Origin of the sequence: Levilactobacillus sp. FUA 3915, assembly GCF_044053135.1 — a bacterium.
Classification (GTDB): domain Bacteria; phylum Bacillota; class Bacilli; order Lactobacillales; family Lactobacillaceae; genus Levilactobacillus; species Levilactobacillus lanxiensis.
In genome coordinates, this window is the sequence record NZ_CP168704.1 from 2652887 (window position 1) to 2710557 (window position 57671).

The 57671-nt window shown below is 52.1% G+C and carries 51 protein-coding genes and 1 riboswitch (1 of these 52 cut by a window edge); of the genes, 46 read left to right on the forward strand and 5 right to left on the reverse strand.

Annotation, left to right across the window (positions count from 1 at the left end; genetic code table 11):
- The 3 genes in view from ACEPST_RS12270 to ACEPST_RS12280 are tightly spaced (at most 20 nt apart) and all read left to right on the forward strand, a layout consistent with a single transcriptional unit that may run on beyond the window.
- Positions 1-806: the 3' portion of an ABC transporter permease gene (locus ACEPST_RS12270; RefSeq protein WP_125762786.1), read on the forward strand. The gene continues 4 nt to the left of window position 1, outside the view; 806 of the gene's 810 nt are visible here — the last part of the coding sequence; its start codon lies off the left edge, out of view; the stop codon is at positions 804-806.
- Between the two features lie 20 nt (positions 807-826).
- Positions 827-2047, forward strand: coding sequence for a CDP-glycerol glycerophosphotransferase family protein (locus ACEPST_RS12275; RefSeq protein WP_204121604.1), 1221 nt, complete (start codon positions 827-829; stop codon positions 2045-2047).
- Positions 2047-2976 (forward strand): deoxyribonuclease IV, encoded by a 930-nt coding sequence (locus ACEPST_RS12280; RefSeq protein WP_204121605.1) that lies wholly within the window; start codon positions 2047-2049, stop codon positions 2974-2976. Before ACEPST_RS12275 ends, ACEPST_RS12280 begins: the two co-directional genes overlap by 1 nt.
- A gap of 66 nt (positions 2977-3042) precedes the next feature.
- Here the strand turns inward: ACEPST_RS12280 and ACEPST_RS12285 are convergent, their stop codons facing one another.
- Complete coding sequence (locus ACEPST_RS12285; RefSeq protein WP_125762776.1) at positions 3043-3870, reverse strand: pyruvate, water dikinase regulatory protein; 828 nt, start codon at positions 3868-3870, stop codon at positions 3043-3045.
- Between the two features lie 181 nt (positions 3871-4051).
- On the opposite strand from ACEPST_RS12285, the gene rpsU reads away from it, so the two are divergent.
- Positions 4052-4240, forward strand: a complete 189-nt coding sequence (gene rpsU, locus ACEPST_RS12290) for a 30S ribosomal protein S21 (protein WP_011667518.1) — start codon at positions 4052-4054, stop codon at positions 4238-4240.
- A gap of 106 nt (positions 4241-4346) precedes the next feature.
- On the opposite strand, the gene ACEPST_RS12295 is transcribed toward rpsU, so the two are convergent.
- On the reverse strand, positions 4347-5378 hold the full coding sequence (locus tag ACEPST_RS12295) for a zinc-binding alcohol dehydrogenase family protein (RefSeq protein ID WP_204121650.1): 1032 nt from the start codon (positions 5376-5378) through the stop codon (positions 4347-4349).
- Between the two features lie 188 nt (positions 5379-5566).
- Here ACEPST_RS12295 and ACEPST_RS12300 point away from each other — a divergent pair, with 188 nt between their 5' ends.
- The 7 genes from ACEPST_RS12300 (at position 5567) to recO (ending at position 10626) form a co-directional block, all read left to right on the forward strand.
- Entirely contained in the window at positions 5567-6013 is a 447-nt protein-coding gene (locus tag ACEPST_RS12300) for a GatB/YqeY domain-containing protein (RefSeq protein WP_203638064.1), read from the forward strand.
- Positions 6014-6399: 386 nt separating this feature from the next.
- Positions 6400-6879: a GNAT family N-acetyltransferase gene (locus tag ACEPST_RS12305; protein ID WP_204121606.1), complete on the forward strand. Its 480-nt coding sequence runs from the start codon at positions 6400-6402 to the stop codon at positions 6877-6879.
- Between the two features lie 169 nt (positions 6880-7048).
- Entirely contained in the window at positions 7049-8035 is a 987-nt protein-coding gene (locus ACEPST_RS12310; protein WP_204121607.1) for a PhoH family protein, read from the forward strand.
- The gene (gene ybeY, locus ACEPST_RS12315) at positions 8035-8523 is read left to right on the forward strand and encodes an rRNA maturation RNase YbeY (protein ID WP_203645569.1); all 489 of its coding nucleotides are present in this window, start codon (positions 8035-8037) and stop codon (positions 8521-8523) included. Before ACEPST_RS12310 ends, ybeY begins: the two co-directional genes overlap by 1 nt.
- On the forward strand, positions 8501-8905 hold the full coding sequence (locus tag ACEPST_RS12320; RefSeq protein WP_203638070.1) for a diacylglycerol kinase family protein: 405 nt from the start codon (positions 8501-8503) through the stop codon (positions 8903-8905). Before ybeY ends, ACEPST_RS12320 begins: the two co-directional genes overlap by 23 nt.
- A 9-nt stretch (positions 8906-8914) precedes the next feature.
- Positions 8915-9820, forward strand: a complete 906-nt coding sequence (era, locus tag ACEPST_RS12325; protein ID WP_125762762.1) for a GTPase Era — start codon at positions 8915-8917, stop codon at positions 9818-9820.
- A gap of 14 nt (positions 9821-9834) precedes the next feature.
- Positions 9835-10626: a DNA repair protein RecO gene (gene recO / locus ACEPST_RS12330; RefSeq protein ID WP_204121608.1), complete on the forward strand. Its 792-nt coding sequence runs from the start codon at positions 9835-9837 to the stop codon at positions 10624-10626.
- A gap of 523 nt (positions 10627-11149) precedes the next feature.
- On the opposite strand, the gene ACEPST_RS12335 is transcribed toward recO, so the two are convergent.
- The 3 genes from ACEPST_RS12335 to ACEPST_RS12345 all read right to left on the reverse strand — a co-directional run bounded on the left by ACEPST_RS12335 (position 11150) and on the right by ACEPST_RS12345 (position 13185).
- Entirely contained in the window at positions 11150-11974 is an 825-nt protein-coding gene (locus ACEPST_RS12335; RefSeq protein ID WP_204121609.1) for a hypothetical protein, read from the reverse strand.
- A gap of 16 nt (positions 11975-11990) precedes the next feature.
- Positions 11991-12428, reverse strand: a complete 438-nt coding sequence (locus ACEPST_RS12340; protein WP_204121610.1) for a hypothetical protein — start codon at positions 12426-12428, stop codon at positions 11991-11993.
- Positions 12429-12768: 340 nt separating this feature from the next.
- The gene (locus ACEPST_RS12345) at positions 12769-13185 is read right to left on the reverse strand and encodes a cytidine deaminase family protein (RefSeq protein ID WP_204121611.1); all 417 of its coding nucleotides are present in this window, start codon (positions 13183-13185) and stop codon (positions 12769-12771) included.
- A 224-nt stretch (positions 13186-13409) separates the two neighbouring features.
- On the opposite strand from ACEPST_RS12345, the gene ACEPST_RS12350 reads away from it, so the two are divergent.
- The 35 genes from ACEPST_RS12350 (at position 13410) to der (ending at position 57456) form a co-directional block, all read left to right on the forward strand.
- Positions 13410-14201, forward strand: coding sequence for a hypothetical protein (locus ACEPST_RS12350; RefSeq protein WP_204121612.1), 792 nt, complete (start codon positions 13410-13412; stop codon positions 14199-14201).
- Positions 14194-14856: a hypothetical protein gene (locus ACEPST_RS12355; protein ID WP_204121613.1), complete on the forward strand. Its 663-nt coding sequence runs from the start codon at positions 14194-14196 to the stop codon at positions 14854-14856. The genes ACEPST_RS12350 and ACEPST_RS12355 overlap by 8 nt, the downstream gene beginning before the upstream one ends.
- A gap of 11 nt (positions 14857-14867) precedes the next feature.
- Positions 14868-15494 carry an ATP-binding cassette domain-containing protein gene (locus ACEPST_RS12360; protein WP_204121614.1) on the forward strand — a complete coding sequence of 209 codons (627 nt, stop codon included), beginning with the start codon at positions 14868-14870 and terminating at the stop codon, positions 15492-15494.
- On the forward strand, positions 15491-16042 hold the full coding sequence (locus ACEPST_RS12365; RefSeq protein ID WP_204121615.1) for a hypothetical protein: 552 nt from the start codon (positions 15491-15493) through the stop codon (positions 16040-16042). The genes ACEPST_RS12360 and ACEPST_RS12365 overlap by 4 nt, the downstream gene beginning before the upstream one ends.
- A gap of 291 nt (positions 16043-16333) precedes the next feature.
- A complete protein-coding gene (locus ACEPST_RS12370; protein WP_203645595.1) occupies positions 16334-16759 on the forward strand; it encodes a MarR family winged helix-turn-helix transcriptional regulator in 426 nt (141 codons plus the stop codon).
- Between the two features lie 6 nt (positions 16760-16765).
- The gene (locus tag ACEPST_RS12375) at positions 16766-17923 is read left to right on the forward strand and encodes an MFS transporter (RefSeq protein WP_204121617.1); all 1158 of its coding nucleotides are present in this window, start codon (positions 16766-16768) and stop codon (positions 17921-17923) included.
- Positions 17924-18027: 104 nt separating this feature from the next.
- Positions 18028-18993 (forward strand): aldo/keto reductase family protein, encoded by a 966-nt coding sequence (locus ACEPST_RS12380; protein WP_204121618.1) that lies wholly within the window; start codon positions 18028-18030, stop codon positions 18991-18993.
- Between the two features lie 476 nt (positions 18994-19469).
- Positions 19470-20399 carry a glycine--tRNA ligase subunit alpha gene (gene glyQ, locus ACEPST_RS12385; RefSeq protein ID WP_125762738.1) on the forward strand — a complete coding sequence of 310 codons (930 nt, stop codon included), beginning with the start codon at positions 19470-19472 and terminating at the stop codon, positions 20397-20399.
- Entirely contained in the window at positions 20399-22474 is a 2076-nt protein-coding gene (gene glyS / locus ACEPST_RS12390; protein ID WP_204121619.1) for a glycine--tRNA ligase subunit beta, read from the forward strand. Before glyQ ends, glyS begins: the two co-directional genes overlap by 1 nt.
- A 388-nt stretch (positions 22475-22862) precedes the next feature.
- Positions 22863-23456: an SdpI family protein gene (locus ACEPST_RS12395; RefSeq protein ID WP_204121620.1), complete on the forward strand. Its 594-nt coding sequence runs from the start codon at positions 22863-22865 to the stop codon at positions 23454-23456.
- Between the two features lie 212 nt (positions 23457-23668).
- Positions 23669-25516 carry a DNA primase gene (gene dnaG, locus ACEPST_RS12400; RefSeq protein WP_204121621.1) on the forward strand — a complete coding sequence of 616 codons (1848 nt, stop codon included), beginning with the start codon at positions 23669-23671 and terminating at the stop codon, positions 25514-25516.
- A 10-nt stretch (positions 25517-25526) separates the two neighbouring features.
- Positions 25527-26657, forward strand: coding sequence for an RNA polymerase sigma factor RpoD (gene rpoD / locus ACEPST_RS12405; RefSeq protein WP_373306110.1), 1131 nt, complete (start codon positions 25527-25529; stop codon positions 26655-26657).
- A 401-nt stretch (positions 26658-27058) separates the two neighbouring features.
- Complete coding sequence (locus ACEPST_RS12410) at positions 27059-27580, forward strand: RrF2 family transcriptional regulator (protein ID WP_204121622.1); 522 nt, start codon at positions 27059-27061, stop codon at positions 27578-27580.
- Between the two features lie 340 nt (positions 27581-27920).
- Positions 27921-31190 (forward strand): MMPL family transporter, encoded by a 3270-nt coding sequence (locus ACEPST_RS12415; protein ID WP_395391015.1) that lies wholly within the window; start codon positions 27921-27923, stop codon positions 31188-31190.
- Positions 31191-31369: 179 nt separating this feature from the next.
- Positions 31370-31834, forward strand: a complete 465-nt coding sequence (locus ACEPST_RS12420; RefSeq protein WP_204121624.1) for a hypothetical protein — start codon at positions 31370-31372, stop codon at positions 31832-31834.
- A gap of 832 nt (positions 31835-32666) precedes the next feature.
- A complete protein-coding gene (locus ACEPST_RS12425) occupies positions 32667-33374 on the forward strand; it encodes a tRNA (adenine(22)-N(1))-methyltransferase (protein WP_204121625.1) in 708 nt (235 codons plus the stop codon).
- Entirely contained in the window at positions 33361-34167 is an 807-nt protein-coding gene (locus ACEPST_RS12430; protein WP_203645627.1) for a Nif3-like dinuclear metal center hexameric protein, read from the forward strand. Before ACEPST_RS12425 ends, ACEPST_RS12430 begins: the two co-directional genes overlap by 14 nt.
- 56 nt (positions 34168-34223) lie before the next feature.
- Positions 34224-35465 (forward strand): peptidase T, encoded by a 1242-nt coding sequence (gene pepT, locus ACEPST_RS12435; RefSeq protein WP_203638114.1) that lies wholly within the window; start codon positions 34224-34226, stop codon positions 35463-35465.
- A gap of 194 nt (positions 35466-35659) precedes the next feature.
- On the forward strand, positions 35660-38272 hold the full coding sequence (gene clpB, locus ACEPST_RS12440) for an ATP-dependent chaperone ClpB (protein ID WP_204121626.1): 2613 nt from the start codon (positions 35660-35662) through the stop codon (positions 38270-38272).
- A gap of 146 nt (positions 38273-38418) precedes the next feature.
- Complete coding sequence (dnaE, locus tag ACEPST_RS12445; RefSeq protein WP_204121627.1) at positions 38419-41802, forward strand: DNA polymerase III subunit alpha; 3384 nt, start codon at positions 38419-38421, stop codon at positions 41800-41802.
- 93 nt (positions 41803-41895) lie between these two features.
- Positions 41896-42612 (forward strand): transaldolase, encoded by a 717-nt coding sequence (locus tag ACEPST_RS12450; RefSeq protein WP_204121628.1) that lies wholly within the window; start codon positions 41896-41898, stop codon positions 42610-42612.
- A 410-nt stretch (positions 42613-43022) separates the two neighbouring features.
- On the forward strand, positions 43023-44780 hold the full coding sequence (gene pyk, locus ACEPST_RS12455) for a pyruvate kinase (RefSeq protein WP_125762713.1): 1758 nt from the start codon (positions 43023-43025) through the stop codon (positions 44778-44780).
- Between the two features lie 228 nt (positions 44781-45008).
- Positions 45009-45908 carry a S1 RNA-binding domain-containing protein gene (locus tag ACEPST_RS12460; RefSeq protein WP_204121629.1) on the forward strand — a complete coding sequence of 300 codons (900 nt, stop codon included), beginning with the start codon at positions 45009-45011 and terminating at the stop codon, positions 45906-45908.
- 405 nt (positions 45909-46313) lie between these two features.
- Complete coding sequence (gene xerD / locus ACEPST_RS12465; RefSeq protein ID WP_204121630.1) at positions 46314-47210, forward strand: site-specific tyrosine recombinase XerD; 897 nt, start codon at positions 46314-46316, stop codon at positions 47208-47210.
- A gap of 37 nt (positions 47211-47247) precedes the next feature.
- On the forward strand, positions 47248-47643 hold the full coding sequence (locus tag ACEPST_RS12470) for an N-acetyltransferase (RefSeq protein ID WP_203638124.1): 396 nt from the start codon (positions 47248-47250) through the stop codon (positions 47641-47643).
- The gene (locus tag ACEPST_RS12475; protein WP_203638125.1) at positions 47597-48385 is read left to right on the forward strand and encodes a segregation and condensation protein A; all 789 of its coding nucleotides are present in this window, start codon (positions 47597-47599) and stop codon (positions 48383-48385) included. Before ACEPST_RS12470 ends, ACEPST_RS12475 begins: the two co-directional genes overlap by 47 nt.
- On the forward strand, positions 48363-48962 hold the full coding sequence (gene scpB, locus ACEPST_RS12480; RefSeq protein ID WP_203638126.1) for an SMC-Scp complex subunit ScpB: 600 nt from the start codon (positions 48363-48365) through the stop codon (positions 48960-48962). Before ACEPST_RS12475 ends, scpB begins: the two co-directional genes overlap by 23 nt.
- Before the next feature lie 2 nt (positions 48963-48964).
- A complete protein-coding gene (locus ACEPST_RS12485; protein ID WP_203645646.1) occupies positions 48965-49687 on the forward strand; it encodes a pseudouridine synthase in 723 nt (240 codons plus the stop codon).
- A 58-nt stretch (positions 49688-49745) separates the two neighbouring features.
- A riboswitch (FMN riboswitch) is annotated at positions 49746-49864 on the forward strand.
- Positions 49865-49975: 111 nt separating this feature from the next.
- Positions 49976-50569 carry an ECF transporter S component gene (locus ACEPST_RS12490; protein WP_204121631.1) on the forward strand — a complete coding sequence of 198 codons (594 nt, stop codon included), beginning with the start codon at positions 49976-49978 and terminating at the stop codon, positions 50567-50569.
- A gap of 103 nt (positions 50570-50672) precedes the next feature.
- Entirely contained in the window at positions 50673-51713 is a 1041-nt protein-coding gene (locus ACEPST_RS12495; protein ID WP_395390947.1) for a helix-turn-helix domain-containing protein, read from the forward strand.
- On the forward strand, positions 51710-53131 hold the full coding sequence (locus ACEPST_RS12500) for a RecQ family ATP-dependent DNA helicase (protein ID WP_204121633.1): 1422 nt from the start codon (positions 51710-51712) through the stop codon (positions 53129-53131). The genes ACEPST_RS12495 and ACEPST_RS12500 overlap by 4 nt, the downstream gene beginning before the upstream one ends.
- A 174-nt stretch (positions 53132-53305) precedes the next feature.
- Positions 53306-53947, forward strand: a complete 642-nt coding sequence (locus ACEPST_RS12505) for a LysM peptidoglycan-binding domain-containing protein (protein WP_204121634.1) — start codon at positions 53306-53308, stop codon at positions 53945-53947.
- Between the two features lie 33 nt (positions 53948-53980).
- The gene (cmk, locus tag ACEPST_RS12510) at positions 53981-54658 is read left to right on the forward strand and encodes a (d)CMP kinase (RefSeq protein ID WP_203645661.1); all 678 of its coding nucleotides are present in this window, start codon (positions 53981-53983) and stop codon (positions 54656-54658) included.
- An 81-nt stretch (positions 54659-54739) separates the two neighbouring features.
- Positions 54740-56050 carry a 30S ribosomal protein S1 gene (gene rpsA / locus ACEPST_RS12515; protein ID WP_203645663.1) on the forward strand — a complete coding sequence of 437 codons (1311 nt, stop codon included), beginning with the start codon at positions 54740-54742 and terminating at the stop codon, positions 56048-56050.
- Positions 56051-56148: 98 nt separating this feature from the next.
- On the forward strand, positions 56149-57456 hold the full coding sequence (gene der, locus ACEPST_RS12520) for a ribosome biogenesis GTPase Der (RefSeq protein WP_203645665.1): 1308 nt from the start codon (positions 56149-56151) through the stop codon (positions 57454-57456).
- The last annotated feature ends 215 nt before the right edge of the window (positions 57457-57671 follow it).

The window sequence follows — 57671 nt, forward strand, 5'->3', positions numbered from 1 at the left end:
AAGAGGTCATGACCTTATTTAAAGAACAATTCTCGAGTATCGGAATTATTTTCCGAATTTCTCGCTACGAGGATCAAGCAAGTTATCAGAGTCACTACTTAGGTTTAGCCTGGGAATACTTATACCCGTTGATTCAAATCGCTATTTACTGGTTAGTCTTCGGGGTTGGGTTGAAGCATGGTCAACCGTTAAATGGGGTCGGTTACCTCCCTTGGATGGTTATCGGGATCACGCCATGGTTCTTCATGAACCGGGCCACGTTGGATGCCTCTAAGAGTATCTACCAACGGGTCAACATGGTGGCCAAGATGAAGTTCCCAGTGTCCGCACTGCCAACAATCAAGGTCGTCAGCAACCTGAGTTCCTTCTGGACCATGATGGTCTTCTCCATCTTTATTGGCCTGTTAAATGGGGTCTACCCAAGTGTTTCTTGGTTCCAATGGATCTACTACTTCTTCGCCATGATCTGCTTGCTGGTTGCCTTAGGGGTCCTGAACTCCTGCATTAGCTTGCTGGTCCGGGATTACCACATCCTGCTACAATCCGTCATGCGGATGTTATTCTACGTGTCTGGCGTGCTGTTCAACTTCGTTACCACGTCATTCCCAGCACCATTCGTCCACTTATTGGAACTGAACCCGTACTATTACATCGTTAATGGGTTCCGGGAATCCTTTATCGGGACCGGTTGGTTCTGGCAACATCCAATGTTGACCTTGGAATTCTGGTTATTCGTCATCTTCGTTCTGCTGATTGGTTCTCACTTGCACTACAAGTTCCGGTCACGGTTCGTTGACTTAATTTAATTTGAAAGGAGCAACCTCAAATGGCTAAAGGTTCACACGGATTCGTCCAGTCATTGAAGCTTGTTGCTCGCTATGGGCTCATCGTCTTGAACGGTGGGCTTATTTGTTTACCCATCAAGCGGCGACAAGTGATTTTTGAAAGTTTTAACGGCAAGGATATCAACGACAATCCGGCAGCGATTTACCGCGAATTGGTCAAGGAACACCCCGACTATGCGCACACGGCTTACTTTAGCGTCAAGCCCAGAGAATTCGCGGGCCTGCATGCGAAATACCCGGAGATCAATCTGGTCAAGCGTTTCACGCCGCGGTGGGTCGCCCTGATGGCGCGGGCAGAGTTTTGGGTCCTGAATTCACGGTTACCCAACTGGTGGCACCAGAACCGCCACACGACCGTCATTCAGACCTGGCACGGGACCCCGCTGAAAAAGTTGGGCGCAGACATTGCCCACGTGGCGATTCCTGGGACCAGCACGGCGGACTATCATCACGAATTTATCACGGCAGCGCATCGCTGGACCTACTTGATTGCGCCGAACCAGTATTCACAGGATATTTTCAAATCGGCCTTCGGATTTAAAAACCAGTTTCTGTCGATTGGGTACCCCCGAAATGATGTGCTCTACACAACGAGTCAAGACGAGGTATCAGCCCTGAAGCAACGCCTGTTGGGTGCCGTGAACGGGCCCGTCGTGACCTACGCACCAACCTGGCGCGATGACATGGCGGTGCGTCCGGGGGTGTATCGCTTTGACCTGCCATTTGATTTGGATGAGTTCTTCAACCACGTACCAGCGGGAACGCACCTGATCATTCGGCCCCATTATTTGGTCAAGGACGCCATCGATATCCGCGGTTATGAAGACCGGGTGACCGTGTTGGCCGAGACCGATATTGCTCAGCTTTACCTGATCTCCGACCTCTTGATCACGGACTACTCCTCGGTCATGTTTGACTTCGCTAATCTGAAACGACCGGAACTGTTCTTTGCCTATGACCTGGCGCATTACCGCGACCAGCTCCGCGGTTTTTACTTTGATTATGAACGGGAAATTCCGGGGCCGCTTGTGACGACGGCTGTGGCCTTTTACCAGCAACTCGATGGTTGGCGGGAGACCGGCGCCTTTGCCGGCTATGAAGAACGCCAGGCCGCGTTCTATCACAAATTTTGTGAGTGGGAAGATGGCACGGCTAGTCGGCGCGTCGTTGACGTCATCAGTCATGAAAGGAAAGGTCACTAATGACAGAATTTTTAATCGGTTCACACGTGAGCATGAAGGGTAAGGACATGTTGCTGGGATCGGCCCAAGAGGCTGCCAGCTTTGGCGAAAATGTCTTTATGATCTACACGGGGGCGCCCCAGAACACGCGGCGCAAACCTATTGACGAGCTGAATATTGACGCGGGGAAGGCCTACATGGCGGACCACCAGCAACGGGCCGTCGTTGTGCACGCGCCCTACGTGGTGAACCTAGGCAACACGACCAAGCCGCAGAACTATGGCTTTGCCGTGGAATTTCTGACGGCGGAGGTCCACCGCGCCGCCGCCCTGGGGGCCACCCAAATCGTCCTGCACCCGGGTGCACACGTGGGCGCCGGTCCCGCCGCAGCCATTGCGCAGATTGCCCAGGGACTTGATGAAATCCTGGCCGCGGCCACGGAACCCGTGCAGTTTGCGCTGGAGACCATGGCGGGTAAGGGCACCGAGGTCGGTCGGACCTTTGAGCAGCTGGCGGCCATCATGGACGCAACCAGTCATAACGACCGGTTGTCGGTGTGCTTTGACACCTGTCATACCAGCGATGCGGGTTACAACATTGCCGGGGACTTTGACGGCGTGCTCAACGAATTTGACCACGTTATCGGGCTGGATAAGCTCAAGGTGATCCATTTGAACGATTCCAAGAATCCCCAAGGCAGTCACAAGGACCGTCACACCAACATCGGTTACGGGACGCTGGGCTTTGACGTCTTAAATGGCGTGGCTCATCATCCCCAACTGACGACGGTGCCCAAAATCATGGAAACGCCAGTGATTGGTCCGGACCGCAAGCACGGCGTCAATCCCCACGGCTATGAAGTCGCCATGCTCAAGGCGCAACGGTTCAATCCGGACCTGGAAGCCGATGCGTTGGCGGCCAAGCCGGTCGATGAATTTTTAAAGCGTTAATCAAAAAAGCTGCGATTTCACCTCCACACTGAGTGGGAATGAAATCGCAGCTTTTATTAAATGAGGTTAATCGGCCAGTGGGTGCGGAATCAAATCGTAATCCACACTTTCCATAATCAACGTGGCCGTTTCTTCGATTGATTTGTTGGAGACGTCAATCACTAGGCAGCCAATCTTTTTATAGAGCTTTTGGGCGTAATCCAATTCTTCGGTAATCTTATCCGCATCGGAATAGGCGCTGTCGGCGGGCAACCCGTAAGAGATCATCCGTTCCTGACGAATCTTTCGCAGGATGTTGGGCTTGTTGGTCAGGCCAAAGATCCGCTTGGGGTCGACCTGCCAGAGCTCATCGGGTAACTGCGTCTTAGGCGACAGGGGCAGGTTGGCGACGCGGAGGTTCCGGTTGGCCAGGAAGAGGGACAGCGGGGTCTTAGACGTCCGGGAAACGCCGAGAATCACGATGTCCGCCTTCAGTAGGCCGGTCGGGTCCTTCCCATCGTCGTAGGTCACGGCAAATTCCATGGCCGCGATGCGATCAAAGTAGGTGTCGTTCAAATTGTGGACCAGACCGGGCACACCTTCTGGCTCCAAACCGGTGGCTTGATGCATGACCGCCATGGCTGGTTGAATGCAATCAAACTGCTGTAATAAATTTTTTGCAGCAAATTCGCGGACCCGCTGACTTAATTTTGGACTAACTAACGTGTGAAAAATCATCGCGCGTTGTTTCTTGGCGAGGTTCAAAATGCCATCCAAAATCGAGTCCGTTTGGATGAAGGGGAATCGTTGATAGCTGGCCTGAACCGCGGGGTATTGGGAAACAGCCGTCTGCGCAACGGTGAGGGCGGTTTCACCGGATGAGTCTGAGATAACGAAAATTGTAATCTGTTGCATGGGCGAGCAACTCCTCTGACGTTTTCTTCTAGTGTACCCCGGGAGATAAAACGGTTCAAATTTATTTGCTTGTGTTATTGACGCGGTTTGGGTGTTTATGTATAATAGTTAAGAACCGTTACGCCGGTGGAAGAAATTCTAACCGACGTTATTACTTGTGCTCGGAGGGAGGGAATTTTATATGGCAAAGACAGTCGTTCGCAAAAACGAGTCTTTTGACGACGCTCTTCGGCGCTTCAAACGTACGGTTTCCCGTAGCGGTACTTTACAAGAATACCGTAAACGTGAATTTTACGAAAAACCAAGTGTGAAGAAAAAGTTAAAATCAGAAGCTGCGCGTAAGCGTAAAGCCAAGAAGAAGCGTTTCTAAGCTCTTTTTGCAAAGTTAACAAAAAATCGTTGAACTTAAGGTTCAACGATTTTTTTGTGCACTTTTTGAATAGTTATTCAACGAATGGATGAATACACGAAAATAGTTAGTCAGATCCGCTTTCGTTGGTCAAAACGACCTTCCCAATCATCCGGTTGGATTCGACCAATTCGTGAGCGGTCCGTAAATTAGCAGCATCAATGGGTGATAGGGTCTTGGTCAGGGTCGTGACGATTTGACCGCTGTCGACCAACTGGGCCACGCGCGTCAGAATGTCGTGTTGGCTCAGCATGTCCGGCGTGCCGAAGTAGGACTTGGTGAACATCCACTCCCAGGCGAAGGTCGCGCGCTTTTGCTTCAACGCACGCAGGTCGATGGGCGTGTCACTCCCAGTGATGGACACGATGGACCCACTTGGCGCAATCAGCGACACGATTTCCGGCCAGTGCTGGTTCAGGTTGCTTAACTCTAAAATGTAATCAACGGTCGGGTACCCGAGAGCCTGGACCTGAGGCACCAAATCTTCCCGGTGGTTAACGACGTGATCTGCGCCGTGGTCCTGCGTCCAAGCAATCGTCTCTGGTCGTGAGGCCGTGGCGATGACGGTCAGACCAGCCAGATGGGCGAACTGCGTGGCCATTGAACCGACGCCCCCGGCACCGTTGATGACCAGAATCGTCTTGCCGGCGTTGGCCTGCGGCGTATCGACGTTGATGTGCATTTGTTCAAACAAGGCTTCCCACGCGGTCAGGGATGTCAGGGGCATCGCGGCCATTTCAGCGGGGGATAATTTTTTCGGTGCGGGGCCCACGATGCGTTCGTCCACTAAATGGTACTCACTGTCCGTTCCTGGCCGTTTGAAGGAGCCGGCGTACCAGACGCGGTCGCCGGGCTGAAACAGGCTGACAGCGTCACCCACGGCGTCCACAATGCCGTAAGCATCAAAGCCGAGGACCTTGGGTGCTGGCAACACGCCGGTCGTCCCGCGGCGCACGGCGGTGTCAACGGGGTTGACCGAGGTGGCCACCACCTTGACTAGCAAATCGTGGCCAGTCGGGGTGGGCTTGGGTTCGAAAAACTCGGTCAAGCTAGTGTCGTCTGTAATGGGTAATTTCTGAGTAAAACCAATTGCCCGCATATCTGTCATATTTAAATCGTCCTTTCTTGTCGTTAATTTCAGGATACCATTTCAGTAGTGAATGACAATCATGTTGTCCCGGACCAAGAGGCGGCGAGCGCACAAGCAAAAATTAGCAGTGAATACCTGACGTTCGTTGAAAATAGGTGTAAACTTAATAGTAATTACAACTTTTAGGAGGAAACACAATGAGTTTAGAAACCCAACTCAACACTGATTTAAAGACGGCCATGAAGGCCCACGATAAGCTTTCTTTGAACGTTATCCGGATGATGAAGGCTGCTTTGACCAACGAAAAGGTCAAGCAAGGTCACGACTTAAGCGAAGACGAAGAATTAACGATCGTTTCCCGCGAGTTGAAGCAACGTAAAGAATCCATGGCAGAATTTGCCAAGGGGAACCGCGATGACTTGGTCGAAGGCGTGAAGGCTGAAATCGCCATCGTTGAAAAGTATGCGCCTAAGCAATTGAGCGAAGACGATATTGCAAAGATCGTTGCCGACAGCATTGCCAAGGTCTCCGCTAGCGGCATGGGCGACTTCGGTAAGGTTATGGGCGTTGTCATGCCCCAAGTTAAGGGCAAAGCCGACGGTGCCATCGTTAACAAGACAGTTAAGGCACAGTTAAACAAGTAGGCGCTTGTCGTTTCGTTCCCGGCGGCGGGCTCAAGGTGGCCTGCTGTGGGGAACGGTTCCAGCCTGAGGAGCGGTCTTCCGCCTCGCTTTTGAGCCTGAGAAGCGGTCTCAAAAGTCGTCCCGTGGTCTAAACTGAGAAAATCACTCAGTTAAGGCCACTGACACAGCTGGCCATCTTGGCCCACCTCTGGTCACTGAGACTGGCGCGGACAGTTTAACTGGCTAACCGGTCTTGCCTCTGCTGGCAAAGTTAACTTGTCGGTGAACGCACGAGGTGTAATCTACAAATAAATTAAATTGTTGCTGGTGGCGTTCGTCAGAAAATGCCGCCAATGGGGCCGCTGCGAATTTTTCGTGGGGGCCTTTTTTCTAAGGAGGATGAGGACGTGTTAACCTATGAACGTGTGACCGAGCCGACGTCTGAACAACTAAAGCTAGTATTGCTGGCGGATCCTAACCAAGCGCTGGTCGATGCGTATCTGCCGCAAAGTGCCATCTATGCGGCTAACGATGCGACCGGGCTGGCGGGGATGCTGGTGTTGAAACGGTTTGCGCCTCGCGTGGTGGAGGTCATGGCGATTGCAGTGACCCCCGCTAAGCAGCGCCGTGGCTACGGGCGGGCGCTCCTGACGTTTGCCTATCAGTGGGCGATTGAACATGGTTACCGAACGTTACGCATTGCGACCGGCACGACCAGCCTCACGCAGCTGTATCTATATCAGCAGCAGGGGTTTCGCGTGATTGCGGTGGAACCCGACTACTTTACCCAAAACTATCCGCAAACCATCGTGGAAAACGGGTTGATTTTACGTGATCGGTTGGTCTTAGAGCGGCCCATTCACCTCCCCAAACTGCCGCGTCAGTGACCTGTCACGACTTTTCGCGCCGAATCCTTTTACAATCCCCGGTGGTATGCTAAAATTTGAGTATTAGAAGTCTGCGCTATGTTGGGGGACCGGTGCGCCATTGACCGCTAATGTGGAGACCAGGCACAACGCGAAAGACTTAAAATCTAAAGACAAAGGAGCCACCGTATTGACTGAGAACGCAACGATTGAAAAAGAGTATATCTTGGAACGCCCTGAGGACGAAGTCGGCCTGTTGGGGACCCAAGATCAGTTTGTCACCATCCTGGAAGAGGGGCAAAATGTTGTCATCAAGCCCTTCGGCAATTCAATCAAAGTCTCTGGTGCGGCTGAGGCCGTCAACCAAACGCTGGCTATTCTACGCAACATGAGTGACCTGTTGGCCAAAGGCATCAAGTTAAATAGTGCCGACGTCATCAGTGCCATGAAGATGGCAAATAAGGGGACCTTGACTTATTTCAAGGATTTTTACACTGAAAAATTAATTAACGATGCCAAGGGTCGTGCGGTGCGGGCCAAGAACTTTGGCCAACGCCAGTACATCGATTCCATCAAGCATAATGATATTACCTTCGGCATTGGGCCTGCCGGGACCGGGAAGACTTACCTGGCCGTGGTCATGGCCGTGGCGGCGTTAAAGCACGGGGATGTGGAAAAACTGATCATTACCCGGCCAGCCGTTGAAGCCGGTGAAAGCCTGGGGTTCCTGCCTGGGGACTTGAAGGAAAAGGTTGACCCCTACCTGCGGCCAATCTACGATGCCTTGTACGCCATCCTGGGTGCCGAACACACGACACGCTTGATGGACCGCGGTGTCATTGAAATTGCGCCACTGGCCTACATGCGTGGGCGGACGTTGGAGTCGGCCTTCGTCATTTTGGATGAAGCCCAAAACACGACGAACATGCAGATGAAGATGTTCCTGACGCGGCTGGGCTTTGGCTCAAAGATGATTGTCAACGGGGATATCTCCCAGATTGACCTGCCAAACAATGCCAAGTCCGGATTAGTTCAGGCCCAACACATCTTGCAAAACGTGCCACACATCAACTTTGTGACCTTTAACTCGGATGACGTTGTCCGTCACCCCGTGGTTGCGCGCATCATTAACGCTTACGAAGCCAACGATACTAAACCAAATGGAGCTAAAAAATAATGGATCTAGAGATTTACGATAAAACCCAAGATGGCGTGCCCGCAAAGCACGTCGACATGATCAAAGACGTTCTGGAATATGCCGGGAAGTACCTGAAGCTGGCAGAAAATACGGAAATGTCCGTCACCTTAATGAACAACGAAGATATTCACCGCATTAACAAGCAGTACCGCGGGGTCGACCGGGCCACCGACGTCATCAGTTTTGCGATTGAAGACGGCGAGGACGCGGACGATGATTTTCCGTTGGTCATGGATGATGAAATGGCCGCCGAGATTCCCGAAAACATTGGGGATATCTTCGTGTCCATGGATAAGGTTGAAGAACAAGCGGAGTACCTGGGCCATTCCTACGAACGGGAACTTGGTTTTCTCGTGGTCCACGGCTTCCTGCATTTGAACGGCTACGACCACATGGAGCCTGCAGATGAGAAGGTCATGTTCAAGCTCCAGGCCGACATTTTAGATGCCTATGGCCTCAAGCGGTAAGCCTACCCGGCAAACGGGGAAAAATCGCGCCTTTAGCCAGTCGTTAGGCCATGCGTGGGATGGTCTGCGAGCGCTCTTTCATTATGAGCGTAACTTTCGGAAGCACTTGGTCGTGGGGAGCCTGGCTGTGATTGCCGGGCTCATCTTGCGGCTGAGTCTAAACGAGTGGTTGTGGCTCGTCCTGGCCATCTTCTTGGTGTTGATTGCGGAAACGCTCAATACCATTGTGGAGGCCGTCGTTGACCTGGTCGTGGGGGAAACTTACCATGACTTGGCGAAACGGGCGAAGGACGTGGCAGCAGGTGGGGTCTTGATGGCCGCCATCTTTGCCGTCATCGTCGGCGCGTTAGTGATGTTGCCAGCGTTAGTGCGTTGGTTCTAGGAGGAAAATATGGATAATCCAGATTACAAATCAGGTTTCGTCGCCATTGTTGGGCGGCCAAACGTGGGTAAGTCAACGTTTTTGAACCGGGTGATCGGCCAGAAAATTGCCATCATGTCAAACACGGCCCAAACGACGCGGAACAAGATTCAAGGCATCTACACGACGGATGAGGCGCAAATCGTCTTCATCGATACGCCCGGGGTTCACAAGCCTAAGAGTAAGCTGGGCGACTACATGGTGCAGTCAGCCATGTCCGCGTTAAACGAAGTCGATGCCGTTTTGTTCATGGTCAACGCCGCTGAAAAGCGGGGGGCCGGGGATAACTTTATCATCGATCGTTTAAAGAACGTCAAGGCCCCCGTTTACCTGTTGATCAACAAGATCGACCAGGTTAAGCCGGACGACCTGTTGCCCGTGATGGAACAATACCAAACGGCGCTGGACTGGAAGGCCGTTTACCCCATCTCAGCCCTCGAAGGGAACAACGTTGACGAGCTGTTGACGGGGTTAGTCGACCACATGCCAAATGGGCCACAATACTACCCAGCTGACCAAGTAACGGATCACCCGGAACGGTTCGTGGTTAGCGAATTGATTCGGGAAAAGATCTTCATGTTAACGCGTGAGGAAGTGCCACATTCAGTTGCCGTGGAAATCGAAAGCATGAAGCAAAAAGACGAGGACCACGTGCACATCGAAGCCACGATCATCGTGGAACGACCAACGCAAAAGGGAATCATGATCGGTAAGGGCGGTAGCATGCTTAAGAAGATTGGAACCATGGCCCGTCAAGACATCGAACACCTGCTGGGGAGTAAGGTTTACCTCCAGTTGTGGGTCAAGGTGCAACCTAACTGGCGTGACAAGGCGACCCTGCTGAAGAGCTACGGGTACCGCAAGGACGATTTATAAACTAGAAAGTGGGGATGGCTGTGGCACGAAACGTGACTGATTTTCACGGCATCCTCCTTTTTCGCCGGGACTATGCCGAACGGGATTTCCTGATCAAGTTTTTAACGGCGGAGTTTGGTAAGAAAATGTTTCTGGTGCGTGGCGCCAAGAAAAAGGGCTTCAAGATGGTGGCGGATATCTTGCCGTTCACGGTCGGCAGTTACGTCGGTGATATTGCCGACGATGGGCTGTCGTACATCCGCACGGCCAGAGAGACCAACCAGTATCAAAATATTAGTGGCGACATTTTTAAAAATGCCTATGCCACCTATATCATGAGCCTGGTCGATCAGGCGTTTCCGGACAGCCAACCGCTGCCAGACTGGTATCACCGGGTTCAGCGTGCACTGACCCTAATCGACGATGGGGTGAACCCGTCCATTGTCACCAACATCATGGAAATTCAGTTGATGCCGGCCTTTGGGGTTGCGCCGCAGTTACAGGGGTGTGCTATTTGTGGGCGGACTGATCTGCCATTTGACTACTCGGAAAGCTACGGGGGGCTGCTGTGCCAGCAACATTGGCAAATGGACCCACGGCGCTTGCACCTGGCCCAACGCACGATTTATTATTTGCGTCAGTTCTCCGTGATTGACTTGGACCGAGTCCATTCAATCAACGTGAAACCGCAGACGGAGCATGCGCTGCGCCAGCTGATGGATGAAATCTATGATAGTCAGATTGGGGTGCATCCTAAGAGCAAACGGTTCTTGGATCAGATGCAGTCATGGTCAGCCCGCCTGATGACGCCACCTACGACGGACTAAACGGGGCTGGTGAAAACTGGGCCTGGTCGCGTCCGTTCCCGGCGGCGCGCTCAAGGGGCCTGGCTATGGGGCCGGATCCAGCCAAAGAGCGGGCTTCCACCTCAACTTTGAGCCGAAAGGCGGTCTCAAAGGTTGTCCCGTGAACTAGGCTGGAAAAGAACTCCAGCCAAGGTCACCGACACAGCCAGGCACCTTGGCGCGCCTCTGGTCACTCCCACGACCGGCCCAGTTTCCCCAGCCCTGCGGCTGACATGGGTTTAGCCCATCGGCTGGGGGGTTGTGGTAGGTGGTATCGTCGGAGCGACAATGTTAAATTTAAAAAGAAACACAAAAATACCGTTCAGGTTTTCCTTTTGGAAAATTCTGAACGGTATTTTTTGTTTTCACCTGAAAGGTTTCACAGCCAGTGAGTGTGTTTCAGGCACTTTCGTTTACCCCTGCATAATATCATGCTAAGGGTGTTCAATCAATGATTATCCCTTATTCTAAGCCGGATTATAGCCATTTTATTTGATAAAAGAAATTAGTTGGCGTCCGGGTTGTGATAACGAAGGCTGAAAATGTGGTGACTATTGAGGCTAACCTTATTGTTATCAAGGGCGGCTTGACCATTAACAACAAATGCGTTGGTTACCGACTTAGTCGAGTGCGGCTTGATTACAATGGATTTATGAGTGTAATTTTTCTTAACTGTACTACCATGGTAAGTCACATGAAACTTTTTGAAATTAATGCGATACTTTTTTCCTGAAGTGTTCTTAATTTTAAGCTTTGCACCTGTTTGAACGTTGTTGAAACTAGTGTACTTTTTGCTGGGAAAATATCGACCGCTAATTTTAACCGACTTTTGCCCAGTGTAATTATGTGTTTTCTTAGCAGAGGACTTGACCGAATTGGCTTTTTTGGCAGTTTTCTTATAAAAATAAAGTGAAGAGTAGCCGCCTTGGCTATAGCTTGGAATCAGTTCGCGTAAAGCAGTCTTGCCATTGCGATGTACGCGCTTGAATTCACCGGTATCATCGGTTGCATACTTACCTAACACCCAGTAACCGGAATGAACGGCATTGCTACTGACATCAAGAATACTGTGATTGGCATAAGGTGCTTTTTTCTTACCAGAAAGGGTTTCAGAGCTAATCTTTTTTGACCCTCTATAATACGAGGTGTGTAGAGTATATTTTGTGATTTTTAAGTTGTACTTATTGCGTCCCTTTTTCTGAACCCAACTACCTCGTAATGATTTCGGCGTTGTTGTGTGATGAAAGCTAGCTTGTGCAGTTGTTGGCACAGTTAGAAACAGGGCGGTAGTAGCGATGATGCTGGTTAAGATGACGACAGGCTTTTTCATTGATTATTCCCCCGAATTATTTGAATAAGTAATGGACGGTCGGTTTGGCGGAACTATAGTTGTTCGAACGTAACTTAAGTCCATGTTTACCATTGTGCTTAACAGACTTCAGTTCGAATTCTAAATCTGTCGCATAGGCACCTAAGCTCCAATAGCCAGTGTAGAGCTTGCTACGTTTGATATATAGTTCCTGATGCCCGTTAGTTTTTTTCTTGGTACTAATTTTGGTGCTATTTTGTTTCTTACCATGCTGATAAACCGTTTGATTTAAAGTGTTTTTGGTTATTTTTAACTTGTAGCTGAATTCTTTGTCGTGATAATGCCAAGTCCCACGTAGCTTTTTAGGTGTTGCTTTGTAAGTCTTGGTTTGTGCATTAACGGAAGGTACGGCAACGCCGCCGATTGCTAATCCAGTGGTAACAGCTAAGGTTGATATGAGTAATTTTGACTTCATTATGTAGAGCTCCTCATAAATAATAGTGTTTAGATTGATTGATAAGATTAATTATAGTATTTACCCACTGTTAAGTAAATATTCAATTCGGCGTTATATGACATGTGTAATTGATAGTGTTGCAGTTTTTGATAGATAAGCAAAGTGAGGGATGATTAGCCGCTTGGATTTAAATTGAAGGTGACGCGGGATCCTAAGCACTGACTGGAAACGATTTTTAAGTTTTAACGATTGGAAACTAGTTTTCAACTATATTTGAGGATTGCGTTAAAAGTCTTTCAACAGAAAATACCGTTCAGCTTCTCCATTGGAAAATTCTGAACGGTATTTTTTGTATACGCTAACTTGTCTTGATATCGCCCCACCAGTCTGGGAGGAGGTCATCGAGGGTGACGGTCCGCCTGGTCGCGTAGTCGGCCATGATCTGGGTGTGGCGGTTGTTGGGTGAAAACTGCAAGAGAGTTTCGCGACAAACACCACAGGGCATGCCACTGATGCCGGTTGGCGGCGCGTCACGAAAGGCGATTAGGCGTTGGACTTCCGTTTCGCCACTGGTCGTGTACATGCTGAGTAACGCGACCCGCTCAGCGCAAAGGTTGAGGGTGCCAGACAGGCCCTCGATACAAAATCCTGTGAAAATTTGGCCAGACTTACTTTGCAACGCACAGACCACGTTGTGCGCATAGATAAACTCATTGACGGCTTCCGGGTGGTAGAGCGGTTTCGCCGCCTGGTAGAGCTGTTCCCAAATGTCCAAAAGAGGCCACCTCCCAGTAAAATTAAGATTAAATTTAGCACAAACCAATCGTTAGCACAGAATAGTTGGCGGGTGGATGCTCAATTCGTAAAATCAATATGAGAAATAGTCTCTTAGTGGGTGGATATGATTAAGGTAGGCGATTGTCTTTCGGCATGCTATTCTGGAGATACGCTTTTTAGAAAATGACCGGCAAGTGTTGGTGGTCACTGGGGGAGACTAATTTGGGGATGATTTGGCACCGCTTAAACCGACGCTGGCTCATCGTGGCGTTTGGACTGGCGGTTAGTTTGGCGATGGGACAATTCTTGCAGAAGTTGTCTCAAATAAGTGGGCACAATCCGTTCTTTTTGTCGCCCTATACGGAGTGGATCGGGATTGATAATTTTAGTGCACTTGCGATGGCGTATTATCTCTTGCTACCGCTATTGGCAGTGTTGCCGGTGGGGAGTTTGTTGCAACAGGATCTGCGCAATGGCTTTCATTACCAGTTGCGGATGAAACGGTCGGTAAAAGCAATTTTCCGGGGATATTTTGGCTGGTCGTTTATTTTAGGCGGTTTGGTCGTGAGTGGGCCGTTAGTCATGAACTTGCTGGCTTATTTACTAGTCCTGCCAAATTTACAGCCAGATAATCTCCTACATAGCAACGTTTTAGTGGTTCATGATAATACGATCAATGTGGGGTTGTACTATGCGCATCCGTTCTGGCATGCGCTGTTGTCGATTGGCCTGGTCTTTGTCTGGGGCGCCTTGTTGTCGTGCCTGGTCACGGGCCTAAGCTTTTTTACGACTAAGCCGTTTGTGGCGTTCGGGAGTATGGTGTTCGGACAGATTGGCCTGCTGATGGTGGACGCCTTCAACTGGTTGCCTCACAGTTTGGCACCCGCTAATCTGTTGAAGGAATCGGCTAATGCCAGTGTGAAAGGACTAACGTTGGTGCTCCTGACGTTAGGTTTAGGTGTTGTCACTCTGGGGGTGATGACAGTTGGCTGGCGGCGATACCTTTATGCGTAGACTCTGGCGACAACAGTCTCACCAGTTGCGGTTGCGTTGGCGTAGCAGTAGTTTGATCATTTTGAGCATGAGCCTCTTTGTAGCGGCCCTGCTACGAGAAACGTTTCAACCAGGGGTAACCGCACCCACTGTTTATGCCTATCTGTTTAACAGTCGGCTCTTCAGTACGATCTATTTGCCTCTTTGTTTGATGGCGAGCCTCAGTTTATTTGACTATCGGTTACTGGATTATGGTCGCGTTGGTCGCAAACGGGTTTGGTTTTGGCAATTGTTGAACCAAAATGGCATCATGCAGGGGATGCTATGGGGACTGTGGACGGGCAGTCTATTATGTCGAAGTTATTTTTTAGGTCACTGGGCGGCTGTAAAAGTTGTCCTGTGGGGATGCTTACAATTAGGTATGCATCAAGGATTCTTTGTCACCCTCAGTCTGATTTTGTACTGGTCATTGCGCAAAAAGATTATGGCCATACTAGGTATCTGGTTGTTGGAAGTGGTCAGCTTAGATTTACTACAGCAACCAGCCTCGCCATTTTTTAAGTACACGCACTTGGCTCCATTTGGCAGTCATTGGCCAGCTGCTTTAGTCGTATGCTTGGGCTGGGGAGTGGCGATTATAGCGTTATGTTGGCTGATTGATTGGCGCGATAGCTAAGGGGGAAGAGCATGGCACTTATTCAAATGAAAAATGTGAGCAAACACTTCGACCACCAGCCAGTCTTACGAGACGTTTCATTGGAAATTGAAGCGGGCGCAATCACGGCGCTGACGGGCATTAACGGTTCTGGCAAGACGCTCATCTTAAAAGCCATGCTAGGCTTGATGAAAGCGCAAGGGACTATCAGGGTCAAACAAACACCCATCAAGGTCGGTCAAGTTTATCCGATAACGGCAGGAATCATGATTGAGACTCCCAGTGTACTCCCAGAGTTTTCGGCGTTGACTAATCTGCAATTGATTGCTGATCTGATACCGGGCGTGACAGAGGGTGAGCTGCTAGACCTATTAACGGAATTTGACTTGCCGACTTCGCATTCTGCTAAGGTGCGCCACTTTTCACTAGGGATGAAGCAAAAATTGGGAATTGCCCAGGCTGTCTTAGGGAAAAGTGAGCTGATTGTCTTGGATGAGCCCACGAATGCATTGGACGCGGCTAGCATTAAAAAGTTAATTGCCTACATAAAACAATTACAAGCCGGTGGGAGCACGCTGGTGATTGCCTCACATGATCAGGCTTTCGTGGCCGCCGTGGCGGATCAACAGCTACGGGTTGAAGCGGGGACCATTGGATGATGAAAAAACGACAGCGTTTTATTGGAGGATTGCTGATAATTGTCGGTTTAATTCTAGGGGGTGCTTGGCAATTTCAACGAGTAAATCGCGGTGTGACGACCAAGCCAGTGGTCGAGCAAGTTGTTCAGCCGCATCAATGGAGCGGCAGCCGGAAAGCTCAGTTCAAAATGCTGACGGCTACGCAGCGGACAGTTACAGACGGTAAGGAAGTCACGCTGCACTTATTAATGCAGTCGATAAAACCAGCTAACTACGGTTTTCACGCCAATAATTTAAATATGATTGAAAATATGTGGCTAAACATCCCATATAGCATCAGTAATCAATCGCGCGGCATGCAACATCCCAATGGACGGTATTACACAGAGAAGGAATGGCGGCAGCCGTCGGTGAAAGATGTGACGTTGCGCTTCCTGGTGATTCCTAACAGCTATCGACAACGCCAACAATCTGCGCGTTTTAGCTTCCTGGTCCCGGAACGTTCAGATCAGTTTGTGAAGTACTCTGTGCTATTGAACCTGGATCATGATGGCTCTGTTTTGGCCTAGCGAATGGAGAATTTGACTATCGTTGGATGGAAAGAAGATGGCGCCCTCAGAAATCGAGGGCGCCATTTTCTTTTTGATCTGTATTTTAATTGGGTCCGGAATATTTAGCTGTCACCCTTCAAGCTTTAGCTGGTGAAGGGTGACGCCACAAGCAACGAGAACCTGTTTTAGCAAACCTACAATGGATGAGTTTCCTTTCTAGCTGTTTTCACAGTTGAACCATCCATAGAAAACAAATACTCACTTTCAAAATAATACAGCTAGCTGTATAATAATCAGTGAGGTGATGACATGAACAGTGACCAATTGGTTTCTTGGAAATTAGTTTTGTTGGGGCGACAGATTCGCCACCAACGAAATCTCTTTGTCCGGAACCTATCGTTAACGAGTGCGCAAGCGGATGCCCTTCGATTCTTTACGGACCATCCCGCGGGAACGATTACGGATTTCAAAGAACAACAGCAGGTGACCCACCAGACAGCTCGACTCATGGTTAAACGCCTGGTCGACCGACAGCTGTTAGTCTTACAACCGAATCCTGCTGATGGCCGAGCCAAGTTGGTTGCGTTAACGCCAGCTGGGCAGGACAAGCTTCAACAGTTAAATGCGCACATCAAGACGACCAGTCAGGCGTTATTTACCGGGTTCACGCCCGCCGAGCAGCAACAATTATTGGCGATGCTCGGTCGGATCGGTCAAAATTTGGAAAGGAACTGAGGTCGTGTGAAAACACGCTTATACACGAAGGATGTTAAATTAGTTTTAGCCGCTAGCTTCTTCTTTTTGATGAGTCCCATGCTGGTCAATCCCATTATCGCGGGCTTCTCAAGTAATGTAGGGGCTAACAGTGTTTTGGCCGGAATCGTTGCCGGGATGATGAACCTGACATCGCTGATTCTCCGGCCGTTGGCAGGGAATCTGACCGACCGTTTTTCTAAGTATCGCTTAAGCTCAATCGGCGCCGGATTTATTTTGGTTGCCTGCATTGGGTACGGGGTTTCTACGGCGGTGCCGCTGATCATGCTGTGGCGGGTCGTCAACGGGATTGGCTACACGCTATGTTCCGTTTGCATGGCGACCTGGATGGCCAGCCTGTTACCAGCCGACCGCATCGGCGCGGGGATGGGTATCTACGGGATTGCAAATGCCTTGGGCATGGCGATTGGCCCCGCCGTGAGTGTGTTTTTGTACCATCACTTTGGGTACCGCAGTGTTTTCTGGGTGGCGACAGGCTTCATTATTCTGTTGCTCCTGACGATTCAGTTTGTTGGGGATAAGAGTGTGCCCCATCCCGATTACCGCAAAAGCAAGGGTCAGCACGAAAAGTTACGGCTGGTTCAACCCAAAGTCGTGCCGGTGGCGGCCATTCTCTTGTTGTTCTCGCTACCATACTTTGCCACGCAAACGTACATCGTGAGTTACGTCTTTCACCGGGGCTTTGCCATTCCGGCGGGGGCCTTTTTCCCCGTCTACGCGTTAGTCCTGTTGGCGATGCGGCTGATCCTGCGGGATGCCTTTGACCGGGTGCCATTTAAAAAATTCTTCTGGATCTGCCTGGGGTGCAACCTGATCGGCATCGTGGGGCTGACCGATATGGACAACTGGGCCATGCTGATTGTTGGCGCCGTTGGTTTAGCTGCCGGCTATGGGCTGATGTTTTCTATTTGCCAGGCCAAGTCACTGACGCTGGTCCCCAAGGCCGACCGGGGTTTGGCCAACAGTACGTTTTACATCGGGATTGACCTAGGGATGACGCTGGGCCCGATGTTGGCGGGGGTTATCACGACCTTCCTGCCATGGATCTGGTTCTATCCGGTCATGGCCATTACGCTGCCCGCCATTGTCGGGGTTTATTGGGAAAATCGGCGTGGCCTGGCTTAATCGCTAACAAATCAATGGGCCAGTTGCCGTAGTCGTGGTAAACTAACTTCATATTGAATTTTAATCAAATTCTTATTATTTTAACATAAAGGGAGTTCTTACATATGAAGTATCGGCAATTAGGCAAATCAGGCTTACGCGTCAGTGAATTAGCCTTGGGAAGCTGGCTCACGGATGTCAGTGATGCCGCCAAACAGGACCTGGCCGCCCAGAGCATCAAACTGGCCTATGAAAGTGGCATCAACTATTTCGACTGCGCGGATGTGTATAGTCGCGGGGCCGCTGAACGTTTCTTGGGCAAGGCCCTCCAACAGTTTCCCCGCAAGGAATTGGTGGTTTCCAGCAAGGTTTTCTTCCCATCGGACCGTGGCGTTAATGACCGTGGTCTCTCACGGAAACACATCACCGAGTCCATTGACCAGTCGCTGACCAATCTCCAGACGGATTACTTGGACCTGTATTTCTGCCACCGCTTCGACTCCCAGACGCCGTTAGCGGAAACCCTGACGACTCTGAGTGGCCTGGTTGATCAAGGTAAAATCCTCTATTATGGGGTCAGCGAATGGACGCCGGTACAAATTTTAAAGGCAGAGCTGATCATTCAAAAACGGGGGTTACACCCAATCACCGTGGTCCAACCAGAGTACAACATGTTTGACCGCTACATTGAACATGAACTATTGGATCTGTGCGGCGAACTTGGGTTGGGCGTCGTCCCATTCTCACCATTGGCGCAGGGCCTATTGACTGGGAAATACCGTCAGGGCCAGCCCACACCGGCCGGGTCTCGCGGCACGTTCCAACCAGACCTTCAGGCCCAACTAGTGCCAGAAAACTTGGCGAAGGTGGCAGAGCTCGCCAAGATGGCCGCAGAATTGGATACGGACCTGGCAACCTTTGCGTTGGCCTGGGATAAACGGGATGCGCGTATCTCCAGTCTGATCATCGGGGCCAGCAAGCCGGCCCAGCTACAGAATAACTTAAAGGCCGTTGACTTGGAGATTCCAGCCGAGTATGAAGCTCGAATCGATAAACTATTTGGCTTTAAGAAATTTTTCCGCGAAATTTAATCGTTGTGAAGCACATTCGACCGCTCGGTTTGAGCGGGTGAATGTGCTTTTTAGGCTAAGCTTTGATGCTAGCGAAAGAAACGCACGCTGATTAGTATTCGATGGCAATAGGATACTTATGCGCCCCCGCACGAGGCGATTGTGTGCCGCCAACACGGATTAACACCGTTTCCCCTAAATCCATTGACAACCCCACCCCAGACGACTATCATAAAACTCAGTTAAATAAGTCGATTATGATGAATGAAAAACGCAGTGGTTGTTCTCAGCGAGTCCGGGGTAGTGTTAGCCGGATAACGGGTGCTGTGGGTTGGCACATTCGGAGTCGTTTCCAAGTAAGCTGCTAGTCAGTCTGTGACTAGAAGTAGGGTGGAACCGCGAAAATTTTTTCGTCCCTACGTGAATTTGCCTCGGTGAATTCTCGTGGGGATTTTTTTGCGCTTATTTGTTTGAAATTTAAGGAGGAAACAGCACCCATGACAGAAAAACTGTCCATGCAAGCAATCATTTTAAAGTTACAACAGTACTGGTCCGCACAGGGCTGCATGCTGATGCAAGCTTACGATACTGAAAAAGGGGCCGGGACCATGAGTCCTTACACCTTCTTACGGGCGATCGGACCAGAACCTTGGAACGCCGCTTACGTTGAACCTTCACGCCGTCCAGCCGATGGTCGTTACGGGGAAAACCCTAACCGGTTATACCAACATCACCAGTTCCAAGTGATCATGAAGCCTTCACCCGATAACATTCAGGAACTTTACCTGAACAGTTTGAAGGAACTCGGCATCAACCCCCTCGAACATGATATCCGGTTCGTTGAAGACAACTGGGAAAACCCATCCATGGGTTGTGCCGGTGTTGGTTGGGAAGTTTGGTTGGACGGGATGGAAATCACCCAGTTCACCTACTTCCAAGTTGTTGGGGGGATGGAAGTTGATCCCGTCACATCCGAAGTGACCTATGGGTTGGAACGATTAGCTTCCTACGTCCAAGACGTCAACTCCGTCTTCGACCTGGAATGGGCCGATGGCGTGAAGTACGGGGACATCTTCAAGGAACCTGAATACGAACACTCCAAGTACAGTTTCGAAGAAAGTAACCAAGACATGTTGCTCCGCCACTTCGACGAATACGAAGACGAAGCCAAGAAGCAAATCGCCAATGGCCTGGTGCACCCAGCTTACGATTACATCCTGAAGTGTAGCCATACCTTTAACCTGCTCGATGCGCGGGGCGCCGTTTCCGTTACCGAACGGGCCGGCTACCTGTCTCGCATCCGGAACATGGCCCGGGCCGTGGCACGCGCCTTCGTTGCTGAACGGAAGAAGCGTGGGTTCCCATTGGTCAAGGATGAAGCCTTACGTGCAAAACTATTAGCAGACGATGAGGAGGCCAAAAAATAATGGCACACACATTTTTACTTGAAATTGGACTAGAAGAAATGCCAGCCCACGTGGTGACGCCAGCTATCAAACAACTGGTCAAGCGCACGGCTGACTATTTAAAGGAACAACGGGTAGACTACACGGACATTAAGCCATTCTCCACTCCCCGGCGCTTAGCCATCCAAATCAGTGGTTTAGCCGACAAGCAAGAAGACATCAGCGAATCCGTCAAGGGTCCCGCTAAGAAGATCGCCCAAGATGCCGATGGTAACTGGACGAAGGCCGCTATCGGGTTTACCCGTGGCCAAGGTCTGACCCCAGACGACATCACCTTTAAGGAAATCAAGGGGACCGAATACGTTTACGTCGACAAGTTTATTGCCGGCGAACCCGTTGCCGCCGTCTTGGCAGGCTTGAAGGACGTCATCACGGCGATGACCTTCCCAACCATGATGAAGTGGAGCACCCATCACTTCGAATACGTTCGGCCAATTCGGTGGATCGTGGCGCTGTTAGATGCCGATGTGATTCCGTTCAGCATCCTGGACGTCACGACCGGTCGCAACACCCGCGGTCACCGTTTCTTAGGGACCGACGTGGACGTTGCCACGGCTGCCGACTACGAAGCCGACTTAACCGCCCAATTTGTCATTGCCGATGCCGACAAGCGCAAGGCCTTGATCAAGCAACAGATTGAAAAGATTGCGGCCGACCACAGCTGGACGGTCAACATTGACGCTGGCCTGTTGGAAGAAGTCAACAACCTGGTTGAATGGCCAACGGCCTTTGAAGGCAGCTTCGACGAGAAGTACCTGACCATCCCCGAAGAAGTCCTGATCACCTCTATGCGTGACCACCAACGGTTCTTCTACGCGCGCGATGCTAGCGGCAAGCTCTTGCCTAACTTCATCTCCGTTCGTAACGGGAACGACCATGACCTCCAAAACGTGGTTGCCGGGAACGAAAAGGTTCTGACGGCCCGTTTGGAAGACGCCATGTTCTTCTACACGGAAGACCAAAAGAAGACCATCGCCGATTACGTGGAACGGCTCAAGTCCGTTAGCTTCCACGACAAGATCAGTACGATGGCCGAAAAGATGTCCCGCGTGACGGCGATTGTGAGCGTCTTGGCGAAGCATTTCGACTTAAACGATGCCCAAACCAAGGCCGCCTTACGTGCCAGCGAAATCTACAAGTTTGACCTGGTCACCGGGATGGTCGGTGAATTCGCCGAACTCCAAGGGGTCATGGGTGAGAAATACGCCTTACTGCAAGGCGAAGACCCAGCCGTTGCCCAAGCCGTTCGCGAACACTACGAACCCATCTCAGCCGATGGGGCCTTACCAGAATCCGTTCCGGGTGCTGTCTTGGCCTTGGCTGACAAGTTCGATAGCATCTTGACCTTCTTCGCTGCTGGCATGATTCCTAGCGGTTCCAATGACCCTTACGCTTTGCGGCGTCAGGCAACCGGGATCGTGCGGATTGCGCGTGACCAGAAGTGGTCCTTACCAGTCGCTGAATTAGCCAGTGACTTTATCGCTGCCGAAGACACGGCTAACGTGGCTCCTAAGCTGGACCAAGCTAGTCAAATCGACGCCATGGTGACCTTCATCAAGGACCGGATCCGCAAAATCTTGCGTTCCGCTAAGCAACGTCATGACATCATCGATGCCGTGACCGCCGGCTCCAGCAGTGACGTCCTGCAGATCTTCACGGCTGCTGACATTTTGGCCAGCCATGCCGCTGATGACAACTTCAAGGCCGTCATCGAATCCCTGACGCGGGTGATTCGTTTGGCCCAAAAAGCCCCAGCCGAATTGGCCGATGCCACGGTTGATGCCAAACTGTTTGAAAATGACAGTGAAGGTGCCCTGGACAAGGGCGTTGCCGAAGTGGCTGCCGCCGCTGGCAAGGGCTTAGATGCTCTGTACGCTAGCCTGGCTGACATCCAACCAACCATTGCCGCTTACTTTGAAGCCACGATGGTCATGGACAAGAACGATGCCGTTCGGAACAACCGGTTAACTGAACTGAGCCACTTGGCAACCTTAGCGTTGACCTTGGGTGACTTGGACCAATTGGTCGTTAAATAAATTACTGCGTTTGCGAAACGTTCGTCATCCCCAGCAATGGGGTGTGGCGGACGTTTTTTGTTTACCCTTAACTGGACTTGTCACCGTTTGTTCGGTTCCAGTCGTTACTGGTGAGTCTGGCCGGCCATGTCGACACAGTGGCCCTACACTGTAAGCAATTTAACGACTAGGAGGTGAGGCTGGTGTGCTTACCAGGAGTTAACCGTTGCTATCTGTGGGGCTGGCGGGTGGTTAACGCGGGCCTGTGCGGCGTGCACGAGCAATTGCCTGGACGCTGGCTTGCTGGTCCAGGTGGCGCGTAGGAAGTCAGTTTACTTGCATCAAGGCGTTGTCAGTTCTAAACTAGTGCTCCTGCAACTTTCAGTGAGCACGGAAATGGGATGGGAACATGCTATTACCACGATTTACCCATGGCGAGTTGAGCCGGTTTGTGTGGGGCAACTTAGGCGTCTTGGCCGTCTTGTGGGTGTTACAACTGGCCAAGATTCACTGGGTAGCGCTCTCGTTACGGACGTTGTTTATCATTAGTATCATTGCCGTGTTAATGGACTACGGGCCATTGGTCGTGAAGAAGGGAAGCAATGCCAGAACCGTCGATCACATTCGCTTGGACCTGAACGTGACCTTCAGCGTGTATGGCCTGCTGTATCTCCTGACACCCCGGGCATTTAGCCCTCAGAATCCGGCGGAGAGTCTAGCACTGCTGGGCTTTTTATTTTCCGTCGGGGCGCTGGTTCTGGCCTACGTGCCACGCAACCATTACGTGGGAATTCGGTTTCCCCAAACGTATGCCTCACCGGTCGTCTGGCGCAAGACCAACTTGTTGGGCGCACGTCTGGGCTTCGTCTGTGGCCTGGTCTTTTTCTTAACCGCTGGCCTTTTGGGGGCGGACATTGGCACTGCCGCGTTGCTTATAGGCGTGATTGGCCTGGTTATCGGCACCTGGACCTATGCCAACTGGTTGACCCAGCGGGGTAAATAGGGGCGTCGGACACCGGCAGACTTTTCACAAGCGGGGGTGGTTTTCCCGGCAAACGTGAGTCACAAGTGTTGACACCAGCTGTAATAGGAGTAGTATGTATAGTGTATTTTTACGCACGTAGGGCCAATTAAAGAGTCGCACTTGTCGGATTGCCGGGGTGCGACTTTTCAAGGCTACGGGCGCAACGGGATTCACGGTAAGGGAGTGATGGTGTGGCGAAGATACCCGAAGACGTGATTGAAACGGTGCGAACGGCGACCAACATTGCTGATGTGGTCGGCCAGTACGTCCAGCTCAAGAAGTCCGGGAAAAATCTGTTTGGTCTCTGTCCCTTTCATGAGGAACGGACGCCCTCGTTTTCCGTCTCGGAAGACAAGCAGATCTTTCACTGTTTTAGTTGTGGCCGCGGGGGCAACGTATTCAAGTTTCTGATGGAACTAGAACATGTCAGCTTTCCCGAGGCCGTCGTCAAGGTCGCTGACTTTAGTCACGTCGACCTCGACAGCGAGTACCGCCAGGACGCGGCGGGGCCCAAGATGGATTCCAAGACCAGTCAACTCATCGATCTGCAGGAACAAGCGGCCAAACTTTACCACCACATCTTGGTGAACACCGAGGCGGGTGAACCAGCGCTGAATTACCTGCATGACCGGGGTTTGACGGATGAGACCATTGAGATCTATCAACTGGGGTTTGCCCCCAGCCAACGCCTCTTAAAGCCCTTTTTTGACCAGCATGAGAGTGACTACCAACTGCTGCGTCAATCGGGTCTCTTCATTGAAAATGCCGAAGGGGAGTTACGCGACCGCTTTACGGAGCGGGCGATGTTTCCCCTGCGGAATGCCAGTGGGCACGTGGTGGCCTTCTCGGGGCGTCTGATCAAAAAGGCTGATGACCAACCGAAATACTTAAACAGCCCAGAAACGCCGCTGTTTAACAAGAGTCGGTTGTTATTCAACTTTGATCTGGCGCGTCCAGCCATTCGGCAAGCGGGGGAAGTCACCCTGTTTGAAGGCTACATGGATGTCATTTCCGCCACCCAAGCGGGGGTGAACAACGGCATCGCCTCCATGGGGACCAGCCTGACCACCGAGCAGATTTACGCAATCGAACGAACCACGGATAAGCTCAACGTGTGTTACGATGGAGATGAACCCGGTCAACGGGCCATCTCCCGGGCGTTGACACTGTTGGGACAGCACAGTCACCTGAATCTAAGCGTCATTCAGTTACCAGAGGGGCAAGACCCCGACGAGTACCGCCGGGCGCACGGTGATGAGGCCTTTCGCCAAATGCTGACGACGGCCAAGGAGCCGCCCCTGCAGTTCAATCTGCGGTTCTTACGGCGTAACCGGGCACTGGATACCGACAGCGAGCAATTGGATTATGTGAATCAGATCATGCCGCTGTTGGCCCAGGTCCAAGAACCCGTTGAGCTGGATATGTATTTAAACCAAGTCGCCAACGAGTTTCACATCGACAAGGCAGCCTTACAGGCGCAGCTCAAGCAAACGCAGCGGGATTCCGCGGCCAAGCAAGAACGTGAGCGCCCCCGGCAAGCTGCCCAAGCACAAGTCGCGCCGCCCGAGTCGCCGGTGACCGTGCATCAACAGCAACGGCCACTGACGCGACTCGAACGGGCCGAACGCCTGTTACTGGTCCGCTTGCTCCATGACCGCAATGTCTGGGCAAAGGTCAGCAACATTGACGGGTTCAGCTTTGTGCACGATGATTATCAAGTGATCTACACCTTGGCCCAAGGTTATTTCCAAACGCATCAAACCTACCGTACTGCGCAGTTCACGGACTTCTTAAAGGAAGACCGGCTGCAGCAGATCGTCATCGATTTAGAAACGGCAACTTACGCGGCGGTCACCCCGCGTGAGATTGATGACTATTTAGCAATCATTATGGATGAGGCTCCGGTCGAGGAACAACTCCGCCAGAAGAAAAATCAACTGGCGCAGGCCTCGCGACTCGGAGATGCCGAACAACAACGGCAATTAGTCATTGAGATTGTTCAACTGGAGCAACAGCGCCAAGCGAACAAGCAACTTTAGTCTAGGGGGTATTTTAATGGCAAAAAAGACCACGGATCAACCAATGTTTGACCAGAAAGCATACAACAAGACGGTGCGCGCCTTAATCAAAGACAACAAGAAACTCGGGCACATCACGTACGATGACCTGACGGATAAGGTGGCCACGCCGTACACGCTGGATGCTAAGCAGATGGATAAGTTACTTGAAACCATTTCCGATGCCGGAATCAGCGTGGTTGATGCTAAGGGTGAGCCAGATGCACGGGCCGTTAAAGCCCAAAAGGCCGTTTCCAAGAAAGAATTAAAGGAAGCCTCCACGACCACTGGGGTCAAGATCAACGACCCTGTCCGGATGTATTTGAAAGAAATCGGCCGGGTCAACCTGTTAACGGCGGACGAAGAAGTCGCCTTAGCCTTGCGGATTGAAAACGGTGAAGAAGAAGCCAAGCAAGAATTAGCCGAAGCCAACTTACGGCTGGTTGTTTCTATTGCGAAGCGGTACGTGGGTCGGGGGATGCAATTCCTGGACCTGATCCAAGAAGGAAACATGGGTCTGATGAAGGCCGTCGAGAAATTCGACTACCGGAAAGGATTCAAGTTCTCAACCTACGCCACTTGGTGGATTCGGCAAGCCATTACACGGGCCATTGCTGACCAAGCGCGGACCATTCGGATCCCCGTCCACATGGTTGAAACCATTAACAAGTTAATCCGGATTCAACGGCAATTACTCCAAGACTTAGGGCGGGAACCAACGCCTGAAGAAATTGGGGCCGAAATGGACATGCCAACGGAAAAGGTTCGTGAGATCTTGAAGATCGCGCAAGAACCCGTTTCCTTGGAAACCCCAATTGGTGAAGAGGACGACTCTCACCTGGGTGACTTCATTGAAGACCAAGACGCCACGAGTCCTGCCGACCACGCTGCCTACGAACTCTTAAAGGAACAGTTGGAAAGTGTCTTGGACACCCTGACTGACCGGGAAGAGAACGTCTTGCGGTTACGGTTTGGCTTGGACGATGGCCGGACGCGGACTTTGGAAGAAGTCGGCAAGGTCTTCGGGGTTACTCGTGAACGGATTCGTCAAATCGAAGCCAAGGCGCTGCGGAAGTTACGCCACCCATCACGAAGCAAGCAATTAAAAGACTTTTTGGAATAGAGATACCCAATCCTCACGACAACGAGACAGTTGTTGTGGGGATTTTTTCGTTTTTAGTGGAAATGACGGCCGACTTTGCTCATTAACTTCTGGCATAATCGGGGGTGTTGGGGATTGCTTCACGGGAGTTAGTGGTGGTTGTCGAGACGGACCAACTTTCTTAAAAATCGCGAACTTTTTGCCTTGAATTAGAGCGGCAAAGGACGAGATGGACTGATAGAAAAGCCGGTGGTCCAACGTTTAGCAACCATAGCGGTTCTGAAATCGTTTACATAAAGGAATAATCGTCATAGATGTCATTTATTGGGTCAAAAGTCTTGAAATTTTGCTTAAAGGGGATATAATGTATCTCGTTTAGAATTTCTGATTTCACAAACTTTTGTCTAGAAAGGAGGTGCGTTGTGAAAGCCAAACCGAGTTTGGAACAGGCCCTCTGCATTGTCGCGTTACTGGGCGTGCAGGACCGCAAGATTCCCCTACATAGTCGATTGGTAGCGGAACGACTGGGAATTTCGACCAGTTATTTGAAAAAAATCGTCCAAAAACTAGCCAGCGCCGACATCGTGAAGACGACGGCCGGCCGTGATGGTGGCATCGTGTTGACCCGCGACCCGCATGCGATTACGTTGTTAGACGTGTTCAATGCGATTGAGGGGGCGTCATCCTTCGTGAAGAATAGCGGCCTGGTCAAGAAGGTCTTTGACTTCGATCAAAAGGACGCCTTCATGCAGACCTATGGCTTAAAGGACCTCAAGGATTCGCAGCCGGTGGCCAACGTCTTAGCCGTCTTCGGCAATGCCGAGCAGCGTTTCCGCCAGCAACTGGCCACGTTAAGCATCGGGGATGTCCTGCCAACTTCAGAGAATCAACCGCTGGAATTGGACTGGACGACCTGGATCGTTAATCAGCGCCCGACAAATTAACGGCTAGATGAAATAGCAAGGTTAAATGAATGGGCACAATGATTATCGATGGAATCGTATAAAGCGGTAGGTTAATTGCCGAGTGAACAAGTTTCTGTCGAACTGAACCAATCAGAGTTGTAAGAAGTCGGTCCGACTGACAGGAAATCAATAATCAGTGTCAGTGACCAGAGGCGAATCAAGCTGGTCAGCTGTGTCGATGGTCGTGACTGGGGAACCTTCTCAGGCTGGGGCCGGTCCCCACAGCAGGCCAGATTGAATTTGCCGGCGGAAACGAAATTTATCAGCAACTATTTAATAATTATTTTTAAATTTTTTAGGAGGTTTTCCCGTGCGCTGGATGAATAAGCACTACATCTGGAACGTTATCGGCTGGCTGGTCATCGTGATCTTAGCCGTCGTCACGATTCCAAACATGAGCAAATTGGTGGCTGACAAGGGGCAAATTACCGTGCCCAGCAGTTACCAAAGTACGCGTGCCACCAACATGCAAAAGCAGTGGGGCCGCTCGCAACGTGGCACCACTGCCGTCGTGGTGGTCTTTAGCAATGGTGATTCTGCCTTAACGAATTCGCAGAATACCCAGATTGATCAGACCATTCAACGAATCAAGAACCATGAAGACCGCTATCAAATTCGGTCGATGACCGCGGCTAGTGATAGCTCAACGGCGGCGTCTCAGCTGATTTCCAAGGACAAGAGTACGCAACTTTTACAGCTGAACGTGCACAAGAGCTCGCGTCACTCCGTTTCATCAATTCGTTCACAAATCACCAAGCTGGCTAAGACCAGCGGGGTGAAGACCTACGTGACCGGGGCGGATGTCTTGAACCAAGACTTCTCCGATGCCACGCAGGCCGGGGTTCAGAAGACGGAAATCATTGCTGCCATTTTTATCTTCCTGGTGCTCTGGTTAGTCTTCCGGTCACCCGTGACGCCACTCTTCTCCCTCTTGACGGTCGGGGTTTCCGTGATCACGTCCATCTCCGTGGTCGCCAACCTGGTTGACCGGTTCAACTTCCCGTTCTCGAACTTCACGGAAGTCTTCATCGTCATCGTGTTATTTGGGATTGGGACCGACTACAACATCCTGCTATATAACGAGTTCCGAGAGCGACTCGCGAGTGGGAAGGATAAATTCACCGCGACCAAGGAAGCCATTAAGATTGGTGGTCGCACGGTGCTCTATTCCGGCTTGTCCGTCTTAATTGGGATGAGTGTGCTGGGCTTTGCCAACTTCTCACTGTACAAGTCCGCCGTCGGGATTGCCGTCGGGGTCGTGGTCTTACTGGCCGTGCTCCTGACGCTGAACCCATTCTTCATGGCTATCTGTGGCAAGCACCTATTCTGGCCCATCAAGAAGTTCCAGGGTGAGGGCGATAGCCGCCTCTGGCACGGAATGGCCAAGCACGCCATGATTCGACCGGTCATTACCTTGATTGTGACCGGAATCGTCTTCATTCCGTTAGCCCTCTCGTCTCACGGGACACTGGACTATGATAACTTGGTTGAAATCGGGGATAACGTTCCCGCCAAGCAAGGGTTCAAGATTGTTCAGAATCATTTCTCCAAAGGGACAGCCGAACCCACCACGATTTACATTCAAAGTAATCATAAATTAGACAACGAAAAATCCCTGTTACTGGTTGACCGCCTGACGAAGCAACTCCAGGCTTCGACCGGTGTCAAGACCGTGGCCTCCGTTACCCAACCCGGTGGGAAGGCCATCAAAGAGTTGTACGTCCGGAATCAAATGAGTTCGGTCACGAGCGGCTTGGTCAAGGCCCAAAAGGGTGTCAACAAGGTCAATAAAGGCCTGAAGTCGGCCAATAGCCAACTCAGCAAGCAAAATGTTTCCGGGGCCGTGAAGGATGCCAACAAGCTGGCGTCCGGTGCCCAAGAAGTTAGCACCGGGACTTCTCAACTGCAGTCAGCCATTTCTCAGGTTTCGACCGGGGTCAACTCGCTGAACAGTCAGGTGTCCTCTGCATCCGGAGGCCAACAGGCTGCTCAGTTAGCCCAATTGGAAGCCGCTTTGCCACAGTTGAACGCGGCCATTCAACAATTGAACACCCAAGTGTCCGCTAGTTCTACCAGCACCAGTGGTGTGACGAGTTCCCTGTCCACCATCGGCACGAAGACGCAAGACATTGCCACGCAACTTCAGAACATCAAGAGTTCTGTTGGCAATTTGCCAAGCGTCAGTGCCAGTTCCGTCGCCGCAGCTTTCAGCGCGCAGGGGGTACCCTTGTCTGCCGCTCAGAAGCAGGTCTTAGCCGGCGTCTTACAAAAGCAAACCGCTGCACAAACGCAGTTGAAATCCTCACTGAGCAGCTCACTGACCCAAATCGGCAGTGACGCCTCAGCCATCGGCTCGGCCGACCAGAGTGTCGCCGGTCAATTACAATCGTTGCAAGGCTCCACGGCCACGCTGCAAAGTGCCGTGGCCACCTTGGCACAAAAGTCTAACGTGGTCTTACCGGGTGCCGCGACCGCCTTACAATCGGCCAGCGCCCAGAGCACGCAGTTAGCTAGCGCCACGAGCCAATTGTCCAGCGCCATGTTTACCATCAACGGCAAGATGCCAAGTTTGGTTTCCGGGGCCAGTCAAGTGGCGGCCGGCAACCAGACCATGGCGGAGAAGTTAGCTGCGATGAGTAAGCAACTGACCGCCTTACGCAAGGGCCTGACCTCCGCTAGCACCGGGTTGACGCAGGTCTCCAGCGGGGTCGGTACGGCCAACGTTTACCTGAAGGGCCTGCAAAAGTCCGCGGCTGCCGAAACGTTCTACATCCCCAACAAGCAGTTGCACGGGAGCACGTTTAAGGATTCGCTGGACACCTACATGGCGCCGAACAAGAAGATCACGAAGCTGACGGTCGTGTTGGATGACGACCCAAGTTCCGCCGCTGCCATGGCCCGCTTACCACAATTGGAAAAGGTCGTGACCGGTTCGTTGAAGGGAACCAGCCTGAGTGGCGCCAAGGTTGCCTTTGGTGGGAACACTTCGCAGACCAACGATATCAACGAAATGGCTTCCAGTGACTTTACGCGGACGGTCATTATCATGTTAGCCGGCATCTTTGTCGCACTGATGGTGGTTACCCGTTCACTGGTTCAACCGATCGTTATCGAAGGGATCTTACTGCTGGCCTATTCTGGGTCCTTAACCATTGTTCACTGGTTAGTAGATCCCGTGCTGGGGACCGACATGTTGACGTGGAACACACCATTCTTCACGTTTGTCATGCTAATTTCCTTAGGGGTCGACTACTCGATCTTCCTGATGCGGAAGTACCGGGAATACCTGCACGAGCCGGGCGCAACCAGCGACAAGATGCTGCGTGCTGCCACGGTGATTGGGACGGTCGTCATTTCCGCCGGGGTCATCCTGAGTGGGACGTTTGCCGCCTTGATTCCTTCCGGGGTCATGACGCTGATTCAAATTGCCTTGGCCGTGATTATCGGGATCATCCTGCTGGTCATCCTATTACCAATCGTGATGCCAGCCGTGATGAAGATCACGTACCCGTACCCCTACTCGAAAATGAGTGAGGCACCGGTAAATGACGAAGACAACGCGCAACCAACGCGTCGGAATCAGAAGTAACTTAAAGCTTTAACGAGATAATTATGAAAGGCGTTCGCTGTCCCTGACATGGGGGATGGCGGACGCCTTCTTTTTGCGGTATGGGATATACGGAGGATGGGCTTTCTACCTAGGTTATCGCGAATGCTTGGCATTAATGATAAAATAGTTGTGTCGCAATATTATAAAGGAGGGTCATCATGAATATCAAAAAAATCACGCTTTGTTCTTTCGCTATTATTGGACTATCATTTTCACTTTTTACTGTGAATACAAACGCACAAGCTGCCACTTGGCACAAGGGCGTTCCATCTTTTTTGAAGCATAGCTTTTATAGAACCAAGCTTGAACCAAAATACTTTAATTATGGTGGGAAAAAGGTCAAAAATTCTAATCTTCGTCGATATGAGGGGATTAGGACATACAAGTCAACGATTCACTTCGAAGGTGCTCAATACAACATGAATCTTTCGAAGTGTCAGTATACTAAAAAGGGTAACCATTACCTTGTTAGAGGGAAATTCAGCAAATCAGCAAAATCATATCCGGCAATCAAAATTAAAAAGAACAGTAAGAAGGTCCTGTACGTCAGTGCTGGCTCAATGTATAAGGGGAATACAAGTCCATCCTTTTCCAAATCGGAAAGAATGACGAAAATTAAGTAGCAATAAACAAAGGTTCCATGCCAGTATTTGGCAGCGCCTTTTGTAAAATTGTCTGATCTTTGAGATTAGGCAATTTTTTTGAGTCATTCTTTTCCTACGTTTGTGTCATGCCACTGGTATTTAGAGCTTAAGGTAAACGCTGTTAGCCAGAAAAATTGAATATAAATAGGCAGGTTGATGGGGATGAACCACTGGAAATTGCTGAGCACTAAGCCAATTGCTAGTTAAAAATACCATGTGAGTGACCAGAGGTGGGTCAAGCCGACCAGCTGTGTCGATGGTCTTGACTGAGTGATTTTCTCAGACTAGAGCATGGGACGACCTTTGAGACCGCTCTTTGGCTCAAAGTCGAGGTGGAAGCCCGCTTCTCAGGCTGGAACCGACCCCACAGCAGGGCGACTTGACCCCACCGCCGGGAACGTTAAGTCACGGCAATCCCATCCGAGGACAGGCATTTGTAGACACGCAATGCTGATTTGCACATCAATGTTAACCGGAGGGGGCCAGGGGCGGAGCCAGCTGTGTCGATGGTCTAGACTGAGCGGCCTTCTCAGTCTAGAGCATGGGCCAATCTTGGAGACGCGCGGTCTTTGCGTGGCTTCAAGTCGAGGTGGAAGCCCGCTTCTCAGGCTGGAACCGGCCCCATAGCCGGCGTAGCCCCTGGCAGCCGCAGGTGACAATTGAAACGCAAACCCAGCAATTCTGGCTATTCAATTGCCGGCTGGTAGCTTATACTTAATAAGGAATTCACGGGCGCCGCCACCCAGTCACCAGCCCTATCGGTGATTAACAAGCTCCACGGCGGCCCCGTCACAGAAAGGAAGATTACCCCATGGATGCAGACCATCTCTCACAACGCCTGGCCACAGTTGCCAGCTATGTCCCACAGGGCGCCCGCCTTGCCGATATTGGCACCGACCACGCCTATTTACCAGTCAACCTGGCCAAACGGGGCGTCATTACCAGCGGAGTTGCCGGTGAAGTTGTGCCGGGCCCCTTTAAGAACGCTGAACACGAAATTCACAAGGAAAACCTGAGCGACCAAATCACGGCGCGCTTGGCCAATGGGCTTCAGGCCATCGAACCCACCGACCACATTGATACGGTGGCGATTGCCGGGATGGGTGGCACGCTGATTACCCAGATTTTGACGCAGGACTTCGACCGTTTGGCCGGGGTGCAACGCCTGATCTTACAGCCCAACGTGGGCGAGTCTAACGTCCGGCAATTCTTGATGACCCACGGCTTTCAACTGGTCACCGAGAACCTGGTCAGTGAGGACGGCCACGACTACGAAATCTTGGTTGCCGACCGGCAGGAAAATCCGACCCAGTATGGTGAAGAAGACCTGCATTTTGGGCCGTATTTGTTAGCCGACCACAGTCCCGTCTTCGTGGCGAAATGGCAACGCGAACTCGCCCGGACCGAAGCCGTCTTGCAACAGGTTGAATCCGCTAACGAGGTGCCCGCGGAAAAGGTGGCATCCCTGAAAGCTAAAATCAGTGAAATCAAGGAGGTCTTGCAACGTGTTGGTGCGTGAGTTAGTCGAACGATTTGAACAATTTGCTCCCAAGACATGGGCAGAACCGGGCGATCCGGTCGGCCTACAACTGGGGAATCTGGATGCGCCGGTCCACAAGGTGCTGGTCACGCTAGACGTGCGGCCCGAGGTGGTCGATGAGGCGATTCGCCAGGACGCGGACTTTATCTTTGCCCATCACCCCATGATGTTTCATCCGGCCAAGAACCTTGACCTGAGCGTGCCCCAGAACCAGATGTACGCCACGCTGCTGAAGCACGATATCACGGTGTACGGCGCCCATACCAATTTGGACAGTGCGCCCGGCGGCATGAACGACTGGTTAGCGGCCGCCCTCAAGTTGCAGGACACCACTGGCTTGGTACCTAGCAATGGCAGTACCGCCACGCCAGACATCATGATGGGTCGTATCGGTGACCTGGCCCAGGCCATGACGGTGGTCGAGTTTGCCCAGTACTGCAAGGAAGTCTTTCATGTCGGTGGTCTGCGGGTCATCAGCCGGACGCCAGATGCACCGGTCAAGCGGGTCGCCGTCTTAGGCGGTTCCGGTGGGCCGTTCTATCAGGCGGCACTGGCCAAGGGCGCCGATGCCTACGTGACCGGCGACATTTCGTATCATCCCGGCCACGACATGCTGGCTGCGGGGCTGAACGTCATCGACCCCGGGCACCACATCGAAAGCATCTGCAAGCCCCACCTGACCCAACTTTTCCAGGAGTGGGCGGCAGAGAACGACTGGCCGATCACGGTCCAGGCCTCCATGTTAAATACTGACCCGTTTACTTTTCTTTAGGCAAGAAAACGCGTACACTGAAATGGTAAGTTAACTTAATTGAGGAGTGATTTATTTTGGCAAAGTATGAAAATTTGATTCCCCGGTTTCTGAAATACGTGAAGATCAACACCCGGTCCACGCCGAACGCAACGACCGTTCCTTCCAACGAGCGGTTGACGAAATTCGCTGAAGGCCTGGTAGAGGATTTGAAGGCCATTGGTTTAAGCAATGTGCACATCAACGCGCAATCCAGTTACGTTTACGCCACCTTACCCGCGAACACGGACAAGCAGGTGAAAAAACTTGGGTTCATTTCCCACTTTGACACGGCCGATTTCAACAGTGTTGACATCAACCCCCAGTTCGTTGAAAACTACGATGGCCATTCCGTCATCAAGTTGGACGACGCGGGCAAGTACACGTTGGACCCAGCCGTCTTCCCTAATTTGAAAAACTACCAGGGCGACACGCTGATCACCACGGACGGCAGTACCTTGTTGGGTGCCGACGACAAGTCCGGGGTTGCTGAAATCATGGCATCCGCCGAATACCTGTTGGCTCATCCAGAAATCAAGCACGGCGAAATTGAAATTGGCTTGGGACCCGATGAAGAAATTGGGACCGGTGCCGACCACTTTGACGTCAAGGACTTCGGTGCCGACATCGCCTACACGGTCGATGGGGGCCCATTAGGCCAATTGGAATACGAAACCTTTAACGCCGCCGATGCCCAGGTCGAAATCACGGGGACCAACGTGCACCCGGCCGAAGCTAAAGGGGTCATGGTCAACGCCTCACAAGTGGCCATGGACTTCCACGCAATGCTGCCAGAACACGACCGGCCAGAAAACACGGAAGGGCGCGAAGGCTTCTTCCACCTCTACAGCATGGAGGGAACCGTTGATTCCGCCCATCTGAGCTACATCATCCGGGACCACGACCGTCAGATCTTTGAAGACCGCAAGAAGTTGTTCCAAGGGGTCGCTGACCAATTGAACAAGGCTTACGGTTCCGACCGCGTGGCTGTGACCATTAAGGACCAGTACTACAACATGCGCGAAGTCATCGAGAAGGACATGACCGTCGTTGACCTGGCCAAGCAAGCCTTAGAAGAATTGGACATCAAGCCACTGATCTTCCCTGTTCGTGGGGGGACTGATGGGTCCAAGATCTCCTTCATGGGTCTGCCAACGCCTAACCTGTTTGCCGGTGGGGAAAACATGCACGGCCGGTTCGAATACGTTTCCGAACAGACCATGGAAAAGGCCACTGACGTGATTATCAAGATTGCCCAACTCGCCGAAGCACAGGCATAAATTAATTGGTCAAAATAGGTCAAATTATTTTGATTTTGCATTAAAATCAGTTAGAATATGAGTGAAAAATGGAGGTTAACCTAAGGGTTGCCTCTTTTTTCGACCCGTGAAGATCAGTTGTGCGCGGGGAAAATAAAAAGATTAAGTTCATGACGAACAGTGAAATTTGATTAAATCCATGAGGAGGACATGCAATGAATCCAGAAAAAATGACGCAAGCCTTAACAGATGCCTTAACGGAGGCCCAACGGATCGCCATGACCCGCAAGCACCAACAGGTCACCGTGGCCCATCTTTTTAAATTCTTAACGCAGCCCGGCGAACTCGGTCGCGAGATCTTAGCGTCGGCCGGCGTCGACATCGCGGCCATGGATGCAGAATTGGACCGCGAATTAGACAGTATCAGTACCGTCTCCGGGAGCGGCGTGCAGTACGGCCAGGAATTTTCCCGCAACCTGACAGACTTGTTACAGCGTGCCGATGCCGTGAAGGACAGTTACCACGATGACTTCATGGCCGTGGACGTGGTCGTGATCGCCTTGATGCAACTCGGCGGGGAAAGCCTGACCGACTACCTGAAGAGCCAGGGTATCACGCAACAAATGGTCAAGAACGCCGTTGATAAGATGCGTAGCGGCGAACGGGTGACGTCGAAGAACCAAGAAGACCAGTACAAGGCCTTAGAAAAATACGGGACCGACCTGGTCAAGGCCATGCGCAGTGGCAAAATTGACCCGATCATTGGGCGGGATGAAGAAATCCTATCCGTGATTCGAATCCTGTCACGCAAGACCAAGAACAATCCCGTTTTAATCGGGGAAGCCGGGGTCGGTAAGACGGCCATCGTAGAAGGGCTGGCCCAACGCATCGTGCGCGGGGATGTGCCCGATAATTTGAAGGACAAGACGATCTTCTCCCTGGACATGGGAGCCCTGATTGCCGGTGCCAAGTACCGGGGTGAATTTGAGGAACGTTTGAAGGCCGTCTTGAAGGAAGTCACCAAGAGCGAAGGCCAGATCATCATGTTCATCGATGAAATCCACAACATCGTGGGTGCGGGCAAGGCCGAGGGCAGCATGGATGCCGGTAACCTGTTGAAGCCGATGCTGGCCCGGGGTGAGCTCCACCTGATTGGCGCCACCACGCTGGATGAATACCGGCAGTATTTGGAACAGGACAAGGCGTTAGCTCGGCGGTTCCAACGCGTGCTGGTCAACGAACCTAGCGTCGAGGATACCGTCACGATTCTCCGGGGCATTCGGGAACGCTTTGAAATTCACCACGGCGTAAAGATTCACGACAACGCGTTGATTGCGGCGGCCAAGTTATCCGACCGCTACCTGACCGACCGGTTCCTGCCCGACAAGGCCATTGACCTGGTCGATGAGGCGTCGGCTTCCATTCGGGTGGAAATGAATTCGGCCCCAACGGAATTGGACCAGGCTCGCCGGCAAATGATGCGGATGCAGGTCGAACAAACCGCGCTGAAGCAGGAAACTGACGAGGCCTCGCAACAGCGGTTGACGGAATTGACCAAGGAACTGGCCGACACCAAGGAAAAGGTCGACAAGTTAAGTGCCCGCTGGAACCAGGAAAAGACGGCCATCCAAAGTGTGGGTGACAAGAAGACCGCGCTCGACACGGCCAAGCGCGATTTAGCCAACGCCGAATCCGCCTACGACCTGAATAAGGCCGCCGAACTTCAACACGGGACGATTCCGCGTTTAGAAAAGGAATTAGCCGATCTGGAAAAGCAGGACCAGAACCAAGATTGGCTGGTCTCCGAATCCGTCACGGAAAATGAAATTGCCGTGGTCGTGAGTCGAATGACCGGCATCCCCGTGACCAAGTTGGTCCAGGGCGAACGGGAGAAGCTGTTGAAACTGGCCGACCGGTTACACGACCGGGTCGTGGGCCAGGACCAAGCCGTCTCCGCTGTCGCCGATGCCGTCTTGCGTTCCCGGGCTGGGCTGCAGGACCCGACCAAGCCACTGGGCTCCTTCCTCTTCTTAGGCCCAACCGGGGTCGGGAAGACGGAATTGGCCAAGGCCCTAGCCGAGAACCTCTTTGATAGCGAAGACCACATGGTGCGCATCGACATGTCCGAGTACATGGAAAAAGAATCCGTCTCCCGGTTAGTCGGGGCGGCTCCGGGCTACGTCGGCTACGAAGAAGGGGGTCAATTGACCGAGGCCGTGCGGCGGAACCCGTACACCATCGTGTTGTTTGACGAAGTGGAAAAGGCCCATCCGGACGTCTTTAACCTGTTGCTACAGGTCTTAGACGACGGGCGCTTGACGGATAGTCAGGGACGGACCGTGGACTTCAAGAACACCATTTTGATCATGACCTCTAACCTGGGGTCGGACCTGCTGCTACAGGGGACCGATGACCAGGGACACATCAGCGGGGATGCTCAGAAACAGGTGGCGCAGTTGCTGCAAGCCCACTTCCGGCCAGAATTCTTGAACCGGATCGACGAGACCATCATGTTCACGCCGCTGTCCTTAGCCGACGTCCAACAAATCGTGGTCAAGCTGATCGCCCATCTGGCCACGCGGCTGCACGAACAGCAGTTGGACCTGACCATCACGCCGGCGGCTCAGGCCTGGATCGCCCAGAAGGGGTACCTGCCAGCCTATGGGGCCCGGCCACTGCAACGGTTCATCACCACGCACGTGGAAACGCCGTTGGCCCGGAAACTGATTGCGGGTGAGATCCCAACGAACAGTCTGATCACCATTGATGTGGCGGACGACCAGTTGACGTTTACCCACGAGATTCAGACGGAAACCATTGGTAAATAAGGGCTTTAAGGGATTCGACCGTTCATGGCCGGGTCCCTTTTTGACTGGATTTCGCCAGTCGCGAACAAATGTTCGCCACCCGCGATTTACCCCATTTTTTCTGGTATAATAGCGATAACGAAACGATAGAGAAGGGAGTACCGGGGATGTTTGTACCGTTACAAGTCTTAAGCACCTACAGTTTATTACAGAGCACGAACCGCATCGACGCACTGGTCCAGACGGCCAAGGATCGGGGTTACTCGGCCTTAGCACTTACCGACCATAACGTCATGTACGGGGTCGTGGCCTTTTACAACGCCTGCCAACAAGCGGGAATCAAACCCCTGTTGGGTCTCACGTTAAGCGCCCAGGGCATCAGTGACGCCCCCCAGGCGCACGACTGGGTCCTGATCGCCCAGGACTTTACCGGTTATCAGCAGTTGATGCAGCTCTCCACGGCCTACCAGGTCGCAGAAGGCCCGGTCGACCTGACCCAACAAGCCACCAACCTGAGTCATTTGGACCTGATTGCGCCCCTAGATAGCGAGATTCATCAGCTCCTAGCCGCGGGTGACGTCACGGCCGCCGAACGCGTTGTGCACCAGCTACAGGGCTTAGACCCCCACCTGTCTTTAGGGATTAGTCCAGAAATACCGACGGCGACGCGCGAGACCTTGACCACGTTGGCGCAGACCACGCAGGTCCCCCTGGTGGCGTTAGCACCGGTCGAGTACCTGGACCGCGACGACCATTTTGCCGTGACCGTCTTGCGGGCCATCGGGGCCGGGGCGACGTTAACGGACCCGACCGCCGAACAAGAGACGCTGGGGACCCACTGGTTACGCCCGGCCGCCGAGGAGACCGCGCGGTTTGAAGCCGCCGGTCTGGGGGATGCGGTAACCGCCACGGGGGAACTCGCCGCACAAACGGCCGTGACCCTGAAGTTCCAGCAGCCGCAATTACCCCAATTTCCCACGCCTAATCAGCAGGCCTCCCAGGATTACCTGCGTGAGCTTTGCCAAACGGGGCTCAAACGCCGCCTAGTCCAGAATGCCATCACGGATAGCCAGCCTTACCAGGAACGCTTAGAACGCGAATTAGGGGTCATTCACCGAATGGGCTTTGATGACTACTTCCTGATTGTCTGGGACGTCATGAACTACGCCCACCAGGCCCACATTCAGACCGGACCGGGGCGGGGATCGGCGGCCGGCTCCCTCGTGGCCTACGTCCTAGCCATTACCGAGGTCGACCCGTTGGCCTATGACCTGTTATTTGAACGCTTCTTAAACGAGGAACGGGCCCAGATGCCCGATATCGACCTGGATATCCCGGATAACCGCCGGGAACAGGTCTTGCAGTACGTCCATGACAAATACGGCCATACCCGTGTCGCCCAGATCATTACCTTCGGGACGCTAGCCACCAAGGCTGCGTTGCGTGACGTGGGCCGGGTGCTGGGGATGCCACCGTATGCCATGAGTGACTGGAGCGCGGCCATTCCGCCACAGCTACACATCACGCTAAAGGAAGCCTATGATCAGTCACAAAAGCTGCGTAACCTGGTGGCCGACAGTGAGAAGAACCGCCTGTTATTTGAGACGGCCCAAAAGCTCGAGGGCTTGCCCCGGCACTACTCGACCCATGCGGCCGGCATCGTGTTGAGCCAGGGACCGTTGACGGACCTGGTGCCCCTGCAGCCGGGGAGTGAAGACCTGCTGATGACCCAGTACCCCAAGGATACGGTCGAGGCGGTCGGTCTATTAAAAATGGACTTCCTGGGATTACGGAACCTGAGCATTCTCGCCAATACGTTGGCCCTAGTCAAGAAGCAAACGGGCCGTGCGCTCGACCTGAATCAAATCGATTTAAACGATGCCGCGACATTAGCGTTATTTGCCCAGGGGGAGACCAACGGCGTCTTTCAATTCGAATCATCCGGGATCAAACGGGTCCTGCGGCAGCTCAAACCCAACAGTTTCGAACTGGTCGCGGCGGTCAACGCCCTGTACCGACCGGGACCCATGGAAAACATCGATACCTTCATTCGTCGGAAGGACGGCAAGGAACAGGTGACCTATGCGGCGCCAGTCTTAAAGCCCATCCTCGGACCGACCTACGGCGTGTTAGTGTACCAGGAACAGGTCATGCAGGTGGCGTCCGCCATGGGGGGCTTTACGCTCGGGGAAGCCGATTTGCTCCGGCGAGCCATGAGCAAGAAGAAAAAGCAGACCATGGACGCCATGCAAAAGAAGTTCGTGAGCGGCGCGCAACAGTTGGGCTATGCCCCAGCGGTCGCCGAACAGGTCTTTGCCTACATGGACCGCTTCGCTAACTATGGGTTCAACCGCTCCCATGCGGTGGCCTATAGTAAATTAGCCTTTCAACTGGCCTACCTGAAGGCCCACTATCCCGGACCGTTCTACGCGGCCTTGATGAACTCGGTGATCAACGTGCCGGTCAAGACCAAGGCCTATTTGACCGAGGCCAAGCGCCACGGGGTGACCGTGCTCCCACCGGACATCAACGACTCGACGGCCTACTTCAACTTACAGGGGGATGCGGTCATCTTCGGGTTAAGCAGTATCAAGGGGGTCCGCCGCGACTTCTTGCGGGAGGTCTTAGCCGACCGCCACGACAATGGCCCGTTCAAGGATCTCCACCAATTCTTACAACGCATCGATGCCAAGTATCGCAAGACGGACTTGTTAAACGCACTGGTCTACGCCGGGGCCTTCGACCATTTCGGCCATAACCGTGCGGAACTCCTGGCCGCCTTGCCAGAATTCATCAGTACCGTGGAACTCTCTGGCGATAACGTCGAGCTATTTGCCGCGTTGGCGCCGAAGATCAAACCGGTGCCGGACCTCGACTTGATGACCAAGCTCAGCAATGAGGAAGCCGTCTTGGGGGCGTACCTCTCGGGCCATCCCGTTGCGCAGTACCAGGCGCTTGCTCAGCAACTCCACGCGACGACCATTAGTGATCTGACCGTGAATGCCCGGGTCGCCACGATTCTCTATGTGACTAAGATTCGGACGATTCGGACCAAACGCGGCGAACCGATGGCCTTCGTGACCGGAAGTGACGAGACGGCCGACGTGAGTGTCACCATCTTTCCCAATCAATTCCGGCAGGTCAGTACTTGGTTGAAGACCGACCAGGTAATTGTCGTGCGGGGGAAGGTCGAACAACAGCGAGGCTTGCAGATTGTGGCCGACCAGGTAACCCTAGCCGAGGAGATGCCGGTTCGTGAGCAGTCGGCGTCACAGTCTAGCTCGTCGCCGCAACCCAAGCAGCCGACGTTACCGATGGGCGCCCGCTGGTTCATTCGCGTGGACGTCAATCATGATGACCGGTCGGTAGCCAGACAGCTGGCCCAATTCTTGTCCGGTCATGCCGGTCAGGTGCCCGTCATCGTGTACCAACCCCAGACGGATACCAAACGCGTCTTGCCCAAAAGCCAGTGGTTACCGGGGGATGCGCAGTTAAAAGCCGCCCTGGAACAGCTGATGGGGACGGGCAATGTGGTTTTGCAAAACGAATAGACCAATTTTAATAAAAATACCTCTAGACTATTTGTGTAGGCTTTAGTATGATTATACCAATGCTTAACAAATAGAGAACTGGAGGTTTTTTTGATGGATTTAAACGTGAAGATTTACGCTGATGGGGCCAAGCTGGCCGATATGCAGGCCGTGGCGGCCCAGGGACTGGTCACGGGGTTCACCACGAACCCAAGCTTGATGAAGGCCGCTGGGATTACCGACTACTTAGCCTTTGCCCAAAAGGCCGTGGCCACGTTCCCCGACCAATCGATCAGCTTTGAGGTCTTTGGCAACACCCCCGACCGGATGCTCGCCGAGGCCAAGGTCTTAGCCGGCTTAGGCCAACATGTCGCCGTGAAGGTACCCATCATCCGGGCCAACGGTGAGGACAACGCCGCGGTCATTCGCGAATTGTCTAACGCCGGGGTCCAAGTCAACGTGACGGCCATCACGACGCTCACTCAGGTCAAGTTAGCCGTCGACGCCTTGAACGCTAAGGTCGGGGGCATCGTCTCCGTCTTTGCCGGGCGCGTTGCCGACACGGGTGTCGATCCCTTGCCATTGATGCGGCAAGCCGCTGGACTCTGCCACACCAAGGAGCACGTCGAATTGTTATGGGCCAGCACCCGTGAAGTCTTTAACGTGGTTCAGGCCGAACAGACCGGCTGCGACATCATCACCGTGCCACCCAAGATCTTAGCCAAGCTCGCCAAATTTGGGACGCCAGCCGTCCAGGTCTCCGTGGATACGGTCAAGACGTTTGATGCAGACATCGCCAGTCTCGGATTTACCATTCCCGTGACGGAATAGGCGATTCGTCGCGGATGTCGCGGATAATGATGGAACTTAAGAAATCCTTACGTTTTGTCGGAAACCGGGGATGATCGAACGGTGGGGGATGTCCCCATTCAGTGGGCAAACCGATTGGTCTAGTTGCTTGATTGGTCTGACAATAAAGCGCTATTTATCCATTCAATAACCTGTTGATTATAAAATCAGCAGGTTTTAAGCTTTCCTGAGGCCCGCCGGCCCGGGGAAAGCGCTTACTTTGAAAAAATATGAACAATCGGCGAAAAATCGGTAAACAAAGGCGACATTAATTTTCAAAAGTGATAGAATAATTTTGGAATCAAATTTGTGCCGAAACTTTTTGTGAGTCTTAATTTGACTAAAGTTATTGAAAATTGTTTCGTGCCAATTCTAAAGGAGAGATTTTTCTAATGAAGAAAACCAAGATCGTAAGTACCCTTGGTCCTGCAAGTACTGACGTTGATACGATTGTTAAGTTGATCGAATCCGGCGCCAACATCTTCCGGTTCAACTTCTCACACGGTGACCACGAGGAACACCTCGGCCGTTTGGAGAACGTTCACAAGGCTGAAAAGATTACTGGTAAGACGGTTGGTATCATGTTGGATACGAAGGGTGCCGAAATCCGGACCACTGTTGAACAGGGCGGTAAGCTCAACTTCAAGACTGGTGACGTATTCCGGATTTCCATGGACGACTCACTCGAAGGAACCAAGGAAAAGATTGCTGTTACTTACCCTGGCTTATACGATGACGTTCACGAAGGCGGCCACGTCTTATTCGATGATGGTTTATTAGACACTGTCGTTGATAAGAAGGACGAAGCAACTAAGGAATTAGTTGTCACTGTTCAAAACGATGGTGTTCTGGGTTCCCGTAAGGGTGTTAACGCTCCTGGCGTTTCCATCAACTTACCAGGGATCACCGAAAAGGATTCCGATGACATTCGTTTTGGTTTGGACCACGAAATCAACTTCATCGCTGCTTCATTCGTTCGGAAGCCACAAGATGTCATGGACATCCGTGAACTCCTCGAAGAAAAGCACATGGAACACGTTCAAATCTTCCCTAAGATCGAATCCCAAGAAGGTATCAACAACTTTGATGACATCATCAAGGTTTCCGATGGTTTAATGGTTGCTCGTGGTGACATGGGTGTCGAAATTCCAACGGAAAACGTGCCTTTGGTACAAAAGGCTTTGATCAAGAAGTGCAACATCTTAGGTAAGCCAGTTATCACCGCTACCCAAATGTTGGACTCCATGCAAGAAAACCCACGTCCTACTCGTGCCGAAGCATCTGACGTTGCCAACGCTGTCTTTGACGGTACTGACGCAACGATGCTTTCTGGTGAAAGTGCTAACGGTGAATACCCAGTACAAGCCGTTGCTACGATGAACCGGATCGACATCAAGGCTGAAAATGCTTTGAAGGACTTTGGTCGTGACAACTTAGACTTCGATAACGGTGACGTTACTGAATCTATCGGTGCTTCCGTTGCTCGTGTTGCTAACCAACTTGGTGTTAAGACCATCGTTGCTGCAACTGAAAGTGGCTACACCGCTAAGATGATTTCTAAGTACCGGCCAGATGCTGATATCTTAGCTGTTACCTTTGACGACCGGACCCGTCGTGGTTTGATGGTCAACTGGGGTGTTTACCCAATCGTTACCGAAAAGCCTTCAAACACTGATGAAATGTTTGACCTGGCTGCAGCCAAGGCCGTTGAAACGGGCTTAGCTAAGGAAGGCGACTTAATCCTGATCACCGCTGGTGTGCCAGTCGGCGAACGCGGGACGACTAACTTGATGAAGATCCAATTGATCGGCTCAAAGTTAGTTCAAGGCCAAGGTGTCGGTGACGACACAGTTATCGGCAAGGCAATCATTGCCAACACCGCTGCTGAAGCCAACGCCAAAGTCGTTGAAGGTGGTATCTTAATTGCTAAGAACACCGACAAAGACTACTTGCCAGCTATCGAAAAGTCTAGCGCCGTTATCGTTGAAAACGGTGGGTTGACTTCTCATGCTGCTGTTGTTGGGATTTCTATGGGGATTCCTGTTATCGTTGGCGCTACTGGTGCCAGCGACAAGATCTCCGATGGCGAATTGATCACCGTTGACTCACGTCGCGGTATCGTTTACCACGGTGCTTCCAACGCGCTTTAATTTGAGATAAACCTGTTATTAAAAAGGACCCTCTGTCGGGGGTCCTTTTTTGCTGTCCAGAAAGTTTGCTAGCGTTAGAGTACGAGTCGACCCGACAACCACAACTGCTCGCACACAACTTAAACAATTTTGTCAGATTAATCCTCGCTAGTTCGGGCGTTTCCGTGTAAAATAAAGGTTAGACACTTTTGACCGGTAGACTGGGAAACCAGTAGAATTGAGGAGATTATGGAAGAACTATTAGGCCGCATCATCGCGGGAAAAGTTACTGATGAAAACGAAAAGGATTATTACGTTCAGGTTTCTGGCACAACTTTTCGGTTAGACAAAGCAGAAATCAAAAAGCCTTTGAAGTTGGGCTCAATTTTCAAAGGATTCGCCTATGAAAATGAAGATCACGACATGCAGATTACCCGGGACGCCCCGGATGCCCAAATTGACCACTATGGTCTGGGCACGGTCGTTCGGAGCCAACGGACGTTAGGCGTGTTCGTGAATATTGGTCTGCCCAACAAGGATATCGTGGTCTCCCTGGATGATCTACCAGATATCATGGAATTGTGGCCCCAACAGGGTGACAAGCTGCTGATTGCCTTGCGTGAAGACGCCAAGCAACGGCTCTGGGGTGTGCTGGCCGATGGTGACGTTTACCAGGCCATTGCGCAACCCGCTAAGAAAAAGATGCAAAATAGCAACGTGACTGCCCGTTCCTACCAATTAAAATTAGTGGGGACCCGGGTCATCACGGATAACTTTGAATTGGGCTTCATTCACCCGTCAGAACGGGAAACGGAACCCCGTCTGGGTGAGGAGCTACATGCCCGGGTCATTGGGGTTCACGACGATGGCACCCTGAACTTATCCCTGCGTCCCCGGACCTACGAGGCCATCGATGACGATTCAGCCATGTTATTAGCCGCACTCCAACACTCGGACGACGGCAAGCTGGACTTCAGCGACAAGTCAGACCCCGCAGCCATCAAGGCCTACTTCGGCATCAGCAAGGGTCAATTCAAGCGGGCCATCGGTCACTTGTTAAAGGACCGGCAAATCACCCAGCACGACGGTGCCCTCTGGTTAAACCAAAGCGCAGCCACAACGGAAAAGACGGACGAACCAGCGGAATAACTGGCTGGTTTTCAAGTCGTTCAAAAAAGTTTAGTCGTGCTCATACTTAATCACTGTCAGAGTTCATTGGCAAGAGTAAGTGTGAACTAACTGAACATGAGCCGCAGGGCGGGTGAAAATGGGCCCAGCCGTGTGTGGCTATAGAGTTATAGTTTAGAATAGATGAGGTTAGGCGTGTAATGGGGTTCTCACTGTCTTAGCCGTGAGGGCAGAAAAAATGAACTCAGCCGTGGGAATTCTCTTGGTGGCTTTGCCACTTAGAGAATTGGTATCTTTGAGACGCTTGGCGGCTCAAAGTAAGCCCGGAGACCGCTTTTTGGCTCCGGGCGTCCGCCCACCGCGTTCCGGTTCATTTTTTCTGCCCGGTAAGGCGGCTGGTAAGAACCCTGTTAAGGAGGTGGGTGAATGACGGTATTAGAGAACCAAACAGCCGACTTTGCCCATTACCTAACGGTGGAACAGGGCTTAGCGGCGAATTCTGTGGCCAGCTATACGCAGGAACTGCGGAATTTTAGTCAATATTTAACGACGAAAAAGATTGCCGACTTTAAACAAGTTGACCGCCTACAGATTATGGCTTACCTTAGTGCCCAAACGGCTGCCGGCAAGTCCCGCAACTCCGTGATTCACGCGGTGTCAGCCCTACGGAAGTTTTACCGTTACCTGGTGCAGACGCATCAGCTAACGGATAATCCGATGGCCAATGTGGCCGCGCCCAAGCACGCGCAGCATTTGCCGGCCGTGTTAACGGTGGCCGAGGTTGACCGCCTGCTAGCGACCCCCGATACCAGTAACAAGTACGGTTTGCGCGACCGGGCCATTTTAGAGGTCATGTACGCTACGGGTTTGCGGGTGAGCGAGCTGGTCCATTTGAAACTGGTCGACTTACACCTGGAGATGGGGCTGATTCAAACCCTGGGTAAGGGCGATAAGGAGCGGATCATTCCCATCGGGGACGTGGCGGCAGACTGGATCAACCGGTATTTACAAGATAGCCGGCCGGTCCTGCTGAAGCAGCGGACCAGTCCCTACCTGTTCTTGAATGGACACGGTGGTGGGCTATCCCGCCAGGCTATTTGGCAAAAAATCAAGCACTACGTCGGGCTCGCGGACATCCAAAAGGACGTGACGCCCCATACACTGCGGCATTCCTTTGCCACGCACATTTTAGAAAACGGGGCGGATCTGCGGGTCGTTCAGGAACTTCTGGGCCACGCGGATATCACCACCACGCAAATTTATACGCATATTTCAAAGAAACGCCTACTAAATGTCTATGACCAGTACCATCCACGCGCATAGTGTGGTAGAGTAGGTGGACGTTGAACGGAGGGGGACCATGCTACTTAAATATCGTAGCGATTATCAAAAAATTGCGATGGGCCTGCTCAGTCTATTACCCAACTTCAAGGACTGGGACCGGCTCCAACGCGAGCTAGCCTGGTATCAGGGCGGCGATGACCGGTGCCTGTACTTGTGGAAGGACGAAAACGATGACTTTGCCGGGGCGTTAGGTACCGAGAGTCAGGGCGACTTTTTAGTTGTCCGCTTGATCACACTGATGCCAGACAAGCAACTGACGCGCAACACCTGGCAAATGTTAGACCAACTCGCGACGGCGGCCCCAACCAAACGTTTGATGGGGACCTTAACCACCGCCAAGATTATTGCAAAATGGGAGTATCACCATGGACAAAGCCACAACGAACGGCCAGCCACTGATTCAGGTCAGTGACTTCGAGGGCCCATTAGACCTACTGTTACATCTAATTAAAACCAATGAAATGGACATTTATGATATCCGCATCAGTACCATTACCAGCCAATATTTGACCTACCTGCACCAGATGCAGACGTTACGGTTGGATATTGCGGGTGAATATTTTGTCATGGCGGCAAATCTGATGGCCATTAAGGCCAAATTGCTGTTGCCTAAGCCTCAGACGGTGGAGCCCATCGATGAAGACGACGGGGGCGACCCCCGCGAAGAGCTGGTCAACCAATTACTGGAATACCAACGCTATAAGCAGGCGGCTCAGGAGCTGAAGCAGCGGGCCGTCGACCGGCAACAACACTTTACCCGGCCGGCGATGGCCGTGCCCGACTCGGTCGCCTTGACCGTGGCGCCCGGCATTCAGCCGAGTGACCTACAAAACGCGTTAAGTCGGCTGATCCACCGGGCCATGGTTGCCAAGCCAGTGACGCAAAGCATTCACCAAGAACATTTCACCATCAAGGCCCAAATGACCACGGTGCTGGGACGTTTGCGGCAAGCCAAGGGGCCAGTGGCCTTTGACTACCTGCTGGCTAAGCAGCCGGTCATGGAAGAAATCGTCACCACCTTTTTGGCCGTGCTAGAGCTGGCGCGTCAACGCCAGGTCCGCTTACAACAGGCCGGACGGTTGGCACCGTTACAAGTGAACTTTTTACAAATGGAAGGAAGGTACGCCACCGATGTCACCCCTAGCTCAGATTGAAAGCCTGCTATTCGTCAGCGGTGACGAGGGCATTACGGTTGCGGATTTAGCGGCCGCGACGGGACTGATGCGGCCAGCCATTCTCGCCAGTCTGGAGAAGTTGGCCCAAAAGTACGCCGCCGATGCCGATTCGGCCTTGGAACTCATGGTCAACGACACTACGTACCGGCTGGTCACCAAGGAAGCGACCGCGGACGTCATCAAACACTATTTTGAAAATCCGCTGAGCACGAGTCTGTCACCGGCGTCCTTAGAGGTGCTGGCCATCATTGCGTATCGCCAACCGATTACCCGCATCGAAGTGGATGAGATTCGGGGGGTCCAGAGCGCCTCGACGGTTCAGAAGCTGGTCTTGCGCCGGCTGATTGAAGATGCGGGCCGACTAGATGAACCCGGTCGTCCCAAGCTGTACCGGACCAGTGCCTACTTCCTGGACTATTTCGGCTTAGAAAAGTTGGCGGATCTACCGCCGTTACCAGCCGCAGCCACGCCTAGTACTAGTGACGAAGCGGACGGCGGTGACCTGTTCTTACAGGCATTCAACGAACAGCTCAACCAATCAGGAGATGAAACCTAACTATGGAACGTTTACAAAAAGTTTTGGCCCACGACGGGGTCGCTTCACGACGTCAATCAGAAAAATTAATCATGAGTGGCCGCGTCCGGGTCAACGGGACGGTGGTCACTGAACTGGGCACCAAGGTTGGTGCACACGATAAGATCGTGGTCGACGGGGTCCCCGTGACGACGGAAGCGCCCGTTTACATTCTGATGTACAAGCCGCGGAGTGTCATTTCAACGGCCAACGATGACAAGGGCCGCAAGACCGTTGTCGACCTGGTTGAAGGCATCAGCCAACGCATCTACCCGGTCGGCCGGTTGGATTACGATACGGCGGGTCTCTTGCTATTGACCAATGATGGCGAGCTGGCGAACCGCTTGACTCATCCGAAGTATGAGGTCGAAAAGACTTATATTGCCAAAGTCACGGGCATTCCCACGAACGACGAGATGAAGAGCTTGCGTCAGGGTATGACGGTCGAAGGGGAAACCTACGCACCGGCTAAGGGCAAAATCATTAGTGTGGATGACAAAAAGAAGACGGCCATTGTGTCCTTGACGATTCACGAAGGGAAGAATCATCAAGTCAAGAAGATGTTGGCGGCCGTGGGCTTACCCGTTGAAAAATTAAAGCGGGAGCAGTACGGTTTCTTAACGTTAAAGGGGTTAAATGCTGGTGAGTCGCGGCATTTAAAGCCTGAAGAAGTTAAAGAGCTCCGACGGTTAACCGGATTAATTTAAAGTAAGCGGTTGACAGCTTTATAAAATCTTAGTATATTAAGTTTGTAATTAAATTTAGGTTCATCTTCAGGGCAGGGTGGAATTCCCGACCGGCGGTTAAAGTCCGCGACCCGCGCAAGCGGTGAATTCGGTGTAACTCCGAGACCGACAGTATAGTCTGGTATGCAGAAGATGAGACATTGCTTTTTGCGCAAACTCATTTACGTAAAACCCAAGGTCTTGCCCTTCTGTGGCAGGACCTTTTTCTATGGTTTTGTCACGAGATGGCCGCAAGGAGGAACAGGTATCATGGAAAATAGTCACAATGAGTTGAATGTTCGTTCGATGGTCGAGATGGCACTGTTTGCCGGTGTCGCTTACGTGTTGATGTTTGTATCGGTGCCAATTATTCCGATTGTGCCGTACATGAAGCTCGACCTAAGTGATCTGGTCGTCCTGCTGGGCATGAGTTTATTTGGCCCCGCGGGTGCGGTGATGATTGCGGCCGTGAAGGAATTACTCTACTTCGTGTCGACCGGCCTGGATATCGTCAACTTCATCGGGGTGCTCACGGCGTTCATTGCGGATATCGCCTACATTTTGCCAATCAGCTATGTGCTGAAACATAAGCAGGGCGACGCGCAACCCGGATTGAAACGGCAAATTGTTGCCGTAATCGTCGGGACACTGACGCTGACGGTGGTCTTGTCCTTAGCCAACTGGTGGGTCATTACGCCCCTTTACTTAAAGGTCTGGGGCATGTCGCTCGGTCTGCCCGTGAACAAGTTGATTTTGCTGGGAGTTATTCCGTTTAATCTATTGAAGGGAATTATCCTGGGCATCCTGTTCATTCTATTGAGTCGCCGAATGGCCCCTTGGTTGGCCAAGCACACGCTCTCATAACCGCGTCACTAACAAATTTTTCGAAACGAAGGACCGGCCACGTGCCGGTCCTTTTTCTATGGTAAACTGGATAAAGACTTTAAAAGTGAGAGGAGGGTCTACCGTGGAGGCGAGTGATTTAGGCCAGTTGTTGAGTGCCAAACAGGACCGGCGAATTCGTGTGATTGAAAATCTCTTGCGCGGCAAAAAAACGGTGTCGACCCTCTATTGGGGGCAACGCTATCACCTGTTGCCACTGTTGAACCTGGCGAAACAGTTGGACCGCGGTGGTCTCGACGATGCCGTGCAGGAGCTGCAACGCCGCCATTGGCTGACGGTCGATACCGAACAAAAGACGCTACGGCTCACGGATCAGGGCGCCCAAGCATTGGCCGAGACGCCGACGTATCAGCCCCAAACGGTCGATCAGTGGGTGAATTTAGACATCATGGCCGCGCGGCAACGCCTGTTGTTAGCAGTTCAAGTGACCTCTCAGTATGCCCACAGTACGGCCCGTTACTATCCGCTAGCGACCGACCAGAAAACCCGGCAACATGTGCGACAATGGTTTCACAGCGCTAAGGGACCAACCTTGGCGTCATCACTGTTTCAGGCATTGGTGGCCAGTCTCGAACAATTGCCGGCCAGTACGGCTGACATCATGACCGACCAGTTTACGGGTTTTGGCCAACCGGGGCTGACCCTTGACCAACTGGCACTGGCCCACCAAACGACGCTTTGGCAAGTCCGGTTACGTCAGTTCGATGGCGTCACGCAGATTGCCCGGGATGCGCGTCACCCTGAGCATCCGCTGCATGATTTGCTGGCACCGCTCTGGCGGGTTCCCATCTCACCGAGTGCCGAAGAAACGTTGGCCGCGGTGTCTGCGGGCGGTGATTTGCAGCAAGTGGCCAACCGCCGTCAGATCAAACTGAGCACGGTTCGTGAGCATCTGCTAGAGACCGCAATCATGCTCCCGCTGACCGATTTTCCGTACGATAGCGTGCTCCCCCAGCCGGTGCGCACGGATTTTCAGGCCGCCGTCCAGGGGAACCTGGATGACTGGCAGTATTCCGCGCTGCCCCAGGCAATGCAGGACCGGTATGATTTCTTTTATTTTCGGCTCTACGCCATTTGGCGGATCAAACAGGAGGTGACAGCATGACGGAAACGTTGACGGCCAGCCTACAGCGGGTTTTCGGTTTCGACCACTTTCGCTCGGGGCAGGCCGCGGCCCTCGAAAGCCTAGAGACGGGCCAGGATACCCTGGCAATTCTGCCGACCGGGGCCGGTAAAACCTTGATCTATCAGCTCTATGGCTACCGCCATCCGGGGTGCGTCCTGATTGTCTCGCCTTTATTGTCACTCATGAACGACCAGGTCGACCGGATGCGGATGAACGGCTTCAAACGGGCCGCAGCCATTAACTCGTTGACCCCATTTGGGGAACGGCTGCATATTTTAAATCACTTAAACGATTTGCAATTTTTATTTTTATCCCCAGAAATGCTGTCACAGCCCCAGATGCTTGACCGGTTACACCAGGTTACTATCAGTCTGTTAGTGATTGATGAGGCCCACTGTATCGTTCAGTGGGGACCGGATTTTCGGCCGGAGTATCTACTATTGGGCGCAATCCGAGAGAAGCTTAATCGACCGTTAACGTTGATGCTGACCGCCACGGCGGGGAAGCAGACCCGCCAGGAGATTGCCAAGCAGCTGCGGAGCACGCCTCAGGTGGTGACCGAATCGGTTAATCGACCAAATATTTTCTTGGATGTGGAGAACGTGGCAGACGAGGCAACCAAACAGGCCCGATTACTGGATTTAGTGAAACATTTACAGCGCCCCGGCGTCATCTACTTTTCCAGCAAGCAACAGGCTAGCGATACCGCGTTATGGCTGCAACAGACAGCCGGGGTGCGGGCGGCGGCCTACCACGCGGGATTGGATGCCGAGGATCGGTTCAAGATTCAGCAGCAGTTCATGGCTGACCAGCTGGATGTCATCTGCGCCACCAGCGCATTTGGCATGGGTATCGATAAGGATAATGTCCGGTTCGTGATTCACTATCATCTGCCGGCCGACCTAGAGAGCTATGCCCAGGAAATCGGGCGCGCTGGTCGGGACGGTCAGCCTAGTGTGGCCATTTTACTGTACGCGCCGGGTGATGAGCAGTTGCCCTTAGCCCTGGGCCAGTCCAATCGACCGGAACCGGACACCATTCAGCGCTATTACGCGCATCCCACCAGCTTTGCGGCCGACGACCCGCAGATTCACCTGTTGGCGTTCTATCGCAATCATGGGATTAGCCAGGCTGCCGTGACGCGGTTATTTGCTAGCCGAGAACGGGAGCGGAACCATGCGCTATCACAGATGTTGGCGTACGCGAAGTCGCCGACCTGTTTGCGGGAGAAGTGGCTGCAAGCCTTTGACGAGGAACCACCCGAACATGATGACGCCTGTTGCGCCCCCGGTAATGTACCCTTGAATTTGGCGGCCCATGACCTGACACGTCAGGCAGAAGTTTTGACGCCAACGGCCACGGTTGGGTGGCAGGAGCGGTTGACCCGGTTATTTTAAAGCGTTGATTAATTTTTAGGGCCTAGAGTCCGTTACAAGGCTTAAAAATCTGTAAACATCGTTAAGAGAGTTCTAAAGAATGCCGCGACGCCGACATTTTCAGCAATTATAGCTATCGAAATGGTACGGTACGTGGTACAATTACGGGTGAAAGTTTTTCAGGGAGGTTAGATGATGAGTCAGAAGCGTGACGATCAAACGTCGAAGGAACAAGAGTCCCACCCGTGGGATCAATCGTTTGCCGATGATCGGGACGATCAGGGGAACCTGTCACGAACGAAGATGCGGCGGCAAAACCACAGTAACACCATGGTAACGGTCATTTTGGTGGCAATTATCGTGGTTATTGCTGCGGCCTCATTGGTTTACGGCTTGGCGCGTCAAAGCGCTGTCAATCGGCCACAAAATACGGAAAAGGTGGCGGCAAGTTCCTCCAGCTCATCCAGTAAGGCCAAGAGCTCCAGTCACAAAAAGAAAGCTTCTACTAAGAAGTCTTCTTCAGCGACCACGACGAGCTCACCTAAGAAATCAACAACTTCAACCACAACTGCTAGTTCGGCTAAGACGACTAGCAGTTCTTCGGCTACCACCAGTTCAGCCACTGAATCAAGCACGACTACCAGTAGCAGTCATAGTAGCAGTGCCGCAACCAGTAGTAGTGCGGCGGCTGGTTCTAAGTACGCCACGGTTGAATCTGGGCAGGGGGTTTACCGGGTCGCAACAAACGCGGGAATCTCTGTCCAAAAATTATTGGAATTAAACGGCCTGTCTTCCGGTTCTTCCCTCTATCCGGGACAGAAGCTACGGGTTCGCTAAGTTTTAAAACTATTTGATAGGAGTTTGGTTGTCATGGAGAAACAAGGTTTACAAGTGGCTATCGATGGGCCGGCTTCCGCAGGGAAGAGTACGGTCGCTAAGATCGTTGCCCAACGGTTCCACTACATCTACTGTGATACCGGTGCCATGTACCGGGCCATTACTTGGAAGGTGCTGCAAGCTGGCGTCGGGTTGACCGACGAAGCTGCGGTCAAGCAGTTATTGGATCAAATCACGATTCGGTTTGAACCGGGTACCCCCGTTCAAAAGGTTTTCGTTGATGAGACGGAAGTCACCTTGGCGATTCGCCAACCGGACGTCACCAATTCTGTGTCGGCCGTCTCGGCATTGCCAGCTGTCCGGGCCGAATTAACGGAACGGCAACGGCAAATTGCGGATGCCGGTGGCATTGTGATGGACGGTCGGGATATTGGGTCGACGGTTTTGCCCAAGGCTGAGGTTAAGATTTTCTTGGTCGCCAGCGTGGACGAACGGGCCCAACGGCGGTTGAAGGACAATGCGGCCAAGGGAATCAACACACCACTGGCAACTTTGAAGTATGAAATCGAAGAACGGGACCGAAAAGATTCCACTCGGAAGGTTTCACCATTGACCCAGGCAGCCGACGCAATCCGCTTGGATACTACGTCTATGAGCATCGAACAGGTCGCTGATAAGATCGCAGAAATCATCCAAGAAAAAGAATCCTAGAGAAATAGGCATTTTACTAGCTTTTATAAGCACAATCAGCTAAAATAGTATATAGAGTTGTCGCAAGGAGGAAAATTTCGCATGAGTGAAAATGGCACGAGTCAAAACAATGAAAACAATGATTTGTTAGATGCTTTAAACAGCATCGACACCGTTAAGGTCGGTGACGTTGTTAAGGGTGAAGTCTTAGCAATCGATGATGACCAACAAGCAATCGTCGGGATTGCTGATACTGGCGTTGAAGGGGTCGTTCCCAAGAAGGAACTGTCTACTAAGCCAGTAGATGATATTAAATCAGTAATTAAAGTCGGGGACGTTATGGACCTCGTCGTAATTTCTCGAATCGGTACCGACAAGGAAGGCGGCAGTTACTTACTGTCACAACGTCGTTTGGAAGCCCGTAAGGTTTGGGACGACATCCAAAAGGAATTCGAAGCTGGTCATACGTTGACTGCCCCTGTTACCCAAGTGGTTAAGGGTGGGTTAGTTGTTGACGCCGGTGTGCGTGGTTTCGTACCTGCATCCATGGCTTCAGACCACTTCGTTGAAGATTTGGCACAATTCAAGGGCCAAACGCTTGAATTCAAGATTGTTGAAATCGAACCAAGCGAAAACCGCTTGATCTTATCTCACCGCGCAATCGTTGAAAAGCAACGGGCTGCACAAAAAGAAGAAATCATGGCTAAGTTAACTGCCGGCGACGTTGTCGAAGGTAAAGTTGCTCGTCTGACTAACTTCGGTGCATTCGTTGACCTTGGTGGCGTTGATGGGTTGGTCCACGTTTCAGAAATCGCTTTCGAACGGGTTGAAAAGCCTAGCGATGTCTTGAAGGTTGGCCAAGATGTTAAGGTTAAGGTCTTATCTGTTGATCCAGATCGCGACCGGATTTCCCTTTCCATCAAGCAAACCTTACCAGAACCTTGGGACGGTATCGAAGAAAAGGCCCCTCAAGGCAGTGTCTTGGACGGGACTGTTAAGCGCCTGACTAGCTTTGGTGCCTTCGTTGAAGTCTTCCCAGGTGTTGAAGGTTTGGTTCACATTTCCCAAATTTCTCACCAACACATCGCAACGCCTGCTGACGTTCTGAAGGTTGGTCAAGAAATCAAGGTTAAGGTCTTAGATGTTCGTCCAGACGATCACCGTTTGGCATTATCCATCAAGGCCTTGGAAGAAAAGCCAGAATCTGCTGACGATTCTTCTGAAAACCACAGCAGCAACAACAGTAACAACAACCGGAACCGGAACAACAACGGCGGCAACCGTCGTCGTAACAACCGGAACTCTGCTGAAACTTCAACGGCTAACGCCCCAGAAGAAAGCACCGGTTTCTCTTTAGGTGACCTCATTGGGGACAGCTTGAAGAAAGATATGGAAGATAACGAAAACAACTAATACGTTTTGGTTGAAGAGGGTTTAGGACGGAACTTTGTTGGTTTCGTTCTGAACCCTTTTCATGTCACAAAACGTCATCATTAAAGGAGGGATTTATCGTGGCATTTCCAATCGTTGCCATTGTTGGCCGCCCAAACGTCGGGAAGTCAACCCTGTTCAACCGGATCGCTGGCGAACGGATCTCCATCGTTGAGGATACACCCGGGGTTACCCGTGACCGGATCTATACCCACGCCGAATGGCTGGGAACCGAGTTCCGGATGATTGATACCGGGGGGATTGACCTCGGTGATGAACCATTTTTAACGCAAATTACGCAACAGGCTGAAATCGCCATTGAAGAAGCTGACGTCATCGTCTTCATCGTGAGCGCGCCTGAGGGCGTGACCGATGCTGATGAGAAGGTCGCTAAGATCCTATACCGGGCCGACAAGCCCGTTATCCTGGCCGTTAACAAGGCCGATAACCCCGAAACCCGGGAGACGGTCTATGACTTTTACTCCCTGGGCTTCGGCGATCCATACCCCGTTTCTGGGGTTCATGGGTTAGGTCTTGGGGATTTGCTGGACGCCGTCGTCAAGGAATTCCCTGACGATGAAGGGGCACCCAAGGACGACTCCATTCGGTTCAGTCTGATTGGTCGGCCTAACGTCGGCAAGTCTTCGTTAGTCAATGCGATGCTCGGTGAAGACCGGGTCATCGTGTCTAACATTGCGGGGACGACGCGTGACGCGGTCGATACTAAGTTCGTGGCGGATGACACCAAGTTTACAATGGTCGATACGGCCGGGATTCGTAAGCGCGGTAAGGTCTACGAAAACACGGAACGGTACAGTGTGATGCGGGCCATGCGGGCGATTGATGATTCAGACGTCGTGCTGGTCGTCTTGAACGCCGAAGAAGGTATTCGGGAACAAGATAAACGGGTTGCTGGTTACGCCCATGAAGCAGGTCGGGGAATCATTATCCTGGTCAACAAATGGGATACCCTGAAGAAGGATAACCACACGCTGACGGACTTCCAAAACCTGATTCGCCTCGAGTTCCAATACCTGAGCTACGCGCCAATCGTCTTCGTTTCCGCTAAGACCGGTCAACGGCTCGACCAACTGCCAGCGATGATCAAACGGGTCTCTGAAAACCACAACAAGCGGGTCCAATCCGCCACGTTGAACGACGTGATCATGGACGCCATTGCCCTGAACCCAACGCCTTCCGACAACGGGAAGCGGCTTCGGGTCTACTACGGGACACAGGTTGCGGTGGCACCACCAACCTTCGTGGTCTTTGTCAACGACCCGAAGATGATGCACTTCTCCTACGAGCGGTTCTTAGAGAATCAGATTCGGGAACACTTCGATTTCGAAGGGACCCCGATCCATTTGATCGAGCGGGCACGGAAGTAGAACAACGGGCATAACACCAGCTTTTTCACCGGATTTTAACGATTTCTTAGTAAAAATCGTCTTTCTTGAAGTTTTATTGGTAAAAAATGGCGTTATCCCTTGTCATATAAGGCTTCCTGTGCTATCTTTGATAAAGAAATGATGCGGTTGACCGTATTTGTTTCATCATTTTTGGACCACTCAAAAATGATCACTAGATGACATTCATCTAATCT

Excerpts from the sequence above, each read along its gene's own strand:
- scpB (WP_203638126.1), top strand. The coding sequence starts at position 48,363 with ATGTCACCCCTAGCTCAGATTGAAAGCCTGCTATTCGTCAGCGGTGAC.
- ACEPST_RS12450 (WP_204121628.1), top strand. The coding sequence starts at position 41,896 with ATGGATTTAAACGTGAAGATTTACGCTGATGGGGCCAAGCTGGCCGAT.
- ACEPST_RS12395 (WP_204121620.1), top strand. The coding sequence starts at position 22,863 with ATGCTATTACCACGATTTACCCATGGCGAGTTGAGCCGGTTTGTGTGG.
- ACEPST_RS12490 (WP_204121631.1), top strand. The coding sequence starts at position 49,976 with ATGGAAAATAGTCACAATGAGTTGAATGTTCGTTCGATGGTCGAGATG.
- ACEPST_RS12295 (WP_204121650.1), bottom strand. The coding sequence starts at position 5,378 with ATGCGGGCAATTGGTTTTACTCAGAAATTACCCATTACAGACGACACT.
- ACEPST_RS12340 (WP_204121610.1), bottom strand. The coding sequence starts at position 12,428 with ATGAAGTCAAAATTACTCATATCAACCTTAGCTGTTACCACTGGATTA.
- ACEPST_RS12285 (WP_125762776.1), bottom strand. The coding sequence starts at position 3,870 with ATGCAACAGATTACAATTTTCGTTATCTCAGACTCATCCGGTGAAACC.
- ACEPST_RS12370 (WP_203645595.1), top strand. The coding sequence starts at position 16,334 with ATGAACAGTGACCAATTGGTTTCTTGGAAATTAGTTTTGTTGGGGCGA.
- clpB (WP_204121626.1), top strand. The coding sequence starts at position 35,660 with ATGAATCCAGAAAAAATGACGCAAGCCTTAACAGATGCCTTAACGGAG.
- ACEPST_RS12415 (WP_395391015.1), top strand. The coding sequence starts at position 27,921 with ATGAATAAGCACTACATCTGGAACGTTATCGGCTGGCTGGTCATCGTG.
- glyQ (WP_125762738.1), top strand. The coding sequence starts at position 19,470 with ATGACAGAAAAACTGTCCATGCAAGCAATCATTTTAAAGTTACAACAG.
- ACEPST_RS12300 (WP_203638064.1), top strand. The coding sequence starts at position 5,567 with ATGAGTTTAGAAACCCAACTCAACACTGATTTAAAGACGGCCATGAAG.
- cmk (WP_203645661.1), top strand. The coding sequence starts at position 53,981 with ATGGAGAAACAAGGTTTACAAGTGGCTATCGATGGGCCGGCTTCCGCA.
- rpsU (WP_011667518.1), top strand. The coding sequence starts at position 4,052 with ATGGCAAAGACAGTCGTTCGCAAAAACGAGTCTTTTGACGACGCTCTT.
- glyS (WP_204121619.1), top strand. The coding sequence starts at position 20,399 with ATGGCACACACATTTTTACTTGAAATTGGACTAGAAGAAATGCCAGCC.
- xerD (WP_204121630.1), top strand. The coding sequence starts at position 46,314 with ATGACGGTATTAGAGAACCAAACAGCCGACTTTGCCCATTACCTAACG.
- ACEPST_RS12275 (WP_204121604.1), top strand. The coding sequence starts at position 827 with ATGGCTAAAGGTTCACACGGATTCGTCCAGTCATTGAAGCTTGTTGCT.
- ACEPST_RS12420 (WP_204121624.1), top strand. The coding sequence starts at position 31,370 with ATGAATATCAAAAAAATCACGCTTTGTTCTTTCGCTATTATTGGACTA.
- ACEPST_RS12335 (WP_204121609.1), bottom strand. The coding sequence starts at position 11,974 with ATGAAAAAGCCTGTCGTCATCTTAACCAGCATCATCGCTACTACCGCC.
- recO (WP_204121608.1), top strand. The coding sequence starts at position 9,835 with ATGGCTGTGGCACGAAACGTGACTGATTTTCACGGCATCCTCCTTTTT.
- rpsA (WP_203645663.1), top strand. The coding sequence starts at position 54,740 with ATGAGTGAAAATGGCACGAGTCAAAACAATGAAAACAATGATTTGTTA.
- ACEPST_RS12355 (WP_204121613.1), top strand. The coding sequence starts at position 14,194 with ATGCGTAGACTCTGGCGACAACAGTCTCACCAGTTGCGGTTGCGTTGG.
- ACEPST_RS12320 (WP_203638070.1), top strand. The coding sequence starts at position 8,501 with ATGCCTATGGCCTCAAGCGGTAAGCCTACCCGGCAAACGGGGAAAAAT.
- ACEPST_RS12485 (WP_203645646.1), top strand. The coding sequence starts at position 48,965 with ATGGAACGTTTACAAAAAGTTTTGGCCCACGACGGGGTCGCTTCACGA.
- ACEPST_RS12425 (WP_204121625.1), top strand. The coding sequence starts at position 32,667 with ATGGATGCAGACCATCTCTCACAACGCCTGGCCACAGTTGCCAGCTAT.
- ACEPST_RS12380 (WP_204121618.1), top strand. The coding sequence starts at position 18,028 with ATGAAGTATCGGCAATTAGGCAAATCAGGCTTACGCGTCAGTGAATTA.
- ACEPST_RS12500 (WP_204121633.1), top strand. The coding sequence starts at position 51,710 with ATGACGGAAACGTTGACGGCCAGCCTACAGCGGGTTTTCGGTTTCGAC.
- pyk (WP_125762713.1), top strand. The coding sequence starts at position 43,023 with ATGAAGAAAACCAAGATCGTAAGTACCCTTGGTCCTGCAAGTACTGAC.
- ACEPST_RS12470 (WP_203638124.1), top strand. The coding sequence starts at position 47,248 with ATGCTACTTAAATATCGTAGCGATTATCAAAAAATTGCGATGGGCCTG.
- ACEPST_RS12505 (WP_204121634.1), top strand. The coding sequence starts at position 53,306 with ATGAGTCAGAAGCGTGACGATCAAACGTCGAAGGAACAAGAGTCCCAC.
- era (WP_125762762.1), top strand. The coding sequence starts at position 8,915 with ATGGATAATCCAGATTACAAATCAGGTTTCGTCGCCATTGTTGGGCGG.
- ybeY (WP_203645569.1), top strand. The coding sequence starts at position 8,035 with ATGGATCTAGAGATTTACGATAAAACCCAAGATGGCGTGCCCGCAAAG.
- ACEPST_RS12475 (WP_203638125.1), top strand. The coding sequence starts at position 47,597 with ATGGACAAAGCCACAACGAACGGCCAGCCACTGATTCAGGTCAGTGAC.
- dnaE (WP_204121627.1), top strand. The coding sequence starts at position 38,419 with ATGTTTGTACCGTTACAAGTCTTAAGCACCTACAGTTTATTACAGAGC.
- ACEPST_RS12360 (WP_204121614.1), top strand. The coding sequence starts at position 14,868 with ATGGCACTTATTCAAATGAAAAATGTGAGCAAACACTTCGACCACCAG.
- ACEPST_RS12365 (WP_204121615.1), top strand. The coding sequence starts at position 15,491 with ATGATGAAAAAACGACAGCGTTTTATTGGAGGATTGCTGATAATTGTC.
- ACEPST_RS12280 (WP_204121605.1), top strand. The coding sequence starts at position 2,047 with ATGACAGAATTTTTAATCGGTTCACACGTGAGCATGAAGGGTAAGGAC.
- ACEPST_RS12460 (WP_204121629.1), top strand. The coding sequence starts at position 45,009 with ATGGAAGAACTATTAGGCCGCATCATCGCGGGAAAAGTTACTGATGAA.